Source organism: Photobacterium kishitanii, from assembly GCF_003026355.1.
Lineage (GTDB): Bacteria > Pseudomonadota > Gammaproteobacteria > Enterobacterales > Vibrionaceae > Photobacterium > Photobacterium kishitanii.
Map to the genome: position 1 here is coordinate 1 of NZ_PYON01000029.1, position 42,120 is coordinate 42,120.

Here is a 42,120-nt window from a genome sequence, read left to right on the forward strand (position 1 = left end):
GACATCGCCAGGCTTCAAATTGCTTAAATGCTGAATAGACACTGCGGAGTGGTAGTTCAGTTGGTTAGAATACCGGCCTGTCACGCCGGGGGTCGCGGGTTCGAGTCCCGTCCACTCCGCCATTATTTAAGAAACCTGATTCGAAAGATTCAGGTTTTTTTTCGTCTGTAGAAAATGGTAATGATAGCGCGGGCTATACTCCGTCATCTGGAAGCACGAGCTATCCGTGATCTGCTCATCACGTGTTTGAGCATTAAAGAAACTAATAAAAAAGCAGCTAAAACAATAACTCTACAACGTGCTAATAATAGATTTCCTATCTCGTTCGTAACCTCACTGTAGGGAATGACGGCAGAGGATTAAGTCATAAGTTAGTTTTGATTAAGAAGCTTAGCAGCCTGCCACGGTTATTATGTGATAGAAAAAGGGCGCGCTGATGCTTTGGTTGTCATATTAGATATGGCAAGTCTCGTCCACTTCACGTTATTGAAGAAACCTGATTTGAAAGATTAGTAGGGGAAATGATAGTTTAAGCTGAAGCCGAGGGGGAGAATTTTAGATGATCCTAAGGGGGATTTTGTAGTCAATAACTCCCCCTAGGCTAAGTTGTTTTTAAATGGCAAGGTGACCATTCTTAACGGGTAAAGTATCACCAGCAGGTTCTTTTTCCATACGGATAGTATCTTGCTTATCGCCAATTTTATAGGTTACATCATAACCAACGATCTTATCGCTTTTGGTGTATTCATTATGGCAACGTTGTTCCATTGAGGTCGTAGTATTTTCAGCTTGGTATTTATCCTGAACGGCACGACCAGCCACGGCTCCTGCCACGGCTCCTGCAACTGTAGCAAGCGTTTTACCTTTACCATCGCCAACTTGATGCCCCAATACTCCGCCAATAGCACCACCTAATCCAGTGCCAACCAATTTATTTTCGTCTTTTACTGCTGCATGATGAGTAACAGCAACTTGTTCACAAACTTTATGAGGTATCGATACGGTTTTGGTTACCGCTTTTACAGAGAGAATATCAGCTTGATTGGGATCGCTTTTACCGTTGTCATAACAACCAGTAAGGGCAACACTTGATAAGGCAATAATGGTGCTAAGACTAATAATGAGATTTTTATTCATTGGGCGCTCCTAATTATACAGTGTCCATTGTAAAGCTTTAGGAGTAAAAATATGACAGTAAAAAGTAAAGTTATTGTAAGGGTTATGTCAGCAGTGTAACTGTTAATTACAATGAATGTGACTATTTTAAAATGAGGTAATGAGGGAAAGTTTTTTTCTTGATCACGATATACATGCGAAGAATAAAGATAAAAGCGATACTAACTAATGTCGCAATTTCTGAGTTTATGTTGCAGCGTGCCATTACCACATATAATGAACAGCCAATGATAACTGGAGTTGCATAAAATTCAGTATTATTAAACATCGTTGGGCGACTGGCGATAATATCACGTACAACCCCCCCAAAAATAGCAGTGATCATCCCCATCGTAATCGCAACATAGGCTGCATAGTCTTGTGAGATCATTTTCTTGGTAACTAATACAGAAAACATTGAAATACCAATAGCATCAAGAATGACAATTAAACGTTCGGCACGAATTCTTCGTAAATAAGGAGCGAAGAAAAAGCCGAAGATAGAAGCGAATAATGCGGTCCAAAAGTAGGATGGATCTTTGATCCAAAAAACTTGATCAGTTGATAAAATAACATCGCGAACGGTACCACCACCGAGTGCGGTTACCCAGCCTAAGACTAAGACACTAATAATATCTTTGCCTCGATTGGTTTCGCTGATTACAGCGCTGAGAGCAAAGGCAATAATACAGATGATTTCAATAGTGTGAACAAACATCTAGGCGCCTATAACGTTGTAATACAGTAGATGATTTTTAAAAATATTAGCATGTTAGTGAATATATAGGAGCGGGTAATAGTGAACTTAGTGTTTGCAAAAATAACAAAGGTCGGTATTAAACCGACCTTTATTTAAATGCTTATTGTTGATTAACGGCCACTATGATCAAATGTTTTCACATCTTCTGCAGTACAGTTTGGATTTGCATGAGAAGTAAGGAAATTAATTGAACGTTGGAAGTCAGCAATCAATAGGTTAGCAAGATCAATAGTTAGGCCTTGTTTAACTAGAATACGTTGCACAATAATCTGCTGCGCATTTGCTGGTAGTGTATAAGCCGGTACTAACCAACCACGAGTACGTAAACGATCAGCAAGGTCATATAGCGAGAATGAAACATTCGCATCCGCTTTTAAACGCCATGAAATAGCAGGGATACCTTTTTCACGATTACCATCAAAGATAAATTCAAACAGATTAAATTTATTAAGTTCTTTAACTAAATATTCACACACATCATAGCTTGCATTATGAATACGTTGGTAGCCTTCAAAGCCTAAACGAAGGAAATTATAGTATTGCGCAATAATTTGACCTGCAGGACGCGAGAAGTTCAAAGCGAAGGTTGGCATGTCACCGCCAAGGTAGTTAACATGGAATACTAACCCTTCAGGTAGATCTTCTTTGCTACGCCATACAACCCAACCACAACCTAATGGTGCTAAACCAAATTTATGGCCTGAAGTACTAATTGATTTCACACGTTCGAGGCGGAAGTCCCAAAGTTCGATATTTGGAGCACAGAACGGTGCAAGCATAGCACCACTTGCGCCATCAACGTGGATATCAATAGAGTTACCAGTATCATGCTCATAGGTATCTAACGCATCAGATAATGGTTTTACGGTCTCGTATAGACCCGTAAATGTTTGACCAAATGTTGGCACAACCATAATAGTGTTAGCATCAACCAACTCTAGCATGTCTTCTGGAGTCATAAAGTAATGACCGTCGTCCATTTTGGTTTCACGCATTTCTACGTCCCAGTAGCGGGCAAATTTTTCCCAACATACTTGAACTGGACCACAAACCATATTGGGTTTATCTGTCGGTTGACCTAGCGCACGACGCTTTTCACGCCAACGCCATAGTGCAGCCAAACCACCTAACATGCAGGCTTCACTTGAACCTGTTGTTGATGTACCTACCGTTGTGACTGAGTCAGGTGAATTCCATAAATCCGCTAGCATATGGACACAACGTCCTTCAATTTCAGCGGATTGAGGGTATTCATCTTTATCTATCATGTTCTTATCAATGGAAAGATCCATTAATTTATGAACTTCATCTTCTTCCCATGTTTGGCAAAATGTTGCTAGGTTCTGACGAGAATTACCATCAAGGTAAAGTTCATCACGGATCATTTGATAGATCACATTTGGTGCTTGTTCTTGCTGTGGTAGCTTGGTAGTTGCCGCAACGTTATTAATCGCTTCTGAACCAAAGATTGGGTCATTTTCTGATTGACGGTTTACTTCATGAAGAGCCATAATTTTCTTCCTACCTTAATGTTGCTTACTGCTAAATAAGTTCCAAGCCATTGCTTGAGTAACATGCTTAATCATTTGTTGGCCACGGATACTGTTGCCAAACTGGTCTAGTCGTGGTGAGAATGCAGCGAGTGCACCAATGTTTGGAATAACAGTTAACAAACCACCACCAACACCACTTTTGCCTGGAAGACCAACATCATAAGCCCAATCACCAGACGTATCGTAAAGACCTTCCATTGCCATTTCAGCGAGGATGTGAGGAATATTCTGCTGTTTAATTAATTGTTTACCAGAGCATGGATTCTTACCACCATTAGCCAGTGTTGCGCCAACAGTTGCTAGTTCAACTGCATTAAATAAGGTTGAACATTGGCGAGTATAAACATCACAGGCTTCAAGTGGTTCTGAGTACATACGACCAGAGGACTCTAATAACAATGCAATGGCACGATTATGAGTGTTGGTGGTTTGTTCTGATTGGTTCACTTCAGCCGATAATGTAATGTCACTATTTGCTAATTGTGATTGGAAATTTAAAATCTGTTGCCAACGTTGTTCTTTATCCGTTGCTTTAACTAAACTTACCGTTGCCATTGCACCTGCATTGACGAGTGGTGTTAATGGCTTACCTTGATGTAGTTCAAGAGCGAGTACTGAATTGAATGGCATTCCCGTTGGTTCTGCACCGACTTTGCTGTGCAGTGTATCAGCGCCTGATTGTTCAAGTACTAGGCCAAGCGTCATAATTTTTGAAATTGATTCAATTGCAAATTTATAATCGGCATCTTGTAATTGAATAATTTCACCAGTAACCGACACAAAGGCAAGCCCTGTAAGTTCTGATGGTACTGAAGCTAAAAATGGAATATATGAGGCATTTTCGCCATTCATATTTGTTTTTGCTTCATCCAGCGCTTGCTGCATAACAACAGCAAGCTTTTCATTTAGTTGTGACATTGACGCATCCTTAACTCTTATTGATTCAATGTATGAGTTATTTTGTCTGATGGGTTAATAACGCCTGGGTGAACTTTTTCAATTTCCCAAGTAAATGGCGCAAAGTCAGTGACTGCTGGATCTTTCCAGTGAGGTTGACGGGCTTTGTAAATAAACAATGGTACTGATACGAAAATCACGGTTAAAACCACTAAGAAGCCAACATATTCTTCAGGGCTACCCACGGCTATCTGACTTGGTGGGATGAAAGAGAAGATGAATGCTAATAGTGAACCAGAAAAACCGACACCAGCAATGATCCACATACCCATATCACCACCAGGGATTTTGTACGGACGTGGACGATTAGGTTGGCTGTAACGTAAGTGAATAGCTGCAGCGAACATTAATAAGTACATGATGAGGTAAAGTACAACCGTTAATTGGCTGAGGATTTGGTAAGCAGCTTGAACAGAAGGTAATACCACAAATACAACTGAAATCATGGTAACCAAGAATGCTTGAGCCATCATGATATGCGTTGCCATACCATTTTTGTTGGTGTACTGCCAAAAACGCGGTAAATAACCACCTTTAGCAACCACAAGTAATGCTGACGAAGGACCAGCAACCCAACCAACAACCCCTGCTAGCACACCAAGGGCTAGACATGCCGCCATAATTGGCGCGGCCCAGCTGATGCCTGCCCAAGCAAACATATCATCGTAAGCAACTAATAAGCTTTGAGTTAAACTAATGTCTTTTTGTGGAATAACAAATGCAATTGCAAGTGTACCTAATACGAATACACATACGGTACCAATCGCAGCAATCGCAATCGCAATTGGATAGTTACGTGGGGCATCATCAACTTCTTTAACGTGAATAGCGTTCATTTCCATACCGGCATAAAACAAGAAGATACTTGCCGCTAAAACAACATTATTAAAGTTAGAAAAGTCGGGAATGACATCGTGCCAAGATAATTGAACTTGTGGTGGACGACCAGAGAAGAATAGGTAAGAGAAACCTAAAACGATTAATACGATACCAGGAATAACGGTACCAATTAAACCGCCCCATTTAGCCACTTTAGAGAATGCTGCTGTACCACGTAAAGCGATGAACGTCGCTAACCAGTAAATAGCTAATACAACGCCAAGTACGAAGAATTTATTTTGTGATAATGCTTGATCCCATGATTGATGGGGACCCATAAATGCGAGTGAAACTGAACCAAAAGTTAGTGCAGTTGGGAACCAAACGGTAACTTCTATCCATAACATGAAAATAGCCACTAATGCTAATCGTGGCCCAAAAGCTTCACCAACCCAGCGGAATACACCGCCTTTTTCAGACCAACCAGTAGCAAGTTCAGCAGCTACAAGTGATACCGGAACCAGAAATACCACGGCGGCAAAAATATAATAAAAAATGGAGCTTAATCCGTATTCCGCTTCCGCTGGAAGGCCACGCAAACTCACTACTGCAACGATGTTTAACATCGCCAATGCGAATATGCTGATCCCCCCTTTTTTTGCTTTATTTGTAATAGTCATCATTAACCAACTTAATTTTAAAATGGGATTAAAATTTTTTATTTTTAGGCTGTGTGGTTGAATAACAGAACATTTTGTACTGTTTTAATAAACTCACTGCATAAAAATAGCACCAAGGGATAGTTATGCAAATTTATAAAAAGAATTGTTTAAGTTTCAAATATGCATGTTGCGCATAATTTTGCTTTATGCAGTCAATTTGTATATTTAATCGGGTTAATAAAATATTTTCATACTTGAAGGCGAAATATTGATGCAGATTTATTTGATAATATTATTGCGGTAAAATTTATGTAAAAATGAAATTCAACAGATTGATTTTTTTAGGGAACAACCAGTGAAATTTTTTTTCCAGCGTAATGAAACGGATTCAGAAATTAGAATTGAACTGAAAACAGCATCATTTTATTTGTTAGTGGCGATGATTGTTGGTTGGATGGCAATTAGTTTTATTTTGCAATCAAATGAAGCGGGATCGGTATTTTTACCGATATTAATTGGTTTTATGATGTTGCGTTTCTTTGCTTTAGTGAAAGTGCAAAAAGAAGTGTTAGTGGCGATGCGTGATAAGCGATTAACCACTCAAGGAAGTAAGTTTTCGTTTGCAAATCCGTTTATTTATATTATTAAGAAAAAGTCACAGTCTGAACCTGAAGCATAATTAAAAACAGCCGCTATGCTATAGCAGCGTAGCGGCTGTTTGCGATTATTGAGTTGGAGGCAATTTTAGTTATTGCTATGTAGTTCGCTGTTTAATTCAATGGCCGTTTTATTGGTTAAACATTCAATTTGTCCTGTCATTGAATTACGACGGAACAATAAATCAGCTTTACCCGCTAGATCACGTGCTTTTGCTGTCTCAACAGCTTTACCATCAGCATCTAACATTTGTACTTTTGAACCCGCTGTTACATATAAACCAGATTCGATAGTACACCGATCACCAAGTGGGAATCCTAGGCCAGCATTGGCACCCAGTAAGCTATTTTCACCGATTGATACAACGACTTTACCGCCACCTGATAATGTACCCATGATAGAAGCGCCACCGCCGATATCTGAGCCATTGCCAACCACAACACCAGCCGATATACGACCTTCAACCATGCTTACGCCAGTTGTACCAGCATTAAAGTTAATGAAACCCTCATGCATAACCGTTGTGCCTTCACCAACATGCGCACCTAAACGTACTCGTGAAGTATCAGCAATACGAACACCTGTTGGAACGATGTAATCAACCATTTTAGGAAATTTATCGACACAATCAACGGTGATGGTTTCGCCATTAAGACGCGCATCCATCTGACGCTCAGCAAGCTCTGGTAAATCGATAGGGCCTTTATTCGTCCATGCTATGTTGTGCAATAGACCAAAGATACCATCAAGTACCACGCCATGAGGCTTAACTAAACGGTGGGAGATAAGTTGCAGTTTTAAAAAACCTTCAGCAACTGATACTGGTGAGATGTCTGTTTTTAGCATCACCATAACCAGAGGTTGTGAAGACAATGTCGCTTTAGCTGCAAATTGCGCACTTGTTTCGTCGTTTGCATCTTCAAATGCAGAAGCAATAGCCGCACATTGTTCAGGCGTTACTTCGATAGCTTGGTTGCCACCGCGGTAATTAACAATCGTTGCGATGTCTTTTACTAGTTGCTCTGATGGGTGTAGCGTTGGAGTTGGAAAAAACGCTTCAATAATTTTTCCATCACGGTTTTTAGTTGCAGTACCTAAGGCAAGTGAAAAGCTAGACATGGTTACCTGTTCTCCATTCAAATAAATTAATACGATACGGTAATTAAAATAATTCGTTTACCAATAACATAAGACAGCTGTTACGTCTTGAGTTAACAGGTGATTTACCGCCGATTAAAACCATCATAAAGACAGTTATAAAAATATAGAAGAGCTGAACCAATAATCAGTACAAAATGATGGTTTATTAACTAAAAATGGCCATTGTAAACGATGTGAAGGGCTGTCATTTATTGATAATAGATAACGAAAGGCCACTATTTAATGGTGTTGCCGAAAACAATACGAAAAAAAACCTCCATTAGGAGGCTTTCGACGACAAACTGGATAATATCTAAATTATGCGGCGTCTTGTTGTTGCTCATCGGCAACAACTTCAGGTTTTATAGCTTTCGCTTTTGGAGCTGGCTTTGCTTTTTTAGCGCCTAGAGCAACTAAAACTTGCTCGCGTTTTTGCGCTAAGAACATTGATAGTTCTTCTTGCTTAGCTTCATCTTCGAATAAATCACTTTCACTTAATAAAGCAAACATATCATCTGCCATATCAAGCATTTTGTCATATGCGTCGGCTTCGGATTTAGAGGTAAAAGTCATCTTTTCTACTCCGTTGCGCTCTACTACATACTTGACGATAACTGCCATGGTCATCCTCTCCTAAAATTTATTTACTGGACGCTTATACAGTAGTATGGTGAATGAGTCTAGTGCTAAGCGTGTGAATGTGATGACTCGAGAAAAATTTAACCAAATATATCATCGTGCTGCAGAAAGAAAAGGCGGTGAATCAAATTTAACCAAGTTATTAACGATGCCATTGAGTAATGATCAATTACGATTGATTCCCGATCATCGTTGGCTGGCTGAATTCACTCAAAAAGTGTTTCAGTGTGGAATTCGATGGCAGGTCGTGCGTAATAAATGGCCTGCATTTGAGGAGGCGTTCTTTCAGTTTGATATTGAAAAAATGGGGTTAATGCCGACCGAAATGTGGGAGCGGAAAGCGCAAGACGCGACTATTATTCGCGATTTGAAAAAGGTAATGACGATCCCTGAAAATGCTAATATGATCCATCGTGCGGCATTGGAGTATGGTTCATTCGCGGCGATGGTGGCAGATTGGCCTGAGCAAGATATTGTTGGCTTGTGGCTATATTTAAAAAAGCATGGTTGTCGCTTAGGTGGTAAAACGGGGGCTTATAGTTTACGTGGGTTAGGTAAAGATACCTTTCTATTTACTCAAGATGTTGAGGCTTATTTGCGTCATACCGGTGTTATTGATGGTGGTCGTGATACGTTAAAATCATTGCGTGCAGCTCAAGATGCATTTAATCATTGGCAACAACAATCAGGCCGACCATTAACCCAGATCAGCCAAATTATTGCGTTTAGCGTTGGGGATAACCGCGTTTAATCAAATTGCCACTTTTGGCAAAACTCTAAAAATAATTTTAATAACGGACTTTGATATTTTTCTTGATGGTACAGTAGCCAATATTGACGACTCATATCGAGGGGTAGTGTCAGTATTGCGACGCGTTGTTCCTTAACCGCGTGTGATATTGCCCGTTGAGACATACAAGTGATGCCTAAGTCGGCACTTACGCAATTAATGATCGCCTCAGTGGTATTTAATTCAAATGAGGTGGTCCACTTATCTAACCGCGGTGAGATACGGTTAAGAAAAAACTCCCGTGTACCTGATCCGGTTTCTCTTAAAACCCATTCTGAATTTTCGAGATCTGATAGCTGTAAATTTTCAATTTTTGTTAATGGATGCTGGGGATGACAGGCGACAACCATTTGATCACATAACCATGGTTGCACGACAAGATCTGAGTGCTGAACTTTACCTTCAACTAAACCTACATCTAATTCAAATTCCGTTAATTTATGACAGATCTGAGCCGTATTTGAGATAAATAATGTTTGATCTCGATGTTGGGATTCCAGTCGAAAATCACGCAATAAAAAAGGTGTTACTTGGTTTCCCACGGTATCACTTGATCCCACTTTTAATTTGCCAGTAAGTGGTCCCGCTTGATCAAATAAATTTTCAATAGCGTTAGAACGGGCTAAAAGCTCATCGGCAAGGGGTAATAATCGCTTGCCTTGTTCATTGATAATTAAGCGATTGTTGTTACGATCAAATAATTTATGATCAAGTTGTTTCTCTAATTCAGATAACGCCATACTGACAGCGGGTTTAGATAAAAATAATTTCTCTGCAGCTGCGGTAATTGTTTTTTCTTGTGCCACGGTAACAAAAACTTTGAGCTGTTTTAGTGCGATATTCATCATCACCTCATTAAAAAATATAAGATGAATCGTTACTCACCTTTTGTTCAGTTAATATTAACACTATTTTAAATATATTCAATTATCACAAACACTGGTGAGGCGGTATACTGCTGCTAACAAAACAATAATTCGCTATTGCTATCTAAGCGGAGAAAAAAAATGATTGCAGCAACAAAACGAAAACTTGCAGGCGCACCAACACCAATGGCTGGTTTAGCGTTAGGTATTGGGAGTATTTTATGGTCGTGGGAGAATGGTGCCCAACTTCATGGTTATGCACAGATAACGGGGGCTGTTATCGCAGCATTGATGCTACTTATTTTGATTGCTAAATTTTTAGTGCATCCAAAGTTATTATGGGGTGATTTATCACATCACGTTGTTGGTAGTGTGGTACCTACATTTGCAATGGCATTAATGGTGGTATCAAAAGCCGTGAGTGTTTACGGTTCAATTACTATCGGCGTTTATATGTGGTTATTTGCAGTGGGATTACACGCGATATTTTTAGGTTTATTTCTATTTCATCGCGCTCGTGATTTTCATTTACATCATATGGTGCCAAGTTGGTTTGTTCCACCAATCGGGATTATTGTGGCCGATGTTTCATTTCCAGGTGTTGCAGCGTTACATCCTTTAGCGTATGGATTACTGATGTTTGGCATGCTTGCTTATGCGGTAATGTTACCGATGATGATTTATCGGTTTATGTTCCGTGATGAAGTGCCAGATGCAGCTAAACCAACAATCGCAATAATGGCAGCACCAGCAAGCCTATCATTAGCCGGTTATTTAACGATTACTGCAACCCCTTCACCAGTGATTGTTGCTGTTCTTGGTGGTATTGCAGTCTTGATGACAGCAGTCATTTATTTAGCGTTTTTCCGTTTATTACGCTTAGAGTTTAGTCCTGGTTATGCGGCATTTACTTTCCCAATGGCTATTGGTGCAACTGCTCTATTTAAGACAGCTGCTTGGATGAATAATTATGGTTTTGATGCCCATTATGTCGCCCAAGTTCATGGTTTAGCTATGATTGAATTATATGTTGCAACTATCATTATTGGTTATGTCGCAATTCGATATTTAGCTTTTTATCGTCCAGTGAGTCGATTATTTCAACGCAGTGAAATCTGCCCACAGAACATTTGATAGCGATGGTGTAATAATTTCACGAGTGGATTGTTGTACCAATAAATGTTAAGTGCGTTGCCCAGCCAATTTGGCTGGGCTTTTTTATTGCTGCTGATGTATTACGGCGCTTTATTTATATTTTTAAGCTGTATTTATTTACAGTATCTCAGTGATGGTAGACAATTTGATCACTATTCTTCTGCTGTGAGATATCTGCGTGTTCACTGTCTATCATTCAAATCAGCTCGATCTGCTTAAATCGTTATTAGTGGAGTTGATCCGCTTACAACCATTAGCGAATCCGTTTGAAAAAGAGCAAATACTGGTGCAAAGCCCAGGTATGTCACAATGGTTAAAAATGGAATTAGCCACTTCATTTGGGGTTGCTGCAAATATTGACTTTCCATTACCGGCGACCTTTATCTGGAAAATGTTTACTCAAGTTTTGGATGATGTACCAGAGCGGAGCGCGTTTAATAAAGAAGCCATGACGTGGAAATTAATGCAGGTGTTACCACAGCAGTTTGAGCAATCTGAATTTGAACCGCTAAAGCGCTATTTAGATAACGATACTGATCAGCTTAAGTGTTACCAACTTTCCGAAAAAATAGCTGATATTTTTGACCAATATTTGGTGTATCGTCCGGAATGGATCCAGCAGTGGGAAGCGGGTGAAACTGTTACCGAGCTTAATGATGAGCACCCATGGCAGCCAATCTTATGGCAAGCCCTTTACGATCAAACTTTGGCATTAGAACAATCACCTTACCATCGTGCTAATTTGTATGATCACTTTATTGAAACGTTGAATAATTACTCTGGTAGTGAAGGTAAAGCGGCTTTATTAGCAGCAGGGTTGCCACAACGATTGTTTGTGTTTGGTATATCATCATTGCCGCCACGTTATTTAGATGCGTTAGCGGCGATTGGTGAACATATTGATGTTCATTTAATGTTTACTAACCCATGTAAATATTATTGGGGCGATATTCGTGATCGTAAGCATTTAGCGCGCTTAGCGGCTAGCCAACGAGTTCAGTTACAAAACATTGCTAACGATGATGATCTTGATGCGTTGCTATCCGTACTTAAAGATAGCGATCAAAATAACTATGACGATGATATGCACAATGATGTTGTCGGTAATAGTTTATTAGCGTCAATGGGTAAATTGGGGCGGGATAATATTTATTTGTTATCAGCAATGGAAGTCAATGAAGTTGACGCTGGCTTTGTTGATATAGAGCCAGATACCTTATTACATGCTATTCAAGCTGATATTTTAAACCTGCAAGATCGCCAAGACGATACTCAACTTGATTCGAGCCAACATAAATTTCCGATTGCGAGTGATGATCACTCTGTAACAATTCATGCTTGCCATAGCCCAATGCGTGAAGTTGAAGTGTTACATGATAAATTACTGGCAATGTTTGCAGCTAACCCCAACCTAAAACCGCGCGATATCATTGTGATGGTGGCTGATATCAATGCTTATAGTCCTGCTATTCAAGCGGTATTTGGTAATGCGCCCGGTAATCGTTATATTCCATTCTCTATTTCTGACCGTACTGCTGAGCAAGAAAATCCAATTCTACTCGCATTTTTACGCTTATTGACCTTACCTGAAAGTCGCTGTCATGCTTCTGAATTATTAGAGTTATTAGAAGTTCCAGCGGTAATGGAAAAATTTGGTTTTGATAGTACTAGCTTTGAAAAAATCAAAAAATGGATTGAAGAAGTAGGGATTCGCTGGGGGCTTGATCAACACACTGCGAGTCAGTTTGACTTACCTGAACAGCTGCAAAACACGTGGTTATTTGGGATCCAGCGAATGCTACTTGGTTATGCGATGCCACATGATACCGGTTTATTTGCGGGGATCTCAGCTTATGAGCAAGTACAAGGTTTAGATGCTGAATTAGCGGGTCAATTAGCGGGATTTATTGATAGTTTAATTGAATATCGAAGCGGATTGGCACAATCACAAACCGTTAATCAATGGGCTGACTTATTATATCAATTGCTCGATGATTTTTTTGCGGTTGAGTTAGAAGGCGAACTAATTTTAAAATCAATTCGCGATAACCTGCAGCGTTTGCATCAGCAGTTACAAGATGCGGGTTACCAAGGTCAGATCACACCAGCGGTATTAACTCAATACTTGCAAGATAAACTCTCTGGCGAACGCGTCAGTCAGCGTTTCTTAGCAGGGCAAGTGAATTTCTGTACCCTAATGCCAATGCGTTCGATTCCCTTTAATGTGGTGTGTCTATTGGGAATGAATGATGGCGCTTATCCGCGCAATATTGCCCCTGAAGGGTTTGATTTAATGAATGGTCGCACCAAAGCGGGTGATCGTTCTCGCCGTGATGATGACCGTTACTTATTTTTAGAAGCCTTGTTATCAGCCCAGCAAACATTATATATCAGCTATGTTGGCCGTTCGATTCAAGATAATGCTCAAAAGGTGCCCTCAGTATTAGTCAGTGAGCTGGTGGAGTATTGCCAGCAAGGTTATTGTTGTGAAGGTGATCAACCGTTAGCCGTTGATGTTTCTGCTGACAATATCAAGCAACAGTTAATTCAACATCACCCGTTAGTGCCATTTAGCCCGAGTGCGTTTATTGGTGACGATGCCAGTTTTGCCATTGAATGGTTACCGGCAGCTAACCGTGATGGTCAAGCTAGTGCGCCGTTTCAACTTGATGCGTTAGTCGCTGAACCTATTGCTGATGAGCAAGTTTTAGTTTTAGAGTTAGCAGAACTCCAACGTTTTTGGCGATTACCAGTACGTTACTTTTTTAATCGTCGTCTGAAAGTCTATTTTGAACCGCCAATGGGATTATTAGAAGATGATGAGCCATTCGTGCTTAATGGTCTTGAAAGTTATCTTATTCGCGACCAGTTACTGGAGTTATTGTTAGACGCGAAGCTTAAAAATGCTGATCCTGAGGTGATTTATAACCAGTTTGCAGCCGAGCAACGGGCGGCAGGTAACTTACCCGTCGCTGCATTTGGCGATCTTGATTTAGCCACAAGCCGTCAAGCCGTCGCAAATTTAACTGATCTTATTGAGCCTTTAATTCATGCACCGCTAGCGGATCAAGAAGTTGCGATCACGGTGATGGTGGCAGGGCATAAAGTGTTATTACAAGGCTGGTTGAAGAAATGTTATCAATCTGGATTGTTACGCTACCGCACCGGTAAAATTCGCCCACAAGATCTACTTACAGCATGGTTTGATCACTTGTGTTTAGCTGTGTCGGTACCTGAATCGCGACAAGTCACTCATATTATAGGAACGGATAAGCATCTCGAATTACAGCCTCTTGAGTCACAACAAGCACTGGGGTATTTACAGCAGTTGATTGAGTTGTACTACCAAGGTTTAAATCAACCATTAGCGTATTTCCCTAAAACAGCGATGGCTGCGATACAAGCTCATATTGGTCGTGATGGTAGTTGGAAATATGATGATGAGACCGAGCAAAAAGCACTGACGAAGATGGCAGAATGTTTTAATGATGGCTATTTGTTTGCTGGTGAAGGTAGCGATGATTATATCAAGCGCGTATGGCCACAATGGCAAGATCTATTGGCACAAGAGGCAAATCAATTAGCGGCGTTAGTGTTACAAGCCGTGGTGATAAACAGTAAAGAAATTAAGTCAGAATAAATAGTTAAAGCAGAGTTAAGTAGTGTGGTCGTCAGCAAATCATTATTAGTTGTAGGGCGTTTGCTGTACGACCACAGGTCCAGAGGTGACTAAGTTTCTGGCGCTGATACTAACTAACCACCGCAGTACAAACCGTGAGTAAGTTCTCACATTATAGGAATACAACAGAAATTTGGATGCCAATATTTACTTCTAAGTGTTGGCTCACATAATAATGAGCCTGATCGTTGATATTGACCAACCACGGGCGAGTACTGTTGTTACATAGAGCAACCATGGGATGAGTGACATAATGGCGACTGAAGTACTAACAACCGAAGTACTAACGAATATTCTGCAACCAATGACGTTTCCATTGCATGGTACCCGTCTGATTGAAGCGTCTGCGGGGACGGGAAAAACCTTTACTATTGCGAGTTTGTATTTACGACTATTGTTAGGCCACGGCAATGATAATAATCGTCATCAACAGCAGTTAACGGTTGATCAAATTTTAGTGGTAACTTTTACGGAAGCCGCTACCGCTGAATTACGCGATCGTATTCGTGCTCGTATTCATGACGCACGATTGGCGTTTAGTCGCGGTGTTAGTCACGATCCTGTGATTGCTCCCCTGTTAAATGAACATCAAGACCATAAATTAGCCGCCACCATTTTATTGCAAGCCGAACGGCAGATGGATGAAGCTGCAATCTATACTATTCATGGTTTTTGTCAGCGAATGTTAACCCAAAATGCATTTGAATCAGGATCTCGGTTTAATAATGAATTTGTGACCGATGAAAGCCAATTAAAAAAACTGGTGGTTGCCGATTATTGGCGTAGTAATTTTTATCATTTACCGCCAGCACTTGCCCATGAAGTCCGTGAAATTTGGTCATCACCAACCGCATTATTAAAAGAAATTGGTAATAGTTTAACCGGTGCACCAGTGCGATTGTCGGTGGCGGCAATGACTGAATCGTTAGCACAATTACATCAGCAAAATATTGTGCGAATTGATGAAGTGAAAGCGTTATGGCGCGTGCATCAAGCCGATCTTGAGGCCTTGATTGCGAGCTCTGGCATTAATAAACGCAGTTACACTAAAAAAAGTTTACCCAATTGGTTAGAGCAAGTGAGTGGGTGGGCTGCTCAACCAACAGTAGGCTATGAATTACCCGATAATTTGATCCGTTTTCATCAGCAAACGTTAATTGAAAAAACTGCTAAAGGTGATGCGCCTGAGCATGCGGTGTTTAGTGCTATTGCTGAACTGCTAGATAATCCGGCTAACTTACGTGAACCTTTATTAGCTCATGCGATTGAACATTGTCGCCAATTATTGGCTGATGCTAAAGCGCGTAAAGGTTGGTTATCGTTCGATGACTTGCTAACTCAATTAGGGGCCGCGATTGATAATGATGTTGATGAGTTGCTCGCTGGAAAAATTCGAGCGCAATATCCGGTGGCGATGATTGATGAATTCCAAGATACCGATCCACTGCAATACGGTATTTTTAGTGATGTTTATCGCCATCACCCTGAATGTGGTTTGTTTATGATCGGCGATCCCAAACAGGCGATTTATGCATTTCGTGGCGCCGATATTTTCACTTATATTCAAGCGCGTCGCCAAGTCAGTGATCATTATACCTTAGCCACTAACTGGCGCTCGACAGCGAATATGATTGCTGCGGTTAACGGCGTGTTCCAACAGCCAGATAGCCCGTTTATTTATGATCAAGATATTGAGTTTTTAGCGGTTGATCATAGTCCTAAAGCGGCGCAACGTAGCTGGTGGTTAGAAGGGGAAGCGCAACATGCCTTGACGTTTTGGTTGCAAGAGAGTGCTGATGGTAAGCCGATCACTAAGGGCAATTATCAAGCGACAATGGCGGCGGCAACAGCGGCACAAATCCAACATATTCTGACTCAGTCACAGCAACAGCAAGCCTATTTTTTAGATGGTGAGCAGCAGCATGCGATTGCCGCGGGTGATATTGCGGTGTTGGTACGCACCGGTACTGAAGGGCGATTAGTACGAGAAGCACTTTCAAAGCAAGGCATCGCCAGTGTTTATTTATCTAACCGTGATAGTGTGTTTTCAACCTCTGAAGCGGCAGATATTCAACGGTTATTACAAGCAGTGTTAACCCCTGAAGATGATCGTATATTACGTGCGGCTTTAGCTTCGGGATTGTTTGCTCGTACTGCGATCGAACTCGATCAACTTAATAATGATGAGAATGAGTGGGAAATTGCGGTTAACAGTTTTAAGCAATATCGCCAGCAATGGTTAAAGCGCGGTGTAATGCCAATGCTGCGTAGTGTGATGGCAAAAAATCAAATTGCTGAGCGGTTACTGGCGGAAGATGGTGGTGAACGTAAGTTAACTGATCTACTTCATATTGGTGAATTACTGCAACAGGCAAGTCAAACACTCGATAGCGATTATGCGTTGTTACGTTGGTTAGCTGAGCATGTTGCTGAGCCTAATGGTAATGCTGATGATCAAGTGATGCGGTTAGAATCAGAGCGTAATTTGGTGCAGATTGTCACGATCCATAAATCTAAAGGCTTGGAATATGATTTGGTGTTTATGCCCTTTGTATGTAGTTACCGTGAGGTTGATAGCAAAGGTGAAGTTAAATATCACGATGAGGTTGATAACATCACTGTGCTTGATATTGCTAAACAAGCCGCAGCGATAGAAAAAGCCGACCAAGAACGATTAGCAGAAGATTTACGCTTAATTTATGTTGCCTTAACTCGCGCTGTTTATGGTTGTTATGTCGGTATGGCTCCAATTCGTAATGGCCGTAGTACCAAGGAGCCAACGGGTTTGCATCGTTCAGCAATGGGGCATTTGGTGCAGAATGGTCAAGCAGGCGGTGTGGCAGCACTTGAATTAGCCTTAGCGAAGTTAAGTGAAGCTCAAATCGCGATTACCGTTACTGCGCCACCGCAATTACTTGATAGTCAATGGCAACCACAAGATGAAGTAACTGAAGCACTGGTTAAGCGGCCATTTGCTGCATCATTGGAGCGTAATTGGTGGATGACCAGTTATTCTAATTTGGTCAAACAAGGACACCAAACGGCCCATGATAGCAGTTTAGATTTACCTGGGTTTGATATTGATTCTGTACAAAATGCGACGGAAGAGGTTGATGACAGTGAGCTGGAATTAGAGCCACAATACTCGATTTATACTTTCCCTCGTGGCGCGCGTCCCGGTACATTTTTGCATACTGTCTTTGAAGAAATTGATTTTACCGCTGCTGTTGATTGTGATGAAACGGTGGCGAAATTAACCGAACTGCTGCAATTAGAAAACTATGAGTTAGCGTGGTTGCCTGTATTGCAGCAATTAATTCGCGATGTATTAACCTGCCCGCTTGATGGTGATATGTTGCGCTTGGCTGACAAAACAGCCTCACAACGATTAACGGAAATGGAATTTTTATTACCGATTGAGATTTTACAAGCGGTGACATTAAATAAAGTTATTGCTAGACATGATCCGTTATCAGCCAAAGCGGGCGAATTAGGCTTTGCAACCGTGAGTGGAATGCTAAAAGGCTTTATCGATTTAGTGTTTGAACATCAAGGTAAGTATTACGTTTTAGACTGGAAATCGAATTATCTTGGTGATGATCCGCAGGTGTATCGTGGCGAGCAATTGCAAACGGCGATGCGTGAACACCGTTATGATTTGCAGTATCAAATCTATGCACTGGCATTGCAACGTTTCTTACGTAGTCGTATTCCAAATTATAGTTATGAAACCCATTTTGGTGGGGTGTATTACTTATTTTTGCGGGGTGTTCAAGCGGGTAGCGACAGTGGTATTTTTTACGCCCGCCCAAGCGAAATATTACTTGATGAATTGGATTTAGTTATGAATGGAGCATTGCCACATGCTTAAGCGTTTACAAAAACTCACTCAGCAGGGTGGATTACGTCAGCTTGATTATCAGTTTGCTAAATTTGTAGCGCTGCACAGCCCTCAATCGCAACAAGATTTGGCAGCATTGATGGCAGCGTTAGTGAGCTATGAATTAGGTAAAGGCCATGTTTGTGTGCGCCTTGATCAACTACAGATCCAGCATTTGTTTGGGCTATCAACTCGACTATCAGTGGCATTAATTGATGGCTTGCCTGATCCAAGCCAGTGGGCAGCATTACTAAATCAATTTGATGTGGTTGCTAATGTGCAATCTAAGGGGTTGCAAGCATGTCCATTAGTGCTTGATCATGGGCGTTTATACCTCAATCGTTATTGGCAATTTGAACAAACGGTTGCTGAGCGCATTGTACTGATGGCAACAAATCAAGGCCAAGTCACTGATAATCCGCACTGGCAAGGGCAACAATTAACCGTGATGCATCAAGCGTTGAATGATCTATTTCAGCCTAGTTATGGCCATTTATATCATGCTCTGCAAGGTGTTACGGATAGCCAGCAACGGCAGCAATTGACTTGTGATTTTTTAGATATAGTAAAACCACAACAGCTTGATTGGGCTACGATCGATAGCGTATTACAACAAGCAAACCAAATAACAGATTTACAGCCATTAGATAGTTTAGTGCCTGCTGATGCTTGTTTAAATTGGCAAAAAGTTGCTGCGGCGATGGCATTAACTCGCCAGTTTGCTGTGATTTCTGGCGGTCCAGGTACGGGTAAAACGACCACTGTAGCTAAATTGTTGGCTGCGTTGGTGATGCAAACGAATGGTGAGCATAAACCCAATATTATGCTGGTGGCACCAACAGGTAAGGCGGCAGCGCGCTTAACCGAATCGATTGGCTCGGCGATAAAATCATTGGCGGTGCCACAAGCAATTAAAGATTTAATTCCCACGCAATCAAGCACCTTGCACCGTTTATTGGGTTCGATCCCTCATCGGGTTGAATTTCGCCACCATAAAGATAACCCACTCCATCTGGACGTATTGGTGGTCGATGAAGCTTCCATGGTTGATTTACCGATGATGGCGCGGTTATTAGAAGCGATGCCGCAAGGGGCTAAATTGATCTTATTGGGTGATAGAGATCAATTAGCTTCCGTTGAGGCGGGGGCTGTACTGGGTGATATTTGTTCGTTCTCTAGTCAAGGTTACAGTGCTCAACAAGGGCAGTTATTAAGCCAGTTAACTGGGTTTGACTTGCACTCAAATAATATCGGTTTAAGTGTCGTGACTGATTGTTTATGTATGCTGCAAAAGAGTTACCGTTTCCATGCGTTGTCGGGGATTGGCCAATTAGCCAAAGCGATCAATCAGGGGAAACCTGCGTTGGTGAATAAAGTGTGGCTACAAGGGTTTAAAGATATTCATCATTATCCGTTAAACAGTGAAACTTATGCGTCGATGGTTAACCAGATAGTCACTTTTTATCTCGATTATCTTGATGCGATTAAAACCGACAAAACACCCGCCGAGGTATTAAAAGCATTTTCAAATGTGCGTTTATTATGTGCACTGCGTGAAGGTGATTTTGGCGTGGTGGGGTTAAATCAACGTATCGAAAAAGAGCTCACTCATCGTGGTCGTATTTCACCGAATGATGAAACTTGGTATGTTGGCCGTCCGATTATGATCACTCGTAATGATCATGCCTTAGGGTTATTCAACGGCGATATTGGTATGACCATGCTTGAGCCTGAGATTGATCCAGAAACTGGACGCCGACGATTACGGGTGTATTTTGAAATGCCAGATGGCACTATTCGCGGTATTTTACCGAGTCGTATTCCTGAGCATGAAGTGGTATATGCGATGACGATTCATAAATCACAGGGCTCAGAGTTTGCTGATACAGTAATGGTGCTACCTGCTGACTACACGCCGATTTTAACCCGTGAATTAATTTATACCGGTATTACCCGCGCTAAGTCACGACTGTATTTGTATGCGCCACTGGATATTATTACCAAGAGTGTGCAGGTGCGAACTGAGCGAGCTAGTGGTCTGGCGCAGCTGCTAGTTTAGTGTAATTGTTGGTTTAATGTAGTGACATAGATAAATAAAAACGCCAGCAACAATGCTGGCGTTATAGTGTCGCTATTTTTATGGCTAATTAAATAGCCAATAAGTAACTGGGTTATCTGGACATTGGTAAGGACCACATTCAATGAAGGTCGATACTACGTTAACCACGACAGCAAAAATAGCTACTAGGCACACAAACTTGCCAAAGCGATTCATTTTGTAATCATTATTATTCCAGTCTTTGTTCCATAGCAGTTGCAATACAGCAACACCTACAATGGTAAGACTAAATAGAATAAAGGCCCAAGTATAATAATGAATACCAAAGACAGGGCTACCAAATCCTGGTGTACCTGGAATGACATGTAATGATACTTGACGTAATGCGGTAGCTGCGCCAAAGAGTGCGCCGATAATTAAGATGCCATAATGGCGCTGTTGTGGCCCGTAAACTACATTGAGCATAAAACCAAACATTACCAGCATAAAGCCTAAGCGCTGTAATAAACACAATGGGCAAGGTAGTTCATTGAGTACAACTTGAAGGACTGATGCCATCAATAGAACGAAGGTGATCCCTAATAGACCTAAGGCATTAAGTAGTGCTACATTTTTATTATTCATACTTTCTCCCTAGAGTAAAATAGATAGAGAATCTGTTGCATGGTGATGGAACCAATACAGCCCCAAAACAACAGTGATGGCAAAAACAATATAACTTGCACCTTTTTTTCCAGTAAATGCGCAGAGCATTGCAACAAATACTAGTAGAAACAGTAAACTCATCATAAGCGATTATTTAACCTTTCTTTTGTATGTATGTTATTTATAATTATTAAATTTATTATTTTAAAGTGACTAACTTTAGACTTCATCATACATTATAAACTTATAAATTAACACTTTGTTACATTGTTGTTCTATTTTTAACTGGTTGGCGTTATAAGTATTTTTGAGCGACGCTGGTAGTTGTAGAGATCTTTTTTAAGCAGTGGCAATTGTTCGATATCACATTCATAAAATCCTTGCTCACGAAACCAATGCACACTACGCGTTGTGAGGACAAATATTTTATCGAGATCTGCTTCACGAGCTTGTTGGCATAATTTATTTAGTAATAACACGCCGCGATCACCGTCTCTAAAGTCAGGGTGAATAGCAACGCAAGCCATCTCTGCCATTTTTTCATCTGGGTAAGGGTAAAGCGCGGCACAGCCAATAATGAGGTTATCAAGTTCAATCACACTAAAAAGGGTAATTTCACGTTCGAGTTGTTCTCGCGATCGACGAACTAAAATACCTTCGCTTTCTAACGGTTGAATTAAATCTAAAATACCACCGATGTCATTGATATCCGCTCGGCGAATCTTTTCAGCACTCGACATTACAATTTGAGTACCTATTCCATCTAATGAAAATAGTTCTTGGATCAAGGCACCATCTTGTTTATAGCTCAATAAGTGACTACGAGGTATGCCCGCTCGACAAGCAGCAATTGCGCCACGTAGAAAACGACCAGTACCACTTTGTTGATTATCGTTATCGATAAGCTGTTGCAATGCTTGTTCGGCTTCATGGGGTAATAATTCGGAGATGATGTCATTATTGCTATCAACAACCCCTTGTTCGGAACAAAAGCCAATTAGTTTATCAGCCCGTAATCGTATTGCGACTTGAGTGGCGATTTCTTCTGATGTGAGATTAAAACATTCACCCGTTACTGAGCTAGCAATGGGGCCGAGTAATACAATCGCTCCTTGTTCTAGCTGGCTGGTTATAGCATTACTGTTGATACGACGAATTTTCCCACTATGACAAAAATCGATACCTTCATCGATGCCTAGTGGCTGGGCAATAATAAAGTTACCGCTAATGACATTAATTTGTGATCCCGCCATTGGGGTATTATTGAGTCCCATCGAAAAGCGGGCAGTAATATCAAGTTGTACTTGTCCTGCGGCTTGTTTAGCGAGTTCTAAACTATGCTCATCGGTGATTCTTATTCCCTTATGGTAAGGGCTATCATAATGCTGTTGTTGTAGTAAGGCGGTTATTTGTGGTCGCGCACCATACACCATCACGATATGAATACCTAAGCTGTGTAGCAAAGCAATATCACTGACAATGTTGGCAAAGTTGGGATCTGCAATAGCCTCTCCACCGACCATGATCACCATGGTTTTACCCACATGAGCGTTTAAGTAAGGGGCTGATTGACGGAATCCTTTTACCAGTGGGGTCTTTCGTGTATTCACAAGCGATATCCATATCTGTATTTATGTTTAATTTATAGCCAATAAATTAAAGCAATTATTGGTTTAGTGCAGCATTTAAATGTAATTAAGCCTAAATCATTAATTACTGCAGTGATTGATTAAGTATTGGTGTTGAAGGCCGCTATATATTTATGCCATTGGTGGTGAGTTGATGGGCGGGCGATAGAATGACAAGCGACTGTTTTTTCTTTTATGTGCGTCGATATAGGCGTTGGATAATTATTTTGGTCATAGCGTTAGTCGCTATTGGTATCAGCGTGTTTAAATTTGAGATGGCAATTGAGCAGCGGCAACAGTTAATGCAGCAAGTTATAGGAGTGTGGAAAGAACGGGATGTAGCTCCTTATAAAGTTGAAATATTTGAAGTTCGTCGACAAGGTATTTATCGTCAGGGGCGGCTATTAACATCTGATTATTTTTGGGATGGGGTTCAATTACGTTATAACTTTGGCCAGCAGCTTTATATTTATCTTTATGAGGATGGTGCGTTTATTCGTCAGCAACCAACACATTATTTCGCTACGTTTGATCGCCAATAGTATATTTGATTTTTTATGGAACTTTAGTGACCGCAGATCAGTCTTAAACATTTCGATAGTGTTATGTCAGTTATCGGTAGATTATTTGAAATAGTTACTTCTTTTTAGATGGTGTTTGTTAGTATTGTCACCTATTTACGGCTTTGACAAAATTAAGCGAGCTATCATTTTTACATTTTATAAAACTTTTATAGGCTTATCTATCGTGTTACGTAAAGCAACAGTTGCAATTATTCTTTTCAGTTTGGTGGGATGTTCATCACCAGAAGGTACAACAACGGAAAAACCAAGTTTAGCCGCAATCGGTAATCCGTTAGCACACCAATATTTAGGGCAGCATTTTGATCATGTTTTAAATAAAGTTGCTAAAGTTGAATCAAATAAGCCTCATGATTACAGCACTTTTGCGCCACAAGCTAAAATGGTTACTTCACGCTCACCATCAATGGCACGTAAATTTGAACCCTTATATAGCCAAGTAGAAAACTGGGCTAGTCATAGTGGTGATCCAAGCACATTAGCTAAATATGGTATTCAAGCGGCACAAATGGGTGGTGCTAATGGTGAAGGTAATGTGATGTTTACTGGTTATTATTCGCCAGTGATTGAGTTACGTCATAAACCCACCAATGTATTCCGTTACCCAATTTATGCAATGCCAAACTGTAAAGGCCGCTGTCCTTCACGTGAACAAATCTATGATGGTGCGTTAGCGGGTCAAGGTTTAGTGCTGGGTTACAGCAAATCAATGCTTGATGTGTTTATGATGGAAGTACAAGGTAGTGGCTTTGTTCATTTTGAAGATAATAACCAGCTGCAATATTTTGGTTATGCAGGTAAGAATGGTCATCGTTACGTCAGTATTGGTCGTGTGTTGATTGATCGTGGTGAAGTGCCTAAAGCTAAGATGTCATTGCAAGCGATTCAAAACTGGGTTGCGCATCATAGTGAAAGTGAAGTGCGTGAATTATTAGAGCAAAATCCATCATTTGTGTTTTTCTCACCACGTAAAACGTTAGATGTTAAAGGTAGTGCTGGTATTCCGTTATTAGCGAATGCAGCAGTGGCTGCTGATCGTAAATATATTCCTATGGGATCGGTGTTATTGGCAGAAGTACCACAATTAGATGCTCAAGGTAATTGGACGGGTAAGCATGTATTACGACTATTATTAGCCTTAGACACCGGCGGTGCTGTTAAGCGTAATCATCTCGATTTGTATCATGGAATGGGTAAGCAAGCGGGCACAGATGCGGGTCATTATAAGCATTTTGGTCGTGTATGGCGTTTAGGACTTAAAGGCTCTGCCACTCAAGATCCTTGGCTGATGCCTAAATAAGGCGGTTTAGCGAATGTAACTACTATGGTTATCATTGGCTGTTACTAGACAATTGTTCTCAGAGTGCGTATAAAAACGCACTCTTTGTTTATCCACCTCAAGCAGTGTAGAACCAGTATGCGTGAATTAGACACCCCAGCATCCGATAGTTATAACCAGCGTTTTGGCGGCACGCGTCGTTTATATGGCAATAGTGAAGTTGAAATCCTTCGCGCTGCACACGTGTGTGTGATTGGTATTGGTGGCGTAGGCTCATGGGCGGCAGAAGCATTGGCACGTTCAGGGATTGGTGAATTGACCTTAATTGATATGGATGATGTGTGTGTGACTAACATTAACCGTCAAATTCATGCAATGACAGGTACGGTTGGTCAAAGTAAAATTGAAGTAATGGCTACACGTATTCAATTAATTAACCCTGAGTGTAAAGTTAATTTAATTGATGATTTTATTAGTCCTGAAAATCAAGCCCAATATTTATCAACACAATTTGATTATGTGATTGATGCGATTGATAGTCTAAAAGCTAAAGCGGCATTACTGGCATATTGTAAAAGTAATAAAATTAAAGTTGTTACTATTGGTGGTGCTGGTGGGCAAACCGATCCAACCCAAATACAAGTCACCGATTTGACTAAAACAATTCAAGATCCATTGGCTAGAAAATTGCGTGAAACATTGCGTCGCCAGCATAATTTTACTAAAAATCCTAAGCGTAAATTTGGTATTGATTGTGTTTATTCAACTGAGCATTTGAAATACCCACAAGCTGATGGTTCTGCGTGTGCGATAAAAGCAACGGCGGAAGGGCCAAAGCGAATGGATTGTGCCAGTGGTTTTGGCGCTGCAACCGTTGTAACTGCTAGTTTTGGTTTTGTAGCAGTAGCCCACGTTATTAAGAAACTAATTGAAAAGTATCGTCAATAAGTCATAACGTTGGTGATAAGTTGTAGTAAAAAGCGGATCGTTTGAATCCGCTTTTTTGTGGTTGCTAGCGAGTATTATTGCTGTACGAGCTGTTTTATTTGCTCAACAATTGCTTTTAAGCCATTGCCTCGTGAAGGACTTAAATGCGCGATAAGCCCTAAGTTTTCAAAATAAGTATCGATATCAAAACGGTTAATTTCTGCAGCAGTTTTACCATGATAAGCAGTGAGCACTAGCGTAATTAAGCCTCGTACAATACGTGCATCTGAATCGGCAATAAAGTAATAGCGATCATCAATAATTTGATGGTGTAGCCAAACTTGTGATTCACAGCCGCTAATTTTAAGTTGATCTTGTTTATAACTGTCATCCAGTTGTGGCAGCTTTTTACCTAACTGAATCACGTTGCGATAGCGATCTTCCCATCCCGTCGCAGCTTGCATTTGCGCAATGATATCGGCAGTGGTGATCTCAGTCCCAAATGGGTGCTGAGGTAGTGTTATCGTGGTGGGCATCTTTTTTCCTTGGCTGCAACTACAATAAATCGCAGGCTTTATGTAGCGCTGTAATAAAACGCTCGACATCTTGTTGATCATTATAAAGAGCTAATGATACGCGTAAAGTTCCTGTTAATCCTAGCGCATCAAGCATTGGATGTGCACAGTGGTGGCCTGCGCGTAGTGCAATATGCTGTTGATCAAGCAAGGTCGCAATATCTTGATGATGGACACCATCGACCACAAAAGAAAATAAGCTCGCATTCGGTTGAAGACCGATAACTCTCAAGCCATCAATATTCTGAATACCGTCTAAAGCTTGTTGACGTAAGCGTGCAATATGTTGTTCCGCACCTTGTCGATCGATACTTTGTAGCCATTCAATTGCTGCTGCAAGGGCTAAACTACCCGCAACATTGGGCGTACCTGCCTCAAATTTACCCGGTAAACCTGCATAATGAGTACCGGCAAAAGACACTTTTTCGACCATCTTACCGCCACCGTGCCATGGTGGCATCGCTTCTAGTAGGGCTTGTTTGCCATAGAGTACGCCAATACCTGCTGGTGAATAAATTTTATGGCCAGAGAATACATAAAAATCGGCATCAAGTGTTTGAACATTAACTTGTTCATGAGCAATACCTTGAGCGCCATCAACCACCACCACTGCACCATATTGATGGGCTGCCGCTATCATTGACTCTATCGGATTGCGAGTGCCGGTAACATTGGTGATATGAGCTATCGCAACAATTTTTGTTTTGGCTGACAATAGATGGTGATAGGCGTCGATATCTAATGTGCAATCACTGCGCATTGGAATTTTAACCACTTTTGCACCAGTTTGTTCAGCGACTATCTGCCAAGGCACAATATTGGCATGGTGTTCCATTTCGCTAACTAAAATTTCGTCATCTGCTTGTAAGTGGGTGCGAGCATAGGTTTGGGCGATCAGATTTAATGCTTCAGTGGCACCACGAGTCCAAATGATTTCTTTGTGGCTAGCTGCGCCAATAAATTTTTGTACAGTTGCTCGTGCCTGTTCAAAAGCTAAGGTAGCGTTAGCCGTTAAACTATGGCTGCCTCGATGCACATTGGCATTATAGCCGCGGTAATAGTGACTTAGAGTATCGATAACAATCGCGGGCTTTTGAGCTGTAGCCGCACTGTCTAAATAAACCGCTCGCGGTGCGACATCTGAATGTTGCAGTGCTGGAAATTGGGTTTGAATTTGCTTGATATCGAATGGTATGGTCATAGCGGGTCACATTACAGAAATTTGAATTATTGATGATGCTAATAAATGCAAGGAAGAGCAAGTGTTGCGATGATTTTTGAGCAATAAAAAAATAGCACTGCGTTGGGGCGCAGTGCTAACAATTACTTTGACACCAAGGTCAAAATACAGGAAGTAAAGCGGTAGATAACTACCTATCCGGCAGGATCCGGACAATATGCAAACACAACATCGTAATGTTGATTTAGCGGTTAGCCAGAGGGCAAAACACAAAATGTTCATCAACATTACGGGACGAATAATAGGGTTTATATAGCACTTAAACAATGGACAATTTATAATGTTTGAGATGAAAAAAACTAATGCATTAGAGAGCATCGAAAAGTATGTCTAGACGTTTACCTCCGCTTAACTCATTAAAGGTGTTTGAAGCCGCTGCGAGGCATTTAAGTTTTACTCGAGCAGCCGAAGAATTGTTTGTTACTCAAGCTGCAGTTAGCCATCAAATTAAAGCCTTAGAGGAATTTTTGGGGTTAAAGCTATTCCGTCGTCGCAATCGTTCGTTACTGTTAACCGAAGAAGGGCAAAGCTACTTTCTTGATATTAAAGATATCTTTTCATCGATTTCAGATGCGACAGATAAGGTACTAGAAAGAGGCTCAAAAGGTGCATTAACCATTAGTTTACCTCCTAGTTTTGCAATTCAATGGTTGGTACCAAGATTAACTGATTTTAATGAACAACACCCTGAAATTGACGTCCGTATTAAAGCCGTTGATCTTGATGAAGGCTCATTGACAGATGATGTTGATGTGGCTATTTATTATGGTCGTGGTAATTGGTCAGGTTTACGTGCAGATAAGCTATACCAAGAGTTTATGATGCCAGTGTGTTCGCCAATGTTATTGGTCGGTAGTAAGCCATTACGTACTATTGAAGATTTAAAATTACACACCTTATTACATGATACTTCTCGTAAAGAGTGGAAGAATTATGTCCGCCATTATGATGTGAAGGGGGTCAATGTTAATCAGGGACCTATCTTTAGTCATTCAACGATGGTGCTACAAGCTGCAGCTCACGGACAGGGCATCGCATTAGGTAATAATGTTTTAGCCCAGCCTGAATTAGAAGCCGGAAGACTGGTGTGTCCGTTTGATGAAATTTTGGTTAGTAAAAATGCTTTTTATTTTGTATGTCAGGAAAAACAAGCCGATACCGGCCGTATTCAAATTTTCCGTGATTGGATTTTAAATAAAGCCCGTAAAGAGCAAGAGGATATGCCTGATGTTATCGAAGAAGTGTGACTATCTGATTGATGGTCCTGATGCTGAAGATGCCATAGCAACGTTTTTATTTGCTCATGGTGCTGGCGCTGGAATGGATCATGCCTTTATGACCACCGTCGCGGCAGGTTTAGCGGCACATAATATTCAAGTGGTACGGTTTAACTTTCCGTATATGGTTAAGCGGGCTGAAGACGGTAAAAAACGTCCGCCTGATCGTCAACCTAAATTATTACTCGATTTTCAAACTCACATCGAGCAGTTTGATAATGGCAAGTTAGTCATTGGTGGTAAATCGATGGGGGGGAGAATGGCAAGTTTGATGGTGACTGATATTGCCGCTGAAACACCACAGGTTAATAACTGTGCCTCGAAAGTACGTGGTGTTGCTTGTCTTGGTTTTCCTTTTCATCCTCCAGCAAAGCCTGAAAATTATCGAGGTGATCATCTGGCAACGATCACAGTACCAACGCTGATTCTACAAGGTGAACGCGACACTTTTGGTATTCGTAGTGAAGTTGAGCAATGGCCATTTTCGCCGCAAGTGGATTGTCAATTTTTAGCGGATGGTGATCATGGTTTTAAACCACGTAAAGCCTCTGGTCATACTGAAGCTGAAAATATAGCAATTGCGATTGCCGCATTAGCGACTTTTATTAAGGATTGTGTCAGTGAGTGTTGAGTTAACCTCTAAACAACGTCAACAATCGCGGTTAATGTTGGTGTTTGCCGCATGCAGTGGTGTGATAATGGTGGCCCTCGGCGCGTTTGCGGCTCATGGTTTAAGTCATACATTAGCCCCTTATTTACTCGATGTGTTTAAAGTCGGGGTCCAATATCAGGCCTGGCATACATTGGCATTATTAGCTTGTGGAATATTGTCACGCTTTTTGCCATCAAAAGCGTTATCATACGCGGCGCTGTTTTTTGGTCTCGGTATAATTTGCTTTAGCGGCAGTTTATATGCATTGGCTTTAACTGGCATTAAGTGGTTTGGTCCTATCACACCGATGGGCGGAATATGTTTTATTATTGGCTGGGTGATGCTCGCAATAGCAGCCTGGCGTTCAGCTTGAGGGTTCCAACGTGAATCAAGTTTTATTGTACTGTCGTCCTGGCTTTGAAAAAGAATGTGCCGGAGAGGTTCAAGACAAAGCAAATACGCTGGAATTGTTTGGTTTCCCTCGGGTGAAAAACAATTCAGGTTATGTGTTATTTGAGTTTTATCAAGCAGGTGATGCGAATAAGTTTATTCAATTGCAGCCATTTTCGCAGTTGATTTTTGCTCGTCAAATGTTTGCTACTTCAGCCATGCTAGCTGGCTTACCATCAGAAGATCGTATTTCACCTATTTTAGAAGCGATTGGTGAAAATTTCCCTATCTGTGGCGATTTGCGTATCGAAACACCTGATACCAATGAAGCGAAAGAGCTATTGAAGTTCTGCCGTAAATTTACGGTGCCATTACGCCAAGCAATGCGTAAGCGTAATATTTTATACGTTAAAGATAACCATAAAAAACCCGTTTTACATGTGTGCTTTATTGCCCCTGGTTGCTGCTTTGTTGGTTATTCTTACCCTCAAAATAATTCCCAATTTTTTATGGGCATTCCGCGTCTTAAATTCCCTGCTGACGCGCCAAGCCGTTCAACACTGAAATTAGAAGAAGCTTTCCATGTGTTTATTCCACGTGAAGAGTGGGATGAGCGTTTAGCCCCAGGTATGTGGAGTGTTGATTTAGGTGCTTGTCCTGGCGGTTGGACGTACCAATTAGTGAAACGTTCGATGTTCGTTCACGCGATTGATAATGGTACTATGGCGCAAAGCTTAATGGATACTGGCCAAGTTAAATATCATGCGGTTGATGGCTTTAAATATGAACCAGCACGTAAAAATATTACTTGGATTGTTTGTGATATGATTGAAAAGCCAGCTCGTGTAGCGCACCTAATGGGTGAATGGCTGATTAAAGCATGGGCAAAAGAAGCTATTTTCAATCTCAAACTGCCAATGAAAGGTCGTTACGATGAAGTACTGCAAGATATTGAAAATCTAAAAGTACTACTGATTAAAAATGGTGTGAAGTTTAAGCTTCAAGCAAAACATCTATACCATGATCGTGAAGAAATCACCGTCCATATTCAGCGTTTGGATAACCGTTCAGCGTATTAAACAACAGCAGGCCTGTTGCTAAAATAGGCCTCTCTTATTCTTAACCTAAATGTAGATTTAAATTATGAAACAAATCTCTCACAAGACTAATTTGGTTTTCTTCTATTCTGAAGGCGCACCAAATGATAATGCTTTAGACCTCTCAGAAAATAAAAAACTAGTTATAGATGCAGCGAAAGATCATGTTGATAATATTATTTACTACACGCCTAAGAAATTAAGAGATAGTGGATGGCATGACTTTTTAAAAGAATATAAAAGTACTGGGTTAGTTACAGCTAATCCTGGAATGTCAAAAATTGGCTTCAGTGCCTGGAAGCCATTAATTATCTTATTGGAATTAGAAAAAATGGATGACGGTGATATAGTAATATATCGTGATTCCAATATGAAAAAATATGCTCAACTTGCTGATTATTCTGGAATAAAGTCTATTGCTGAAGAGTGTTTAGCTATTTGTGGTTTTGATTTTTTTACGCCTCACCATGATTTTCCAATTAAGAATAAAAATATAACAAAAACAAATGTTTTAAGAGAGTTAGGGGAAGATCATACATTTTCATATGAATACCCAACGATAATGGGAAATTTCATCGTAGTAAGAAAATCTGAAGCATCTGTTACTTTACTAAAAGAATGGATAGCAGCTTGTAAGCATAATGAATGGATAAATGGTGAGCAGTATGGAGAATTAGATCCTAATTTTTCTCACTCTACATCAGAACAAGCAATTTTAAGTGTAATTATTGCGAATTGGATTAGAAAAGGTAAATATAATATTCCGATGGTTTACCCTCTTATATCTTTCCAAGGAAGGAATATAAAGAAAATTAAGTTTAATACTGATTTTTCTTATCTTTCAAGTTTAAATAAATCTGATGCAGAGTATTTGGAATTACCTAAATATGCGGGAAAGGAAAGCCTTCGAGGTATTTTTGAGCTGTCACTAGCAACAAGTAAGATCTTTTACTATAAAAAAAATTATCAATTAATTAAGTTAATTAAAAAAATCAATAAAAATAATAATAAGATAAATTCAAGAATGACTTATTTAAGAGAAAAATTAGGTAAACAGTAATTAATAATAGGCAATTATTGTTTACCTAGATATCCCTAATTATTTTCTTTATAACGAATATCTTGCAAATTAAAGCCCAGTGTTAAATCAGTTTTTAAGCTAGCAACGGCTTTGGATGCACGTGCTATATCTTCATTGCCACTGATTTTCTTGTGCCATTTAGGGGCAAGATCAGTGGCGGTTAGCACAGACTCAAGACTAGGGTAGAGGCTTAATAATTCAACTGCGGCTTTGGGACCAATCCCTGCAATGCCTGGGATTTTACTGGAGCTGATCCCCGCTAATCCCCAGTAGTCCGTTAATAATTGCGGTTTAACGCCATATTCTTTTTCAATAAACGGGCTATCAAGCCAACGTTGTTGAAAGTAATCACGAATACGTAATGTTGGCTGTAATAACTGACAATACCCTTTGTCGGTTGAAACGATAGTGACCTGTTCGTTACGAGAAGCAACTTTTAAGGCTAAGGTTGCCACTAAGTCATCGGCTTCATCACCGTCTGATAATAATGAATCAATGCCAATCGCCATAAATGCATCTTGAATACTATCCATACCCGCTAGCAGCTCTGGCGGCATCGGTTTACGGCCTTCTTTATAATGTGGCAGTAGCTCTGCTCGCCAGCCGCGATCATCACTATTATGGTCAAACACCGCCACTATATGACTCGGTTTGGTGCTACTAATGATTTTCTGTAATGCCTGACAACAAACTCTTGCAGTGTTGTCTACATCGGGTTGCCCCGGTTGCGCTGCATGAACGCGACGAATAAGATTTAATGCATCAATAACAACAAGGTGAATAGCCATAAATAAATTCTATTTAGATGAATAAAAGGAGCGCTTAGGCTCCTTATTGTACGCAAAACTGTAATCAAATAACGAACTTATTTCGCTTGGTCGTGAGAGTTTACAATTTCATAACAAGGATCATATTTACTGCCTGGTAATTTCATGCGCTGCTGCTCCACAAAATTTTTCAACAGCTTATCCATTCGTTGCATCAACACTTTATCGCCATCAATCTTAAACCGGCCATATTGCTCAATTTCATGAATGCCTTCTTCTTTAACATTACCGGCAACGATACCAGAGAAAGCTCGGCGTAAATTAGCTGCCAGTTTTTCTTTAGGTTGATCCATATGTAAATCTAAGCTTGCCATTGCTTTATGAGTCGGGGCAAATGGCATTTGGAAATCTTCTGGAATCGTCAGTGACCAGTTAAAACAATAAGCATCACCAGTGGCTAAACGATGTTCTTTTACGCGAGCCATGGCAGCTTTCATTACTTGTGCGACTTCAGCAGGATCACCAATAATAATTTGATAATGCTGGGTGGCGGCCTCACCTAAGGTATCGCGAATAAAATCATCTAAAGTACGGAAGTAAGCTTCACTTTCTTTAGGACCTGTAAGGATTAAGGGTAATGGTTGTTCTGCATTGTCGGGGTGCATTAAAATCCCCAGAATGTACAGTAATTCTTCAGCAGTCCCTGCTCCTCCTGGGAAAATGATAATTCCATGACCAATTCGAACAAACGCTTCTAAACGTTTTTCAATATCGGGCAAAATAACTAATTCATTGACGATAGGGTTTGGTGGCTCCGCGGCAATAATTGATGGCTCAGTTAAGCCAATAAAACGACTCTCAGAGTAGCGTTGCTTAGCATGGCCAATAGCAGCCCCTTTCATTGGTCCCTCCATCGCTCCTGGACCACAACCCGTACAAATATTGAGTTCGCGTAAGCCTAATTCATTGCCTACTTCACGGGTATATTGGTACTCAACCGGGTTGATCGAGTGCCCTCCCCAGCATACGATAATATTTGGATCTTCACCGGCATGTAGCGTGCGGGCATTACGTAATAGGCTAAACACAAAGTCGGTAATGTGCGGTGCGCTGGCAAGATCGATATCATTACGACGCGCAATATGCATATCGACATAAATAATGTCGCGTAAAACTGAAAACATATGTTCTTGAATGCCACGAATAATACGTCCATCCACAAAGGCATGTTCAGGTGGATTAACGAGTTCTATTTTGATACCTCGTTCTCGACGTAATAAATTAATCGCAAAATCGAGGTGTTTTTCTAGGATTTCTTTCGAGTTATCGGTATGGCTGCCTGAATTTAAAACGGCGAGTGAGCAGTTGCGATAGAGGCGATATAAATCACTGGATGCTGTTGCTTTTAAGCTGTCGGCTTCTATTTGTGATAATAGGTTCATAGCGCCGATAGGGCTGATATGCGTTATCATAATAACCTCCCTGGTAATGATGAAAAGCATGTTCATTTATTGATATAAGGCAGTGACGCAAGGCGTAATCACCAAGGGACTGGTGCTAAAATCAAATAAAGAACAGGAAGTTGACAGTAATATAATTTACTTTTCTATTGTTACCATACACAGTGATTTTATCTTTGACCAGTAAATGATAGTAATAATATAAGCGAGCCGAATGGATGTGCGTATTGGCGTCGTTGGGAGGCTAATTATCGTGAGTGACAATGTTACAGTGCTGGTGCTGAGTATGAAGTAATGTTGTTTCAAGACGTTCAATCACATTCTTGGGGATGTCGTTATTGGTAAAAAATGAGCTACTAATAGAAACTGACATCGATACACTTTGCCCCTTGAAGTGTAACGGTAGTTGAGTGACAGCTGTGCGAATGGTTTGTACTGCTTGGTGACGCTGTTGCTGATTAATATCAGTGATCAATAACATAAAGGCATCATCACTAAAACGCGCAATAAAGTCGGTTGGATTGAGTTGCTGGCTAATGGTTTGAGCGATAATTTTAAGTGCTTTATCTCCAGCATGATGACCATAATTATTATTAATATGGCTGAGATTATCAATATCAACCAGCATTAACAGTAATGGATTTTGGTAACGTAACCAACGTTGATATTCATGTTCAAGACGATCATCAAACGCACTACGGTTGTAGGTCAGGGTTAATTTATCACGGAAGATATTTTGTTGCTGTTGGCTCAAACGTTGGTGGTAGCTGTAAGTCTGTTCTTGTAAATGCAGCACTTTATTATCATTGTGATTTAACTGTTCTAGCAGCGCTTGCTCTCGTTGCTCTAGTTGGCTATTACGTTGCGCTAATTGTTGTAATTCATGCGCAATATTCAATAATGATTCAGGTGCTGTTTCTATCGTATTTTTAGTCTTTAGCTCTTGGTTAATATTCGTCACTATCGTTGAGATGCTAGTGTTAAAGTCACGTCGATGTTGATGTAATACTGAAAAAGAACTGGCTGTTTTCGATGTGTTTTTTTGTAACGAGGCTAAATCACTATTGAGTGTATTTAGAAACCGCTGCGAGGCATGACGTTCAGCATGAGTCCCTGTGACAATAAGACCTAATACTTGTAATAATAATGTCTGTAATGTTTTTTGATCGACGCCTTGTGCTAATTGATTACGAATAGTAAATAGTTGTTCACCTTGTTCGTTGGTGAAATCTATCTCTGTGATAAGACGCTGTAGTTCTGCAACTAACTCAATTTCAAAGTTTTGCTGATTATCACTAGATAGCGTTGTACCGTTATTATTCGCTGCAATTAATTTTATACTGCGTTCATACAGTTCTAGTAAACGTAATATACGCTGATGATTCTCTAATAATGTTGTTGATGGCTGGTTGAAAAGACCGCGTAGATCTCGTTGCAATGATGCAGGTAAACCTTGGTAATGTGACAGAGTGTGTCCGCGTTGATTAACGTGACTTTGTAACTGTTTGCTTTGGCGTTGGATTACATCAGCTTGCTGGATGACCAGACGTTCTACAATAGCTAACCGAGGAATGAGCCGACTAATTTCTAATGGTTGTTCGAGATCATGGGTTATTGCGTGTAATGTACTATCGAGATCGTTATCAAGACCTCGGCAGGCAACCGCTAATCGAGTAATAAGGCGTTTTAATATTACAGTCTCGCGTCGCGATTTTAGATTAGAATCACGGTAAGAAAGTTGGGCAAGGTCTAATTGCTGCTTTAGAACACTGATTTCGGCAACAATGGCATTAATATCTGTCATTGGTTATGCATCTGCACTAATACGATTAAATCCATTTAATTCATAATGTTACTGTAATAATCGTAACATGCTACCAAAAATAAAACCTGATAGTTAGTGCTATTTGTCAGAGTTTCGTATCATTTATATATTTAATTGATATCTTTGTTAAGATTGTGATCGTAGTTCCAGATTATTTCATTATTGGTTGAACTACGTACTTTTACTAATCCTTTAGCTATCCCTTCAATACAAGAACGGCGGATATTATCACCAACAAAACTGGCAGCAGGGGCTGCATCAATCGCACATATATGAACCCAGTTGCTTCCTGGTTGTTTATCATTGAGTCTTACACCAACATTAACGGTCATTAGTAATATATCAATTAACTCTTGATCATTAATTGCAGTATATGCTCGAGGTAAGAAGGGATACTCAGCCATGCCTATTTGCAATGAATTATCGATATTTAACGGCAAGGTATAATTATCAATTAATTGCTGCATCGAGTCTGCTAGTTGTTTTGGATCACAGCTTAAACGTGCATTGGGCTCGATATATAAAAACATAGCATCAGAAAAATGATAAATACGAGCAGGCTCTAATACTTGCTGTTGCAAATAATTGCCAAATTCTTTTTCTGCGGTAAGTCCTTGTTGATAGCCCTTTTCTAGATAAATACGCTTTAAGAATGAGACTTCAAATAGTGCAAATCGTAGCCGATCACTTAGAGGTTCATTAATAATCTCACCCAGGTGCCATTGTTCAAAGTTAGCACTACTCTGTTGGAGCGAATTGGCTAAACGGGCATTGAGCATCCGTAGATTACGTAATCCACTACGAGGGTGAGTATAGTAATCTGTCGTTAACTTAGTGAGTTGCTGCTTTAATTGTTTATTAATGTGCTGGCGGCGCCATAACAGTAATAACATAATGACTAACACCCCAATTAGGGCTAAAGATATTTGCTGCTGTTTATATAATGCATTTTGATTAATGAATTGCTCTCGTTCCATCTCTTCCAGTCTGAGTGAACGCTCCATCATTTTTTGTTGTTGCTTAAATACTTCAGTATTACTTTTATTCGCACTTTTTTGTTTGCCAGCATACAGCTGTTCATAGCGGCGCTGACTGAGGAGGGCATTGTAGTAATCATTTTGCTTTTCAAATGCCTCAGATAAAATGGATTCACCCATTAATTGCAAACTTGTGGCGCCAATACGGCTAGCTGAAATTAAGCCTGCTTGTAATGATGTAATTGCATCATCTAATTCGCCTTTTTCTAACTCTAATTGCCCTTGGAGGATCTGGCTTTCAGCGACAATGTTCTCATTACCACTTTGTAGGGCAAGATTACGAGCTTGAACAATGTATTGCTCTGTTTTGGGATAGTTATATAGATGTAAGTAAACTCGCGCAATATTGAGTCGTAAATTCGCTGAACGAACATCATGTTTAAGCTGATTCTCTTGGTCAAGCGCATTAAAGTAATGTACGAGAGCAAGGTTATAACGCCCTTGTTGTTCATAGATAGAGGCAATTAGGGTTAATGTTCTTGCTAACTGTTGGGTGCGTTTATAACGTTCAAAAAATTCCCCGGCTTGAGTTGCATGTTCTAATGCTTTATCAAACACATGCCGTTCTTCAAAGAGTTGAGCTAATTCATAATTAGCCCGTGCAATTTGTGGTTGATCATCATTTTCAACCGCTAACCAATAACCACTTAATAAGCGATCAAGTGCCATATCATAATGATCATGACGTAAATAATGCTGACCTAATGTGAGTTGATAGTTAATGATTTCATCTTTATCGTCAAATGCGACTAAATAACCTTTAGCTTTGATAAACAGCTTTTCTGCAGCTTCATCTTTACCAATGCTTGATTCAATTAGCGCTCGTAGCATCAGTGATTGATATTTTAATTCTTGTAGTTGGCGGGTAACTTTTATTGGCTGTGCATGCTTCATATCAGTACTAAGCGTATTGAGCATTTTTAGCGCGGTGGCACTGTTACTTAAGTTAACCCAGTAAAATTTGGCTAATAAAATCCGACTTTCAAAGACATTGAACATCAGTTTATTATCAAGTGCTTTTTTTTCAGCTTTTTTGATAACACTAATTGCTTGTTCTGGCCGTTGTAGAAGAGACAAAGCTTGTGCTTGGAGTTGCAATGCATTGATAGTATTCAGTGGGGTGCGGGTAGAATGATCTGTTTCACCGCTAAGATGGACTCGTGATGGATCTTGTGGCTGGCTTAGACGACGTTGTTCGAGGTAGCTTTGGGTGATCGTAAGCGTACGCTCTGGTTGATTAACTAATAAATTATGAGCTTCAGTGAGGATCGGCGAGCTATAAATTTTTGCTTGAAGATCAAATGAAGTTGTTAGTAATACTAACCCAGAAAGAAATAGGCCGCGAAAATTCATATAATCTCAAAACAGCAGAATAACACACAAGATGAGATTAATTTTACTGGGTTAAAGCATCAAGTCCAGCAAAGTAAAGCTTTTTACCGGACTTAATGTTGAATTCGTCGTGAGGATCTAATTACTGACGCGCAAGACGGAAATTATCGCTTGGGGTTTTACCCATATTTGTACGATATGGGTTGATATCTAAACCACCACGACGGGTATAACGTGCATAAACAGTCAGTAATTCAGGCTGACAAAAACGCATAATATCGTTAAAGATACGTTCAACACATTGTTCGTGGAATTCATTATGGTTACGGAATGATACAATGTAACGCAGTAATTGTTCACGATCGATACGATTGCCTTTATAAGCAATACGTACACTTCCCCAATCAGGTTGATTCGTGATTAAGCAGTTTGATTTTAACAAATGGCTATGAACAATTTCTTCCACGATATCATTATTATCAGCGGCACCTTCAAGATATTCAGGTTTGAACGTATAGTCATTAATTTCAATATCTTGATCGTCAATACATTCGCCAAAGAAATTAACAATCTGTTGCTCATTAAAATCCGTAAGCGGCTGAATGGTGACATCAACATCTGCGCCTGCACAACGTGATAAATCGATTTGCAGAGTATCTGCAATATCTTGCCAACCATCAAAGCGTGTTTGATTAAAGCTGTTAAGGTACAGTTTAAAAGATTTTGATTCAATAAGGTTAGGACTTGATGCTGGTAAACGCACTTCACCAATAGCAACTTGTGGTAAGCCTTTTTTATTGAGCCATGATAATTCGTATAATGTCCAAATATCATAGCCAGTAAATGGCAGTGCATCATCGCTGATATTAAGATCGGTACGGTTCAGGCTTCTTGGTACAGGTTGCAGTAGCGAAGGATCATACTGATCTTTATACTCTGTCTTTTGGCCAAGGGTTAAACCGGCTAATTCTTTAGCGTCTTTATATTTACTCATACTGTCTATGACACTCTTGGATTAGAATAGATGTCCGTCGAAACGGTTTAAACCTAAAGTTTACTGAATCTTTTATGAGGTTGCGAATGAATCATCCTGTTACCTGCGCTTTATCTGATTTTTCTGCTCGTTATTTACAAGCATGGTGTGATGCAGATCGCGGTTTTCCCGTAAGTGAGCATTTAGTTGGGCTTATTTCACCTTGTGTTGTCGATGATGATGGTCGAAATGTGACCTGGAAACCGATTGAGCGTCAACCTATGATCACTTTAGATGGGGTCGAAAAAGGCATGGATTTATCACTTCATAGTGATATTAATGCTTTTTATGGATCGCAATTTAGCGGTGATATGAGCGCTATGTTTGGTGATTTATCGCTTGATTTATTGCAAGCATTTAATGATGACGATATTGACCGTTTACAGCAAAATATTTTAGGACACTTAGTTACTCAACGTCGTATGAAGCTTAAACCAACAGTGTTTATTGCAGTATTGGACGATGAATCAAAAGTGATTTCTATTTGTAATTTAACTGGTCAAGTGGTGTTAGAAACTCTTGGGAAAGATCTTCGCCAAGTGTTAGCGGCTGATGTTACGACGTTCTTACAGCAATTACAGCCACTAGTAACAGAGGTGTAGATAGTGTTTGTTGTTGAGCTGCAATTTGAATGTTTTGATAATACTACTTTATCGCAAGTCGATAGTGCGATAAATGGCTTGATGGATGCTTTGCGTTATAACGGTCAAGTACTGGGGCGTGAATTTCCGATTGTGATCGATGATGGTGTCTTTCGAGTGCGAGTTGTGTGTCCAGAGAAAGAGAGTTTGCATTCACGCTATAATAGCCCTCAAGTACGTGCATGCTATGAGCAATTAACACTATCGTGCTTACTAACCCCTAAAATAAAAGTATTAGGGGTTGACCTTAATTCTGATTCTGTAGCGGAAAACTTTTCACCATCGTGGCAAGTACTTTATACCACGTATGTTCACAGCTGCTCACCACTTCGTAGCGGTGATACGTTGCTACCAATACCACTATATCAAACTGGGGCAACAATTGATGGTGATTATAAAGCGGTTGTTAAGTGGCAGACTGAATGGCAAGCATTTGATGAAATCCAAATGGCGATAAGAAGCCAAACCGCAGTTAGTATGGCATTAGCGGAGATTGGCGATATAGATAGCGAGCTTTTTGTACGTGGGCGTGAGTTGTGTCGTCATATAGAAGTAACAACAGAAATCCCAACGTATTATTATCAATACCGTGTTGGTGGTAAAGATAAAGTCACAGAGCTCGCTCGTCGATGTCCTAGTTGTGATGGTGAATGGCGACAATCAGAAGCCTTACATGGTTTGTTTCATTTCAAATGCGATCGATGTCGAATCGTATCAAATATGTCGTGGAATTTTCAGTAATATAAAAAAGCACCTTTAAATTTAGGTGCTTTTTTATCACTAGCGGTCAGCTTCTAATCGAGCCAAACGGGTTGAGAGTGCAAGCACTTGTTGCTCTAGTTGCTCTATACGTTGTTCTGCTGTTAATACTCGATGTTGCTTCTCTATATGAGGGACTTTGGCGTTTTTTTGCCATGCTTGCAGTGCTTTTATTATCACCGGAATAGGCAGAGATGTTGTTAGTCGTGCTTTAATTAATGCAACTGACGGCTGTTTTTTTTCAGTAACTAACTGTTTAATAACCTGTTCTATTTCTTGGGTGATGGTTGACATTATCATTCCTAATGTAAAGGTAGCTATTATTTTCTAAGTAAAGCATCTAATTGATCGATGACCTCGCACCAATCAGCGTCTTGCTGTTGTGCCTCAATAATAAATTGTTGCTGAGCCGGAACTAAAAATGGTGCTTCAGCTAATTTTTGTTGTTGTTCTAATCCATGGGTTTGTAAAAAATGCTCAATAGATTCAGTTGAATTATCTAATCCTAATTGACTGAATAAGTTAGCTAAGTCGTGGTTGAATGCTTCCATGTTGACTCCTTACTGTGCATTATTTTCCTCTGAGTGAGTATAGTGGATATCTACTTAAATAGTTATTTACTTAAATAGCCAATATCGTTGTAAGAGATCTCTTACACGGATGTAAGAGATTGAGTTTATTTTTAGTGGGTATGACGGTTTGTTTTTTTATAATTAATTGATATTAAATGCTTTTTGTTTTTTCGCTGCCTGCGGGATGAAAATAAATATCAGAAAATGTTTAAACATATATTGTGGATAATAATCAAAAGCGTAATCTTATTGGTGTCGGAAGGAACTGACACAACGGAACAGGAAAGTGCCACGGATACAGGCAGTCTCAGGATGAGATACTGGTAAACTAGGATGGTTTATCGGACATGGAATGTGAAGGGAATAGCGTAGGATGCGCTAAAAAGTAAACAGGATGTTTACTGGTCAGGATGACATTAGGATAACTTCAGGATGAAGTAGGGAACACCTCTAGGATTGAGGCATAAAGGATCACTTCAGGATGAAGTAAAGGACACCTCCAGGAAGGAGATGAGAGTCAGAACAGGATGTGATGACGGGTTAGGATGGCC

Annotated in this window: 36 protein-coding genes and 1 tRNA gene; 17 read left to right on the top strand and 20 right to left on the bottom strand. The window is 40.3% G+C overall.

The window, feature by feature from the left end:
* Positions 1–45 precede the first annotated feature (45 nt).
* Positions 46–122 (top strand) — tRNA-Asp (locus tag C0W29_RS20230).
* A gap of 490 nt (positions 123–612) precedes the next feature.
* On the opposite strand, the gene C0W29_RS20235 is transcribed toward C0W29_RS20230, so the two are convergent.
* The 5 genes from C0W29_RS20235 to gadC all read right to left on the bottom strand — a co-directional run bounded on the left by C0W29_RS20235 (position 613) and on the right by gadC (position 5,927).
* A complete protein-coding gene (locus C0W29_RS20235; RefSeq protein WP_045043471.1) occupies positions 613–1,137 on the bottom strand; it encodes a glycine zipper 2TM domain-containing protein in 525 nt (174 codons plus the stop codon).
* 121 nt (positions 1,138–1,258) lie between these two features.
* Positions 1,259–1,873 (bottom strand): trimeric intracellular cation channel family protein, encoded by a 615-nt coding sequence (locus C0W29_RS20240; RefSeq protein ID WP_036793369.1) that lies wholly within the window; start codon positions 1,871–1,873, stop codon positions 1,259–1,261.
* Between the two features lie 152 nt (positions 1,874–2,025).
* Complete coding sequence (locus C0W29_RS20245; protein WP_045043472.1) at positions 2,026–3,426, bottom strand: glutamate decarboxylase; 1,401 nt, start codon at positions 3,424–3,426, stop codon at positions 2,026–2,028.
* 15 nt (positions 3,427–3,441) lie between these two features.
* Entirely contained in the window at positions 3,442–4,386 is a 945-nt protein-coding gene (gene glsA / locus C0W29_RS20250; RefSeq protein ID WP_045045769.1) for a glutaminase A, read from the bottom strand.
* Between the two features lie 17 nt (positions 4,387–4,403).
* A complete protein-coding gene (gadC, locus tag C0W29_RS20255; protein ID WP_373455560.1) occupies positions 4,404–5,927 on the bottom strand; it encodes a putative glutamine/gamma-aminobutyrate antiporter GadC in 1,524 nt (507 codons plus the stop codon).
* Between the two features lie 334 nt (positions 5,928–6,261).
* Here gadC and C0W29_RS20260 point away from each other — a divergent pair, with 334 nt between their 5' ends.
* Positions 6,262–6,585, top strand: coding sequence for a hypothetical protein (locus C0W29_RS20260; protein WP_036793372.1), 324 nt, complete (start codon positions 6,262–6,264; stop codon positions 6,583–6,585).
* Positions 6,586–6,650: 65 nt separating this feature from the next.
* On the opposite strand, the gene dapD is transcribed toward C0W29_RS20260, so the two are convergent.
* Both dapD and C0W29_RS20270 read right to left on the bottom strand, forming a co-directional pair.
* Positions 6,651–7,682 carry a 2,3,4,5-tetrahydropyridine-2,6-dicarboxylate N-succinyltransferase gene (gene dapD / locus C0W29_RS20265; protein WP_045043474.1) on the bottom strand — a complete coding sequence of 344 codons (1,032 nt, stop codon included), beginning with the start codon at positions 7,680–7,682 and terminating at the stop codon, positions 6,651–6,653.
* 339 nt (positions 7,683–8,021) lie between these two features.
* A complete protein-coding gene (locus C0W29_RS20270; protein WP_045043475.1) occupies positions 8,022–8,324 on the bottom strand; it encodes a YebG family protein in 303 nt (100 codons plus the stop codon).
* Between the two features lie 82 nt (positions 8,325–8,406).
* Here C0W29_RS20270 and C0W29_RS20275 point away from each other — a divergent pair, with 82 nt between their 5' ends.
* Positions 8,407–9,093, top strand: a complete 687-nt coding sequence (locus tag C0W29_RS20275) for a DNA-3-methyladenine glycosylase I (RefSeq protein WP_036796235.1) — start codon at positions 8,407–8,409, stop codon at positions 9,091–9,093.
* Here C0W29_RS20275 and C0W29_RS20280 read toward each other — a convergent pair.
* Complete coding sequence (locus C0W29_RS20280) at positions 9,090–9,977, bottom strand: LysR substrate-binding domain-containing protein (protein WP_045043476.1); 888 nt, start codon at positions 9,975–9,977, stop codon at positions 9,090–9,092. The two genes, C0W29_RS20275 and C0W29_RS20280, sit on opposite strands and share 4 nt — an antisense overlap.
* Before the next feature lie 162 nt (positions 9,978–10,139).
* On the opposite strand from C0W29_RS20280, the gene C0W29_RS20285 reads away from it, so the two are divergent.
* The 4 genes from C0W29_RS20285 (at position 10,140) to recD (ending at position 20,771) form a co-directional block, all read left to right on the top strand.
* Positions 10,140–11,132, top strand: coding sequence for a TDT family transporter (locus C0W29_RS20285; RefSeq protein WP_045043477.1), 993 nt, complete (start codon positions 10,140–10,142; stop codon positions 11,130–11,132).
* Positions 11,133–11,331: 199 nt separating this feature from the next.
* Positions 11,332–14,793 (top strand): exodeoxyribonuclease V subunit gamma, encoded by a 3,462-nt coding sequence (gene recC, locus C0W29_RS20290; RefSeq protein WP_045045770.1) that lies wholly within the window; start codon positions 11,332–11,334, stop codon positions 14,791–14,793.
* Positions 14,794–15,085: 292 nt separating this feature from the next.
* Positions 15,086–18,703, top strand: a complete 3,618-nt coding sequence (gene recB, locus C0W29_RS20295) for an exodeoxyribonuclease V subunit beta (protein ID WP_045045771.1) — start codon at positions 15,086–15,088, stop codon at positions 18,701–18,703.
* Entirely contained in the window at positions 18,696–20,771 is a 2,076-nt protein-coding gene (recD, locus tag C0W29_RS20300) for an exodeoxyribonuclease V subunit alpha (protein ID WP_045045772.1), read from the top strand. Before recB ends, recD begins: the two co-directional genes overlap by 8 nt.
* A gap of 84 nt (positions 20,772–20,855) precedes the next feature.
* Here recD and C0W29_RS20305 read toward each other — a convergent pair whose 3' ends face one another.
* From C0W29_RS20305 to argA, 3 genes are all read right to left on the bottom strand, one after another.
* Positions 20,856–21,395 (bottom strand): disulfide bond formation protein B, encoded by a 540-nt coding sequence (locus tag C0W29_RS20305; protein WP_036793379.1) that lies wholly within the window; start codon positions 21,393–21,395, stop codon positions 20,856–20,858.
* Positions 21,396–21,404: 9 nt separating this feature from the next.
* Positions 21,405–21,560 carry a DUF5993 family protein gene (locus C0W29_RS21885; RefSeq protein ID WP_219906112.1) on the bottom strand — a complete coding sequence of 52 codons (156 nt, stop codon included), beginning with the start codon at positions 21,558–21,560 and terminating at the stop codon, positions 21,405–21,407.
* 137 nt (positions 21,561–21,697) lie between these two features.
* A complete protein-coding gene (gene argA, locus C0W29_RS20310) occupies positions 21,698–23,026 on the bottom strand; it encodes an amino-acid N-acetyltransferase (protein ID WP_045045773.1) in 1,329 nt (442 codons plus the stop codon).
* A 245-nt stretch (positions 23,027–23,271) separates the two neighbouring features.
* On the opposite strand from argA, the gene C0W29_RS20315 reads away from it, so the two are divergent.
* The 3 genes from C0W29_RS20315 (at position 23,272) to tcdA (ending at position 25,852) form a co-directional block, all read left to right on the top strand.
* Positions 23,272–23,586 (top strand): DUF2850 domain-containing protein, encoded by a 315-nt coding sequence (locus C0W29_RS20315; RefSeq protein ID WP_052671730.1) that lies wholly within the window; start codon positions 23,272–23,274, stop codon positions 23,584–23,586.
* Positions 23,587–23,791: 205 nt separating this feature from the next.
* On the top strand, positions 23,792–24,925 hold the full coding sequence (gene mltA / locus C0W29_RS20320) for a murein transglycosylase A (protein WP_045043516.1): 1,134 nt from the start codon (positions 23,792–23,794) through the stop codon (positions 24,923–24,925).
* Between the two features lie 117 nt (positions 24,926–25,042).
* Entirely contained in the window at positions 25,043–25,852 is an 810-nt protein-coding gene (tcdA, locus tag C0W29_RS20325) for a tRNA cyclic N6-threonylcarbamoyladenosine(37) synthase TcdA (RefSeq protein WP_045045774.1), read from the top strand.
* 74 nt (positions 25,853–25,926) lie between these two features.
* On the opposite strand, the gene csdE is transcribed toward tcdA, so the two are convergent.
* Positions 25,927–26,367: a cysteine desulfurase sulfur acceptor subunit CsdE gene (gene csdE, locus C0W29_RS20330; protein WP_045045775.1), complete on the bottom strand. Its 441-nt coding sequence runs from the start codon at positions 26,365–26,367 to the stop codon at positions 25,927–25,929.
* A 19-nt stretch (positions 26,368–26,386) separates the two neighbouring features.
* A complete protein-coding gene (gene csdA / locus C0W29_RS20335) occupies positions 26,387–27,607 on the bottom strand; it encodes a cysteine desulfurase CsdA (protein ID WP_045045776.1) in 1,221 nt (406 codons plus the stop codon).
* A 365-nt stretch (positions 27,608–27,972) separates the two neighbouring features.
* On the opposite strand from csdA, the gene C0W29_RS20340 reads away from it, so the two are divergent.
* The 5 genes from C0W29_RS20340 (at position 27,973) to C0W29_RS20360 (ending at position 32,122) form a co-directional block, all read left to right on the top strand.
* A complete protein-coding gene (locus tag C0W29_RS20340; protein ID WP_036793384.1) occupies positions 27,973–28,893 on the top strand; it encodes a transcriptional regulator GcvA in 921 nt (306 codons plus the stop codon).
* Complete coding sequence (locus C0W29_RS20345) at positions 28,874–29,554, top strand: alpha/beta family hydrolase (protein ID WP_045045777.1); 681 nt, start codon at positions 28,874–28,876, stop codon at positions 29,552–29,554. Before C0W29_RS20340 ends, C0W29_RS20345 begins: the two co-directional genes overlap by 20 nt.
* Before the next feature lie 34 nt (positions 29,555–29,588).
* A complete protein-coding gene (locus tag C0W29_RS20350; protein WP_045043517.1) occupies positions 29,589–29,948 on the top strand; it encodes a DUF423 domain-containing protein in 360 nt (119 codons plus the stop codon).
* Between the two features lie 10 nt (positions 29,949–29,958).
* The gene (rlmM, locus tag C0W29_RS20355) at positions 29,959–31,044 is read left to right on the top strand and encodes a 23S rRNA (cytidine(2498)-2'-O)-methyltransferase RlmM (protein ID WP_045043484.1); all 1,086 of its coding nucleotides are present in this window, start codon (positions 29,959–29,961) and stop codon (positions 31,042–31,044) included.
* Positions 31,045–31,108: 64 nt separating this feature from the next.
* Positions 31,109–32,122, top strand: a complete 1,014-nt coding sequence (locus C0W29_RS20360) for a hypothetical protein (protein WP_107174222.1) — start codon at positions 31,109–31,111, stop codon at positions 32,120–32,122.
* A gap of 35 nt (positions 32,123–32,157) precedes the next feature.
* On the opposite strand, the gene xni is transcribed toward C0W29_RS20360, so the two are convergent.
* The 5 genes from xni to queF all read right to left on the bottom strand — a co-directional run bounded on the left by xni (position 32,158) and on the right by queF (position 39,558).
* The gene (gene xni / locus C0W29_RS20365) at positions 32,158–32,931 is read right to left on the bottom strand and encodes a flap endonuclease Xni (RefSeq protein WP_045045779.1); all 774 of its coding nucleotides are present in this window, start codon (positions 32,929–32,931) and stop codon (positions 32,158–32,160) included.
* A 77-nt stretch (positions 32,932–33,008) separates the two neighbouring features.
* Entirely contained in the window at positions 33,009–34,382 is a 1,374-nt protein-coding gene (gene ppnN / locus C0W29_RS20370; RefSeq protein WP_045045780.1) for a nucleotide 5'-monophosphate nucleosidase PpnN, read from the bottom strand.
* A 232-nt stretch (positions 34,383–34,614) separates the two neighbouring features.
* Positions 34,615–36,174: a GGDEF domain-containing protein gene (locus tag C0W29_RS20375; RefSeq protein WP_045045781.1), complete on the bottom strand. Its 1,560-nt coding sequence runs from the start codon at positions 36,172–36,174 to the stop codon at positions 34,615–34,617.
* A 131-nt stretch (positions 36,175–36,305) separates the two neighbouring features.
* Complete coding sequence (locus tag C0W29_RS20380; RefSeq protein ID WP_045043488.1) at positions 36,306–38,585, bottom strand: tetratricopeptide repeat protein; 2,280 nt, start codon at positions 38,583–38,585, stop codon at positions 36,306–36,308.
* A 121-nt stretch (positions 38,586–38,706) separates the two neighbouring features.
* On the bottom strand, positions 38,707–39,558 hold the full coding sequence (gene queF, locus C0W29_RS20385; RefSeq protein ID WP_045043489.1) for an NADPH-dependent 7-cyano-7-deazaguanine reductase QueF: 852 nt from the start codon (positions 39,556–39,558) through the stop codon (positions 38,707–38,709).
* 86 nt (positions 39,559–39,644) lie between these two features.
* Here queF and syd point away from each other — a divergent pair, with 86 nt between their 5' ends.
* Together syd and C0W29_RS20395 are read left to right on the top strand one after the other, a co-directional pair.
* On the top strand, positions 39,645–40,199 hold the full coding sequence (syd, locus tag C0W29_RS20390) for a SecY-interacting protein (protein ID WP_045045782.1): 555 nt from the start codon (positions 39,645–39,647) through the stop codon (positions 40,197–40,199).
* Positions 40,200–40,202: 3 nt separating this feature from the next.
* The gene (locus tag C0W29_RS20395) at positions 40,203–40,979 is read left to right on the top strand and encodes a Zn-ribbon-containing protein (RefSeq protein WP_045045783.1); all 777 of its coding nucleotides are present in this window, start codon (positions 40,203–40,205) and stop codon (positions 40,977–40,979) included.
* A gap of 39 nt (positions 40,980–41,018) precedes the next feature.
* Here the strand turns inward: C0W29_RS20395 and C0W29_RS20400 are convergent, their stop codons facing one another.
* On the bottom strand, positions 41,019–41,291 hold the full coding sequence (locus C0W29_RS20400) for a hypothetical protein (protein ID WP_036793397.1): 273 nt from the start codon (positions 41,289–41,291) through the stop codon (positions 41,019–41,021).
* A gap of 26 nt (positions 41,292–41,317) precedes the next feature.
* The gene (locus C0W29_RS20405; protein ID WP_036793398.1) at positions 41,318–41,548 is read right to left on the bottom strand and encodes a DUF2789 family protein; all 231 of its coding nucleotides are present in this window, start codon (positions 41,546–41,548) and stop codon (positions 41,318–41,320) included.
* Between the last annotated feature and the right edge of the window lie 572 nt (positions 41,549–42,120).

What these genes read in the sequence shown, in the direction of transcription:
- recD (WP_045045772.1), top strand. Translation starts at nt 18,696, where the DNA reads ATGCTTAAGCGTTTACAAAAACTCACTCAGCAGGGTGGATTACGTCAG.
- tcdA (WP_045045774.1), top strand. Translation starts at nt 25,043, where the DNA reads ATGCGTGAATTAGACACCCCAGCATCCGATAGTTATAACCAGCGTTTT.
- C0W29_RS20405 (WP_036793398.1), bottom strand. Translation starts at nt 41,548, where the DNA reads ATGGAAGCATTCAACCACGACTTAGCTAACTTATTCAGTCAATTAGGA.
- C0W29_RS20235 (WP_045043471.1), bottom strand. Translation starts at nt 1,137, where the DNA reads ATGAATAAAAATCTCATTATTAGTCTTAGCACCATTATTGCCTTATCA.
- csdA (WP_045045776.1), bottom strand. Translation starts at nt 27,607, where the DNA reads ATGACCATACCATTCGATATCAAGCAAATTCAAACCCAATTTCCAGCA.
- recB (WP_045045771.1), top strand. Translation starts at nt 15,086, where the DNA reads ATGGCGACTGAAGTACTAACAACCGAAGTACTAACGAATATTCTGCAA.
- C0W29_RS20360 (WP_107174222.1), top strand. Translation starts at nt 31,109, where the DNA reads ATGAAACAAATCTCTCACAAGACTAATTTGGTTTTCTTCTATTCTGAA.
- glsA (WP_045045769.1), bottom strand. Translation starts at nt 4,386, where the DNA reads ATGTCACAACTAAATGAAAAGCTTGCTGTTGTTATGCAGCAAGCGCTG.
- C0W29_RS20285 (WP_045043477.1), top strand. Translation starts at nt 10,140, where the DNA reads ATGATTGCAGCAACAAAACGAAAACTTGCAGGCGCACCAACACCAATG.
- C0W29_RS20345 (WP_045045777.1), top strand. Translation starts at nt 28,874, where the DNA reads ATGTTATCGAAGAAGTGTGACTATCTGATTGATGGTCCTGATGCTGAA.
- C0W29_RS20245 (WP_045043472.1), bottom strand. Translation starts at nt 3,426, where the DNA reads ATGGCTCTTCATGAAGTAAACCGTCAATCAGAAAATGACCCAATCTTT.
- C0W29_RS20270 (WP_045043475.1), bottom strand. Translation starts at nt 8,324, where the DNA reads ATGGCAGTTATCGTCAAGTATGTAGTAGAGCGCAACGGAGTAGAAAAG.
- C0W29_RS20340 (WP_036793384.1), top strand. Translation starts at nt 27,973, where the DNA reads ATGTCTAGACGTTTACCTCCGCTTAACTCATTAAAGGTGTTTGAAGCC.
- gadC (WP_373455560.1), bottom strand. Translation starts at nt 5,927, where the DNA reads ATGATGACTATTACAAATAAAGCAAAAAAAGGGGGGATCAGCATATTC.
- C0W29_RS20380 (WP_045043488.1), bottom strand. Translation starts at nt 38,585, where the DNA reads ATGAATTTTCGCGGCCTATTTCTTTCTGGGTTAGTATTACTAACAACT.
- C0W29_RS20350 (WP_045043517.1), top strand. Translation starts at nt 29,589, where the DNA reads ATGTTGGTGTTTGCCGCATGCAGTGGTGTGATAATGGTGGCCCTCGGC.
- C0W29_RS20400 (WP_036793397.1), bottom strand. Translation starts at nt 41,291, where the DNA reads ATGTCAACCATCACCCAAGAAATAGAACAGGTTATTAAACAGTTAGTT.
- xni (WP_045045779.1), bottom strand. Translation starts at nt 32,931, where the DNA reads ATGGCTATTCACCTTGTTGTTATTGATGCATTAAATCTTATTCGTCGC.
- csdE (WP_045045775.1), bottom strand. Translation starts at nt 26,367, where the DNA reads ATGCCCACCACGATAACACTACCTCAGCACCCATTTGGGACTGAGATC.
- C0W29_RS21885 (WP_219906112.1), bottom strand. Translation starts at nt 21,560, where the DNA reads ATGATGAGTTTACTGTTTCTACTAGTATTTGTTGCAATGCTCTGCGCA.
- C0W29_RS20375 (WP_045045781.1), bottom strand. Translation starts at nt 36,174, where the DNA reads ATGACAGATATTAATGCCATTGTTGCCGAAATCAGTGTTCTAAAGCAG.
- C0W29_RS20280 (WP_045043476.1), bottom strand. Translation starts at nt 9,977, where the DNA reads ATGAATATCGCACTAAAACAGCTCAAAGTTTTTGTTACCGTGGCACAA.
- C0W29_RS20240 (WP_036793369.1), bottom strand. Translation starts at nt 1,873, where the DNA reads ATGTTTGTTCACACTATTGAAATCATCTGTATTATTGCCTTTGCTCTC.
- ppnN (WP_045045780.1), bottom strand. Translation starts at nt 34,382, where the DNA reads ATGATAACGCATATCAGCCCTATCGGCGCTATGAACCTATTATCACAA.
- dapD (WP_045043474.1), bottom strand. Translation starts at nt 7,682, where the DNA reads ATGTCTAGCTTTTCACTTGCCTTAGGTACTGCAACTAAAAACCGTGAT.
- queF (WP_045043489.1), bottom strand. Translation starts at nt 39,558, where the DNA reads ATGAGTAAATATAAAGACGCTAAAGAATTAGCCGGTTTAACCCTTGGC.
- C0W29_RS20275 (WP_036796235.1), top strand. Translation starts at nt 8,407, where the DNA reads ATGACTCGAGAAAAATTTAACCAAATATATCATCGTGCTGCAGAAAGA.
- syd (WP_045045782.1), top strand. Translation starts at nt 39,645, where the DNA reads ATGAATCATCCTGTTACCTGCGCTTTATCTGATTTTTCTGCTCGTTAT.
- C0W29_RS20305 (WP_036793379.1), bottom strand. Translation starts at nt 21,395, where the DNA reads ATGAATAATAAAAATGTAGCACTACTTAATGCCTTAGGTCTATTAGGG.